The 55,299-nt window shown below is 66.2% G+C and carries 56 protein-coding genes (2 of these 56 cut by a window edge); 15 read left to right on the top strand and 41 right to left on the bottom strand.

Going from position 1 to position 55,299, the window contains the following annotated elements; genetic code table 11:
• The 18 genes from ftsA to dksA all read right to left on the bottom strand — a co-directional run.
• Window positions 1–996, bottom strand: partial view of a cell division protein FtsA gene (gene ftsA, locus M2282_RS14270; protein ID WP_013539446.1) — the 5' portion only. 234 nt of this gene lie to the left of the window's left edge; 996 of the gene's 1,230 nt are visible here — the first part of the coding sequence; it begins with the start codon at window positions 994–996; its stop codon lies beyond the left edge, outside the window.
• 30 nt (window positions 997–1,026) lie between these two features.
• Window positions 1,027–1,815: a cell division protein FtsQ/DivIB gene (locus M2282_RS14265; RefSeq protein WP_280809425.1), complete on the bottom strand. Its 789-nt coding sequence runs from the start codon at window positions 1,813–1,815 to the stop codon at window positions 1,027–1,029.
• Between the two features lie 2 nt (window positions 1,816–1,817).
• Window positions 1,818–2,789, bottom strand: a complete 972-nt coding sequence (locus M2282_RS14260) for a D-alanine--D-alanine ligase (protein WP_280809424.1) — start codon at window positions 2,787–2,789, stop codon at window positions 1,818–1,820.
• A complete protein-coding gene (gene murC, locus M2282_RS14255; RefSeq protein WP_280809423.1) occupies window positions 2,786–4,267 on the bottom strand; it encodes a UDP-N-acetylmuramate--L-alanine ligase in 1,482 nt (493 codons plus the stop codon). Before murC ends, M2282_RS14260 begins: the two co-directional genes overlap by 4 nt.
• Entirely contained in the window at window positions 4,264–5,328 is a 1,065-nt protein-coding gene (murG, locus tag M2282_RS14250; RefSeq protein ID WP_280809422.1) for an undecaprenyldiphospho-muramoylpentapeptide beta-N-acetylglucosaminyltransferase, read from the bottom strand. Before murG ends, murC begins: the two co-directional genes overlap by 4 nt.
• Window positions 5,329–5,404: 76 nt before the next feature.
• Entirely contained in the window at window positions 5,405–6,706 is a 1,302-nt protein-coding gene (ftsW, locus tag M2282_RS14245; RefSeq protein ID WP_432422902.1) for a putative lipid II flippase FtsW, read from the bottom strand.
• Window positions 6,703–8,898, bottom strand: coding sequence for a UDP-N-acetylmuramoyl-L-alanine--D-glutamate ligase (gene murD / locus M2282_RS14240; protein ID WP_280809421.1), 2,196 nt, complete (start codon window positions 8,896–8,898; stop codon window positions 6,703–6,705). The genes ftsW and murD overlap by 4 nt, the downstream gene beginning before the upstream one ends.
• Before the next feature lie 9 nt (window positions 8,899–8,907).
• Window positions 8,908–10,086, bottom strand: a complete 1,179-nt coding sequence (gene mraY / locus M2282_RS14235) for a phospho-N-acetylmuramoyl-pentapeptide-transferase (protein WP_176660166.1) — start codon at window positions 10,084–10,086, stop codon at window positions 8,908–8,910.
• Between the two features lie 22 nt (window positions 10,087–10,108).
• On the bottom strand, window positions 10,109–11,548 hold the full coding sequence (locus tag M2282_RS14230) for a UDP-N-acetylmuramoyl-tripeptide--D-alanyl-D-alanine ligase (RefSeq protein WP_280809420.1): 1,440 nt from the start codon (window positions 11,546–11,548) through the stop codon (window positions 10,109–10,111).
• Window positions 11,545–13,098 (bottom strand): UDP-N-acetylmuramoyl-L-alanyl-D-glutamate--2,6-diaminopimelate ligase, encoded by a 1,554-nt coding sequence (locus M2282_RS14225; RefSeq protein WP_280809419.1) that lies wholly within the window; start codon window positions 13,096–13,098, stop codon window positions 11,545–11,547. Before M2282_RS14225 ends, M2282_RS14230 begins: the two co-directional genes overlap by 4 nt.
• Window positions 13,099–13,100: 2 nt before the next feature.
• Entirely contained in the window at window positions 13,101–14,855 is a 1,755-nt protein-coding gene (locus tag M2282_RS14220; RefSeq protein WP_280809418.1) for a peptidoglycan D,D-transpeptidase FtsI family protein, read from the bottom strand.
• Complete coding sequence (ftsL, locus tag M2282_RS14215; RefSeq protein WP_280809417.1) at window positions 14,852–15,199, bottom strand: cell division protein FtsL; 348 nt, start codon at window positions 15,197–15,199, stop codon at window positions 14,852–14,854. Before ftsL ends, M2282_RS14220 begins: the two co-directional genes overlap by 4 nt.
• Window position 15,200: 1 nt before the next feature.
• Entirely contained in the window at window positions 15,201–16,124 is a 924-nt protein-coding gene (rsmH, locus tag M2282_RS14210) for a 16S rRNA (cytosine(1402)-N(4))-methyltransferase RsmH (protein WP_280809416.1), read from the bottom strand.
• Between the two features lie 8 nt (window positions 16,125–16,132).
• Complete coding sequence (gene mraZ / locus M2282_RS14205) at window positions 16,133–16,561, bottom strand: division/cell wall cluster transcriptional repressor MraZ (RefSeq protein WP_280809415.1); 429 nt, start codon at window positions 16,559–16,561, stop codon at window positions 16,133–16,135.
• 271 nt (window positions 16,562–16,832) lie between these two features.
• Window positions 16,833–18,161: an ATP-dependent protease ATPase subunit HslU gene (gene hslU / locus M2282_RS14200; RefSeq protein WP_280809414.1), complete on the bottom strand. Its 1,329-nt coding sequence runs from the start codon at window positions 18,159–18,161 to the stop codon at window positions 16,833–16,835.
• A 2-nt stretch (window positions 18,162–18,163) separates the two neighbouring features.
• Window positions 18,164–18,709 (bottom strand): ATP-dependent protease subunit HslV, encoded by a 546-nt coding sequence (gene hslV / locus M2282_RS14195; RefSeq protein ID WP_042578379.1) that lies wholly within the window; start codon window positions 18,707–18,709, stop codon window positions 18,164–18,166.
• Between the two features lie 52 nt (window positions 18,710–18,761).
• Window positions 18,762–20,432, bottom strand: coding sequence for an STAS domain-containing protein (locus M2282_RS14190; protein WP_280809413.1), 1,671 nt, complete (start codon window positions 20,430–20,432; stop codon window positions 18,762–18,764).
• A gap of 48 nt (window positions 20,433–20,480) precedes the next feature.
• Entirely contained in the window at window positions 20,481–21,455 is a 975-nt protein-coding gene (dksA, locus tag M2282_RS14185; protein ID WP_280809412.1) for an RNA polymerase-binding protein DksA, read from the bottom strand.
• Window positions 21,456–21,835: 380 nt separating this feature from the next.
• Between dksA and M2282_RS14180 the strand changes: the two genes are divergently transcribed.
• The gene (locus M2282_RS14180) at window positions 21,836–23,344 is read left to right on the top strand and encodes a YdgA family protein (protein WP_280809411.1); all 1,509 of its coding nucleotides are present in this window, start codon (window positions 21,836–21,838) and stop codon (window positions 23,342–23,344) included.
• Window positions 23,345–23,598: 254 nt separating this feature from the next.
• On the opposite strand, the gene M2282_RS14175 is transcribed toward M2282_RS14180, so the two are convergent.
• Window positions 23,599–24,405, bottom strand: a complete 807-nt coding sequence (locus tag M2282_RS14175; protein WP_280809410.1) for a DUF1266 domain-containing protein — start codon at window positions 24,403–24,405, stop codon at window positions 23,599–23,601.
• A gap of 3 nt (window positions 24,406–24,408) precedes the next feature.
• Window positions 24,409–24,930, bottom strand: coding sequence for a hypothetical protein (locus M2282_RS14170; RefSeq protein ID WP_280809409.1), 522 nt, complete (start codon window positions 24,928–24,930; stop codon window positions 24,409–24,411).
• Between the two features lie 197 nt (window positions 24,931–25,127).
• Here M2282_RS14170 and M2282_RS14165 point away from each other — a divergent pair, with 197 nt between their 5' ends.
• On the top strand, window positions 25,128–25,688 hold the full coding sequence (locus M2282_RS14165; RefSeq protein ID WP_280809408.1) for a hypothetical protein: 561 nt from the start codon (window positions 25,128–25,130) through the stop codon (window positions 25,686–25,688).
• A gap of 303 nt (window positions 25,689–25,991) precedes the next feature.
• On the opposite strand, the gene M2282_RS14160 is transcribed toward M2282_RS14165, so the two are convergent.
• From M2282_RS14160 to M2282_RS14130, 7 genes are all read right to left on the bottom strand, one after another.
• Window positions 25,992–27,050 carry a CobW family GTP-binding protein gene (locus tag M2282_RS14160; protein ID WP_280809407.1) on the bottom strand — a complete coding sequence of 353 codons (1,059 nt, stop codon included), beginning with the start codon at window positions 27,048–27,050 and terminating at the stop codon, window positions 25,992–25,994.
• Window positions 27,051–27,134: 84 nt separating this feature from the next.
• On the bottom strand, window positions 27,135–28,355 hold the full coding sequence (locus tag M2282_RS14155; protein WP_280809406.1) for a class I SAM-dependent rRNA methyltransferase: 1,221 nt from the start codon (window positions 28,353–28,355) through the stop codon (window positions 27,135–27,137).
• A gap of 14 nt (window positions 28,356–28,369) precedes the next feature.
• Window positions 28,370–29,287, bottom strand: a complete 918-nt coding sequence (locus M2282_RS14150; protein WP_280809611.1) for a tyrosine recombinase XerC — start codon at window positions 29,285–29,287, stop codon at window positions 28,370–28,372.
• Window positions 29,288–29,407: 120 nt separating this feature from the next.
• Window positions 29,408–30,043 (bottom strand): YdcF family protein, encoded by a 636-nt coding sequence (locus M2282_RS14145; RefSeq protein WP_280809405.1) that lies wholly within the window; start codon window positions 30,041–30,043, stop codon window positions 29,408–29,410.
• Window positions 30,040–30,735 (bottom strand): DUF484 family protein, encoded by a 696-nt coding sequence (locus M2282_RS14140; RefSeq protein WP_280809404.1) that lies wholly within the window; start codon window positions 30,733–30,735, stop codon window positions 30,040–30,042. Before M2282_RS14140 ends, M2282_RS14145 begins: the two co-directional genes overlap by 4 nt.
• On the bottom strand, window positions 30,732–31,616 hold the full coding sequence (gene dapF / locus M2282_RS14135; RefSeq protein ID WP_280809403.1) for a diaminopimelate epimerase: 885 nt from the start codon (window positions 31,614–31,616) through the stop codon (window positions 30,732–30,734). Before dapF ends, M2282_RS14140 begins: the two co-directional genes overlap by 4 nt.
• A 48-nt stretch (window positions 31,617–31,664) precedes the next feature.
• Window positions 31,665–32,330 carry a hydrolase gene (locus M2282_RS14130; RefSeq protein WP_280809402.1) on the bottom strand — a complete coding sequence of 222 codons (666 nt, stop codon included), beginning with the start codon at window positions 32,328–32,330 and terminating at the stop codon, window positions 31,665–31,667.
• Between the two features lie 181 nt (window positions 32,331–32,511).
• On the opposite strand from M2282_RS14130, the gene M2282_RS14125 reads away from it, so the two are divergent.
• A complete protein-coding gene (locus tag M2282_RS14125; protein ID WP_280809401.1) occupies window positions 32,512–33,423 on the top strand; it encodes a LysR family transcriptional regulator in 912 nt (303 codons plus the stop codon).
• Window positions 33,424–33,441: 18 nt separating this feature from the next.
• On the opposite strand, the gene M2282_RS14120 is transcribed toward M2282_RS14125, so the two are convergent.
• The 4 genes from M2282_RS14120 to M2282_RS14105 form a co-directional block, all read right to left on the bottom strand.
• Window positions 33,442–34,071, bottom strand: a complete 630-nt coding sequence (locus tag M2282_RS14120; protein WP_280809400.1) for a 2-hydroxychromene-2-carboxylate isomerase — start codon at window positions 34,069–34,071, stop codon at window positions 33,442–33,444.
• 519 nt (window positions 34,072–34,590) lie between these two features.
• Window positions 34,591–35,319, bottom strand: coding sequence for an anti-sigma factor (locus M2282_RS14115; RefSeq protein WP_280809399.1), 729 nt, complete (start codon window positions 35,317–35,319; stop codon window positions 34,591–34,593).
• Window positions 35,316–35,840, bottom strand: coding sequence for a sigma-70 family RNA polymerase sigma factor (locus M2282_RS14110; protein ID WP_280809610.1), 525 nt, complete (start codon window positions 35,838–35,840; stop codon window positions 35,316–35,318). Before M2282_RS14110 ends, M2282_RS14115 begins: the two co-directional genes overlap by 4 nt.
• Before the next feature lie 122 nt (window positions 35,841–35,962).
• Entirely contained in the window at window positions 35,963–36,523 is a 561-nt protein-coding gene (locus M2282_RS14105) for a DUF3455 domain-containing protein (RefSeq protein ID WP_280809609.1), read from the bottom strand.
• Window positions 36,524–36,793: 270 nt separating this feature from the next.
• Between M2282_RS14105 and M2282_RS14100 the strand changes: the two genes are divergently transcribed.
• On the top strand, window positions 36,794–37,255 hold the full coding sequence (locus M2282_RS14100) for a hypothetical protein (RefSeq protein ID WP_280809398.1): 462 nt from the start codon (window positions 36,794–36,796) through the stop codon (window positions 37,253–37,255).
• A 156-nt stretch (window positions 37,256–37,411) separates the two neighbouring features.
• Here M2282_RS14100 and M2282_RS14095 read toward each other — a convergent pair whose 3' ends face one another.
• A complete protein-coding gene (locus M2282_RS14095; RefSeq protein ID WP_280809397.1) occupies window positions 37,412–37,744 on the bottom strand; it encodes a hypothetical protein in 333 nt (110 codons plus the stop codon).
• 352 nt (window positions 37,745–38,096) lie between these two features.
• On the opposite strand from M2282_RS14095, the gene M2282_RS14090 reads away from it, so the two are divergent.
• The 5 genes from M2282_RS14090 (at window position 38,097) to M2282_RS14070 (ending at window position 42,863) form a co-directional block, all read left to right on the top strand.
• Window positions 38,097–38,801: a DUF5343 domain-containing protein gene (locus M2282_RS14090; RefSeq protein ID WP_280809396.1), complete on the top strand. Its 705-nt coding sequence runs from the start codon at window positions 38,097–38,099 to the stop codon at window positions 38,799–38,801.
• A complete protein-coding gene (locus tag M2282_RS14085) occupies window positions 38,798–39,364 on the top strand; it encodes a Swt1 family HEPN domain-containing protein (protein WP_280809395.1) in 567 nt (188 codons plus the stop codon). The genes M2282_RS14090 and M2282_RS14085 overlap by 4 nt, the downstream gene beginning before the upstream one ends.
• Before the next feature lie 148 nt (window positions 39,365–39,512).
• Complete coding sequence (locus M2282_RS14080) at window positions 39,513–40,715, top strand: MFS transporter (protein WP_280809394.1); 1,203 nt, start codon at window positions 39,513–39,515, stop codon at window positions 40,713–40,715.
• Between the two features lie 44 nt (window positions 40,716–40,759).
• Complete coding sequence (gene dkgB / locus M2282_RS14075) at window positions 40,760–41,578, top strand: 2,5-didehydrogluconate reductase DkgB (RefSeq protein ID WP_280809393.1); 819 nt, start codon at window positions 40,760–40,762, stop codon at window positions 41,576–41,578.
• Between the two features lie 109 nt (window positions 41,579–41,687).
• Window positions 41,688–42,863, top strand: a complete 1,176-nt coding sequence (locus M2282_RS14070; RefSeq protein ID WP_280809392.1) for a tetratricopeptide repeat protein — start codon at window positions 41,688–41,690, stop codon at window positions 42,861–42,863.
• A gap of 15 nt (window positions 42,864–42,878) precedes the next feature.
• On the opposite strand, the gene M2282_RS14065 is transcribed toward M2282_RS14070, so the two are convergent.
• The 4 genes from M2282_RS14065 to M2282_RS14050 form a co-directional block, all read right to left on the bottom strand.
• Entirely contained in the window at window positions 42,879–43,256 is a 378-nt protein-coding gene (locus M2282_RS14065; RefSeq protein WP_280809391.1) for a hypothetical protein, read from the bottom strand.
• 134 nt (window positions 43,257–43,390) lie between these two features.
• Window positions 43,391–43,948, bottom strand: coding sequence for an RICIN domain-containing protein (locus M2282_RS14060; RefSeq protein WP_280809390.1), 558 nt, complete (start codon window positions 43,946–43,948; stop codon window positions 43,391–43,393).
• A 57-nt stretch (window positions 43,949–44,005) separates the two neighbouring features.
• Window positions 44,006–45,034, bottom strand: a complete 1,029-nt coding sequence (locus tag M2282_RS14055; RefSeq protein WP_280809389.1) for a patatin-like phospholipase family protein — start codon at window positions 45,032–45,034, stop codon at window positions 44,006–44,008.
• Window positions 45,035–45,210: 176 nt separating this feature from the next.
• Window positions 45,211–45,483, bottom strand: coding sequence for a hypothetical protein (locus tag M2282_RS14050; protein WP_280809388.1), 273 nt, complete (start codon window positions 45,481–45,483; stop codon window positions 45,211–45,213).
• On the opposite strand from M2282_RS14050, the gene M2282_RS14045 reads away from it, so the two are divergent.
• Window positions 45,482–45,892 carry a hypothetical protein gene (locus M2282_RS14045; protein WP_280809387.1) on the top strand — a complete coding sequence of 137 codons (411 nt, stop codon included), beginning with the start codon at window positions 45,482–45,484 and terminating at the stop codon, window positions 45,890–45,892. The two genes, M2282_RS14050 and M2282_RS14045, sit on opposite strands and share 2 nt — an antisense overlap.
• Window positions 45,893–45,904: 12 nt before the next feature.
• Here M2282_RS14045 and M2282_RS14040 read toward each other — a convergent pair whose 3' ends face one another.
• On the bottom strand, window positions 45,905–46,618 hold the full coding sequence (locus M2282_RS14040; protein WP_280809385.1) for a hypothetical protein: 714 nt from the start codon (window positions 46,616–46,618) through the stop codon (window positions 45,905–45,907).
• Between the two features lie 25 nt (window positions 46,619–46,643).
• On the bottom strand, window positions 46,644–47,675 hold the full coding sequence (locus M2282_RS14035; protein ID WP_280809384.1) for a saccharopine dehydrogenase family protein: 1,032 nt from the start codon (window positions 47,673–47,675) through the stop codon (window positions 46,644–46,646).
• A 110-nt stretch (window positions 47,676–47,785) separates the two neighbouring features.
• Between M2282_RS14035 and M2282_RS14030 the strand changes: the two genes are divergently transcribed.
• Window positions 47,786–48,418, top strand: coding sequence for a TetR/AcrR family transcriptional regulator (locus M2282_RS14030; RefSeq protein ID WP_280809383.1), 633 nt, complete (start codon window positions 47,786–47,788; stop codon window positions 48,416–48,418).
• On the opposite strand, the gene M2282_RS14025 is transcribed toward M2282_RS14030, so the two are convergent.
• Together M2282_RS14025 and M2282_RS14020 are read right to left on the bottom strand one after the other, a co-directional pair.
• Window positions 48,419–48,676 (bottom strand): hypothetical protein, encoded by a 258-nt coding sequence (locus tag M2282_RS14025; RefSeq protein ID WP_280809382.1) that lies wholly within the window; start codon window positions 48,674–48,676, stop codon window positions 48,419–48,421.
• A gap of 112 nt (window positions 48,677–48,788) precedes the next feature.
• The gene (locus M2282_RS14020; RefSeq protein WP_280809381.1) at window positions 48,789–49,991 is read right to left on the bottom strand and encodes an amidohydrolase family protein; all 1,203 of its coding nucleotides are present in this window, start codon (window positions 49,989–49,991) and stop codon (window positions 48,789–48,791) included.
• Between the two features lie 128 nt (window positions 49,992–50,119).
• On the opposite strand from M2282_RS14020, the gene M2282_RS14015 reads away from it, so the two are divergent.
• Window positions 50,120–51,049, top strand: coding sequence for a DMT family transporter (locus tag M2282_RS14015; RefSeq protein ID WP_280809380.1), 930 nt, complete (start codon window positions 50,120–50,122; stop codon window positions 51,047–51,049).
• A gap of 103 nt (window positions 51,050–51,152) precedes the next feature.
• A complete protein-coding gene (locus M2282_RS14010) occupies window positions 51,153–51,983 on the top strand; it encodes a TorF family putative porin (protein WP_280809379.1) in 831 nt (276 codons plus the stop codon).
• A gap of 169 nt (window positions 51,984–52,152) precedes the next feature.
• On the opposite strand, the gene M2282_RS14005 is transcribed toward M2282_RS14010, so the two are convergent.
• A complete protein-coding gene (locus M2282_RS14005; RefSeq protein ID WP_280809378.1) occupies window positions 52,153–53,172 on the bottom strand; it encodes a Bug family tripartite tricarboxylate transporter substrate binding protein in 1,020 nt (339 codons plus the stop codon).
• A 131-nt stretch (window positions 53,173–53,303) separates the two neighbouring features.
• Between M2282_RS14005 and M2282_RS14000 the strand changes: the two genes are divergently transcribed.
• Both M2282_RS14000 and M2282_RS13995 read left to right on the top strand, forming a co-directional pair.
• Entirely contained in the window at window positions 53,304–54,992 is a 1,689-nt protein-coding gene (locus M2282_RS14000; RefSeq protein ID WP_280809377.1) for an MBL fold metallo-hydrolase, read from the top strand.
• Window positions 54,989–55,299, top strand: the beginning of a protein-coding gene (locus M2282_RS13995) for an RNA pseudouridine synthase (RefSeq protein WP_280809376.1). Its footprint extends 412 nt past the window's final position; only the first 311 of its 723 coding nucleotides appear in the window; the start codon lies at window positions 54,989–54,991; its stop codon lies beyond the right edge, outside the window. The genes M2282_RS14000 and M2282_RS13995 overlap by 4 nt, the downstream gene beginning before the upstream one ends.

Raw genomic sequence — 55,299 nt, 5'->3', positions numbered from 1 at the left:
CATCACCGCGCTGCCGCCGGTGAGCACCACGCCCGAAGAGAGCACCTCTTCGTACCCCGATTCGCGCACCACCTGCTGCACCAGCGAGAAGATCTCCTCGATGCGCGGCTCGATCACGCCGGCCAGCGCCTGCTTGCTCAGCATGCGCGGACCGCGGTCGCCCAGGCCAGGCACTTCCACCTGCTGGTCCGGGTCGGCCAGCAGCTGCTTGGCATAGCCGCTCTCGACCTTGATGTCTTCCGCGTCCTTGGTGGGCGTGCGCAGCGCCATCGCGATGTCGCTGGTGATGAGGTCACCCGCGATCGGGATCACCGCCGTGTGGCGGATCGCGCCGTTGGTGAAGATCGCCACGTCGGTCGTGCCCGCGCCGATGTCCACCAGCACCACGCCCAGTTCGCGTTCGTCCTCGGTCAGCACCGCCTGGCTCGAGGCCAGCGGATTCAGCATCAGCTGGTCGACCTCCAGCCCGCAGCGGCGCACGCACTTGATGATGTTCTCGGCCGCGCTCTGCGCACCGGTCACGATGTGCACCTTGGCTTCCAGCCGCATGCCGCTCATGCCGATCGGCTCCTTCACGTCCTGGCCGTCGATCACGAACTCCTGGGGCTCCACCAGCAAGAGGCGCTGGTCGCTCGAGATGTTGATCGCGCGCGCGGTCTCCACCACGCGGGCCACGTCGGCGGGCGTCACTTCCTTGTCCTTCACCGCCACCATGCCGCTCGAATTGATGCCGCGGATGTGGCTGCCGGTGATGCCGGTGTAGACGCGGCTGATCTTGCAGTCGGCCATCAGCTCGGCCTCTTTCAGCGCCTGCTGGATGCTCTGCACCGTGGCGTCGATGTTCACCACCACGCCGCGCTTGAGGCCATTGCTCGGCGCGATGCCCAGGCCCGCGAGCTTGAGCTCGCCACCGGGCAGCACCTCGGCCACCACCACCATGACCTTGGCGGTTCCGATGTCGAGTCCTACGACCAGGTCTTTGTATTCTTTAGGCATTGAAATATGTCCTCGATTCCTCGATGAGCGCTACTTGATTTTTCTTGGGGCCTCTGGCGAGACCGTGGTGACGCCGCGCAGCCGCAATGCATACGCGTCGTTGTGGCGCAGATCGGCGCCTTCGACATCGGCCACCGTGCGGTGGTACTGGCCCGCGACCTGCGTCACGGTCTTCAGAAAGCGCTGCAGCCGCGCCGACACTTCCTCGCTCTGCCCGCGCCCCAGCTCGATCTGCGCGCCGCTGTCCAGCACCACCTTCCAGCTGCCGCGGCTGGACAGCGTGAGCTCGTCGATGCCGAAGTCGTAGGGCTGGAACTGCGGTGCGAGCACGCGGTACATGCCGAGCACCTGCCCGGCCTGCTCGATCGGGCCGTCCAGGCGCGGCAGGTTGTCGTCCACCTCGGCCACGTTGGCCTCGAACACGTCGCCAAAACCGTTGATGAGCTTCGAGCCCGCCTCGTCGCCCCAACTGGCCACCGGCACCTGCTCGGTCAGCGTCACGCGCAGCTTGTTCGGGAACTCGCGCCGCACCACCGCGCTGCGCACCCACGGCACCGCCTCGAAGGCCGTGCGCGCACGCGCCAGGTCGATGGTGAAGAAGTTGCCCGAGAGCTGCGGCGCCACGTTGGCGCGCAGCGTGACCGCGTTGTTGTGCGTCACTTCGCCGTCCACCTTGATCCCCGCGAGCGGGAAGAAAGGCTGGCGCAGCACCCACCACGCGCCCGCGGCAAGCAGCATGAGCGCCACCGCCACGAACGCGAGGTTCGCCACGATGTTCATGAGCTTGACGTCGAAGGGCGCCTGGATGCTGTCGGCCATGGCTATTGCGCTCCTCCCCTGGCATCCAGCGAAGCGGAGGCCAGCACGCGCAGGCACAGCTCTTCGTAAGGGATGCCCGCCGCACGCGCCGACATCGGCACCAGCGAATGGCTGGTCATGCCGGGCGAGGTGTTCATCTCGAGCAGGAAGGGCTTGCGGTCGCTGGCGCGGATCATCACGTCGGCGCGGCCCCAGCCGCGGCAGCCGAGCGTGTGGTACGCGGCCAGCGTGATGCGCTGGATCTCGTGCTCCTCGTTGGCCGGCAGGCCGCTCGGGCACTGGTACTTCACGTCGTCGGTGAAGTACTTGTTCTGGTAGTCGTAAGCGCCTTCGGGCGCGGCGATGCGCACCACCGGGAGCGCGCGCGCATCGAGCCCCTGGCCGAGCACGGCGCAGGTCACTTCCTCGCCTTCGATGAACTCCTCGCAGAGCACGTCGGCGTCGTACTTCGCCGAGAGCGTGACCGCATCCTGCATCTGCGAATAGCCCTCGACCTTGGTCACGCCGATGGACGATCCTTCGCGCGGCGGCTTCACGATCAGCGGCAGGCCCAGCACGTCGGGCACCACCATGATCTGCTCGCGGCTTTGCTGGTCGAAGGCCAGGCGCACGTACTTGGGCGTCGGCAGGCCGTCGGCCTGCCAGATGCGCTTGGTCATGACCTTGTCCATCGCCACGCTCGAGGCCATGACGCCCGAGCCGGTGTAGGGAATGCCGAGCAGTTCGAGCGCACCTTGCACCGTGCCGTCCTCGCCGTGCCGGCCGTGCAGCACGACGAAGCAGCGCGCGAACCCTTCACGCTTGAGTTCGACCAGTTCGCGGTCGGCCGGATCGAAGGCATGCGCATCGACGCCGCGAGAGCGCAGGGCTTCGAGCACGCCGTTGCCGGACATCAATGAAATTTCGCGCTCGGCCGAGGTACCGCCGAACAGCACGGCAACCTTGCCGAAGAGTTTTGGATCCTGAAGGCTCACGATGCCCTCCCCTTGCGCGAGACGCGCTCCGATGTTGTTGACGATGGCGCGGCCGCCGACGCCGGTGCTGCGGTCGCAGCGCCGCCGAGTTCGACCACCTTGCCGGGCACCGCGCCGATGGAGCCGGCGCCCATGGACAGCACGACGTCGCCCGGGCGGGCGTTGTCCAGGACGGCCTGCGGCATGGCCGCGATGTCGTCGACGAACACCGGCTCGACCTTGCCGGCCACGCGCAGCGCGCGCGCCAGCGTGCGGCCGTCGGCCGCCACGATGGGCGCCTCGCCGGCGGCATAGACCTCGCCGAGCAGCACCGAATCGGCCGTGCCGATGACCTTCACGAAATCCTCGAAGCAGTCGCGCGTGCGGGTGTAGCGGTGCGGCTGGAAGGCCAGCACCAGCCGGCGGCCCGGGAACGCGCCGCGCGCCGCGGCAATGGTGGCCGCCATCTCGACCGGGTGGTGGCCGTAGTCGTCGATCACGGTGAAGCTGCCGGCACCGCCCGGCACGCGCACCTCGCCATAGCTCTGGAAGCGGCGGCCCACGCCCTTGAAGCCGGCCAGGCCGCGCTGCACCGCTTCGTCGGGAATGCCGAGTTCCACCGCCACCGCGATCACCGACAGCGCATTGCGCACGTTGTGCTCGCCCGGCAGGTTCAGCACGATGGGCAGGTCCGGCAGCGTCACGCCATTGCGGCGCTGCGCGGTGAAATGCATCTGGCCGCCAACCGCGCGCACGTCGACCGCGCGCACCTGCGCGTCCTCGCCGAAGCCGTAGCTGGTGACCGGGCAGGTGACGTCGGCCACGATGTCGCGCACCGCCGGATCGTCGGTGCAGAGAATGGCCACGCCGTAGAACGGCATGCGGTGCAGGAAGTCGACGAAGGCTTTCTTCAGCTTCGCGAAGTCGTGCCCGTAGGTCTCCATGTGGTCGGCATCGATGTTCGTGACCACCGCCATCACGGGCAGCAGGTTCAGGAACGAGGCGTCCGACTCGTCGGCCTCGACCACGATGTAGTCGCCGCTGCCCAGCTGCGCATTCGCGCCGGCGCTGTTCAGGCGCCCGCCGATCACGAAGGTCGGGTCGAGCCCGGCGGCGTCGAGCACGCTCGCCACGAGGCTGGTGGTGGTGGTCTTGCCGTGTGTGCCTGCAATGGCGATGCCCTGCTTCAGGCGCATCAGTTCGGCCAGCATCAGCGCGCGCGGCACGACCGGAATACGCTTTTCGCGCGCGGCCAGCACCTCGGGGTTGTCCGATTGCACGGCGGTCGAGGTGACGACCGCGTCGGCGCCCTCGATGTGCGCGGCCGCATGGCCCACGAAGGTGCCGATGCCCAGGCCCGCGAGCCGGCGCAGCGTGGCGCTGTCGGACAGGTCGGAGCCGGTGATCTTGTAGCCCAGGTTGAGCAGCACTTCGGCAATGCCGCTCATACCAGAACCGCCGACGCCGACGAAGTGGATGTGACGAATCGCGTGCTTCATTTGGCAAGCTCCTCGCAGGCGCGGACCACCGCTTCCACGGCTTCGGTCTTCTGCATGGTCTTGGCCTTGGCGGCCTTCTCGATCAGCGCGGTGCGCTCGGTGTTCTGTAGCAAATCAGCCAGCAATTCAGGAGTGAGGGCTGCCTGCTGCACCAGCCAGCCGCCGCCCGCGTCCACGAGGAAGCGCGCATTGGTGGTCTGGTGGTCGTCGACCGCCGAGGGGAATGGCACGAACAGCGCTGCTGCGCCGACGGCCGCGATTTCTGTGACGGTGCTGGCGCCGGCGCGCGCGACGATGATGTCGGCGTCGGCATAGGCCTGCGCCGTGTCTTCGATGAACGGCGTGAGTTCGCCTTCGACACCCGCGGCCGTGTAGTTGGCGCGCAGTTCGTCGATCTGCTTGGCGCCGCTCTGGTGCAGCACCTGCGGGCGCGTGCCCGGCTCGATACGGGCCAGCGCCTGCGGCACCACGGTGTTGAGGCCGCGCGCGCCGAGGCTGCCGCCCACGACCAGCAGCTTGAGCGGACCCGTGCGGCCCGCGAAACGCGTGGCCGGATCGGGCTGCGAAGTGAACGCCGCCCGCAGCGGGTTGCCGACCCACTGCGCCTTCTTCAGCACATTCGGGAAGGCGGTGAACACGCGGTCGGCCACGCCCGCCAGCACCTTGTTGGCCAAGCCCGCGACCGAGTTCTGCTCGTGCAGCACCAGCGGCTTGTTGAGCAGCACGCCCATCATTCCGCCCGGAAAGGTGATGTAGCCGCCCAGGCCCACCAGCACATCGGGCTTCACGCGGCGCACCACGCGAAAGCTCTGCCAGAAGGCGCGCAGCAACTTCAACGGCAGCAGGAGCAATGTGAGCGGGCCCTTGCCGCGCACGCCGCCGAACTGCACCGGCTCGAAGGCGAAGCCACGCGACGGCACGAGCTTTTCTTCCATGCTGCCGGGCGCGCCCAGCCAGTGCACGCGCCAGCCGCGCTCGCGCAGTGCCTCGGCCACGGCGAGGCCCGGGAAGATGTGGCCGCCGGTGCCGCCGGCCATGACGAGTGCGGTCCTGCCGGTCATACGCGCCCTCCGCGCATGAGCGGCGCATACGCGCCGCAGCGCTGCGCGCTGACACGGTTGTGGCGAAACCACGTCCTCATACGCGGCCTCCGCGCATGAGAACGCGGTTTTCGTAATCGATGCGCAGCACGATCGCCAGCGCCACCATGTTCATCAGGATCGCCGATCCACCGAAGCTCATCAGCGGCAGGGTCAGGCCCTTGGTCGGCAGCGCACCGAGGTTCACGCCCATGTTGATGAAGGTCTGGAAGCCGATCCACACGCCGACGCCCTGGGCCACGAGGCCCGAGAACACGCGGTCCAGCGCGATCGCCTGGCGGCCGATGTGCATGACGCGGCGGGTCAGCCAGAGGAAGAGGCCGATGATCAGCAGCACGCCGACGAGGCCGAATTCCTCGCCGATCACGGCGAGCAGGAAGTCGGTGTGCGCTTCGGGCAGCCAGTGCAGCTTCTCGACGCTGCCGCCCAGGCCCACGCCGAAGATCTCGCCGCGCCCGATGGCGATCAGCGAGTGCGACAGCTGGTAGCCTTTGCCGAGCGCGTGCTCCTCGCTCCACGGGTCGAGGTACGCAAAGATGCGCTCGCGGCGCCACGGGCTGCTCGCGACGATGGTGCCGAAGGCCACCACCACCAGCGCGGCGATCACGAAGAACATGCGCGCGTTCACGCCGCCCAGGAACAGGATGCCCATGGCGATCACCGCGATCACCATGAACGCGCCCATGTCGGGCTCGGCCATCACCAGCATGCCGACCACCACCACGGCGATGCCCATCGGCAGCACGGCGCGGAAGAAGCGCTCCTTGATCTCCATCTTGCGCACCATGTAGCTGGCGGCGTAGAGCACCATCGCGAGCTTCGCCAGCTCCGAAGGCTGGAAGCGCATGAAGCCCATCGGCAGCCAGCGGCGCGCGCCGTTCACGTTGATGCCGATGTGCGGAATGAGCACCGCCACCAGCAACAGCAGCGAGGCCACGAAGAGCCAGGGCGCGGCGCGCTCCCAGGTCTTCATCGGGATCTGGAAGGCCAGCAGCGCCGCGATGAAGGCGAACGCCACCGAGGCCGCATGCCGCGTGAGGAAGAACGAGGCGCTGTAGCCGGCGCGCGCGAAGCGCGGGTTGTCGGGGAGCGCGATGGAGGCCGAATACACCATCACCAGGCCCCAGGTCAGCAGGGCCACGGTGACCCACACCAGCGCCTGGTCGAAGCCCAGCACGCGCATCGGCGTGGCCTTGGTCTGCGAGATGCCGGCGCCGCCCAGCCGCACCGGCAGGTGCACGGGCAGCGAATCGATGCCGCTGCGGGCGCGCCTGAACAAGCCGCCGAAGCGGCCGGTGCGGGTGTCCGGCGTCGAGGTGCCTGCAGCAGCGGAGTTCACAGCGTTTCCTCCGGCGACGAACCGTCGGCCGACATGCCGCGCGGGTTGTCCGCGAGCACCTGCACGGCTTCGCGGAACACCTCGGCGCGGTGTTCGTAGTCGTTGAACATGTCGAAGCTCGCACAGGCCGGTGACAGCAGCACGGCATCGCCCGGGTTGGCGCGCGCGGCGGCGAGCTGCACGGCCTCGTCCATCGAGGCGGCATGCATCAGCGAGACGCCGGTGTTCGCCAGTGCGGCCTCGATCAGCGGCGCGTCTCGGCCGATGAGCACGACGGCGCGTGCGTACCGGGCCACGGGCGCGGCGAGCGGTTCGAAGTCCTGGCCCTTGCCTTCGCCGCCGAGGATGACGACCACGCGGCGGCGGTCTTCGCCCAGGCCGTTCAGCGCGGCGACCGTCGCGCCGACATTGGTGCCCTTGCTGTCGTCGAAGTACTCCACGTCGTCGATCAGCGCAACCGGCTCCACGCGGTGCGGCTCACCGCGGTATTCGCGCAGGCCGTAGAGCATCGGGCCCAGCGGGCAGTCGGCGGCGGTGGCGAGTGCGAGCGCGGCCAGCGCGTTCATGGCGTTGTGGCGGCCGCGGATGCGCAGCGCGTCGGCGGGCATCAGGCGCTGGAAGAAGATTTCTTCTTCGACCACCGCGCCGCGCTTGCGCTTCTGCGTTTCGTCGGCTTCGAGCGCGCGCACCAGCCAGGCGACGCCGTTGATGCGCTCGATGCCGTAGTCCCCCGGACGCGTCGGCATCGCGCTACCGAAGGTGACGTGCGCACGGATCTGCGGGCGCTGCAGCTTCACCCTGACGGGCGGCGGCAGCATGGCCATCACGCCGGCGTCGTCGCGGTTGAGGATCATCAGGCCCTGCGCGCCGAAGATGCGCGCCTTCGCGGCCGCGTACGCCGGCATGTCGCCGTGCCAGTCGAGGTGGTCCTGCGTGAGGTTGAGCACGGTGGCGGCGGTCGGCTCGAAGCCCTGCACGCCGTCCAGCTGGAAGCTGGAGAGTTCGAGCACCCAGACATCGGGCAGCGTCTCAGCGTCGATGTGCGCGGCGAGCGTATCGAGCAGCGTCGGGCCGATGTTGCCGGCCACAGCCACGGTCTTGCCGGCGCGCTCCACCAGTTGGCCGGCGAGCGCGGTGACGGTGGTCTTGCCGTTGGTGCCGGTGACGGCGAGCACCGCAGGGGTGTAGCCCTTGGGTGCGGGCGGTTCTTCGATCGGCACCAGGGGCAGCTGGGCCGTCGGCTCTTCCTCCACCGCGGCGGAGGCCGGGTTGGTGGCGGAGAGTTCGGCGATCTTGGCGACGAAGTCGGCGGCCTCGCGGGCGGCCGTGGGGACGTAGGGCTTGCCGGTGGCGGGCAGGCGCGAGCCGGTGGCGGGCGGAAGAACTGCTGGCGTCGTCGCTTCGGGTGCGGCATCGGTGGCTGCCGCGGCTTCTGCAGCCGGTGCTGCTTCTTCCGCGGGCGGCGAGACCGCAACGCTCAACGAAGGATCGCGCGGCATCGCTTCGGCCATCGCGGAAGTTGCGGGTTCGGTCGGTTCGGCGGCGTCCGTGCTTTCGGCTGCCGGAACGGGCTCGGCGGCTTGCGCTGGCACTTCAGCCGTTTCGGCGACTTCGGTCGTCTCGGCAGGCGCGGCCGCCTCGGCTTCGGCCTGTTCTTCCATCGCTGCCGGCACTTCCGGTGCGGCGAGGACTTCCGCCGCTTCCACGGATGCGGCTTCCGTCGGCTCGACCGTCAAGGGCAGTTCGGCCTGCGCTTCGGGCAGTGGGGGTTCTGCAGGGACTTCTGCAACGGGCTCGACTGCGGCTTGAGGCTCGGGCTCGGCGACTTCCACCACCGGCACTTCAACCGTCCGCAGGTCCAGCAGCGCGCGCGCGAAGAGATCGAGCTCACCGCCGACCGTCAGCCCCACGGCGCGTGCCGCGTCGACGACCGGCGCAATGGTCGCGGGCGACAACCCCGGCGAGCGATACACCGCGCGAATCGGCGTGCCCTCGACCAGCGCGGCCGAGAATGGCCCGCCGATGAAGCTCACCTCGGGCAACTCCGCCTGCAGCGTCGCGAGCGCGGCGGGCGCCTCGCGCGTGTCCGCCACGGTCACGATCGCTCCGTGGCGCGCGCACCAGCGCGTCATCGCCAGCCCGGACGCACCGAGGCCGAGGATGAGGACGGGGAGATCTTTCAGATGGCGCATCGGTGTTTCTCAGCGCAGCTTCAAGGTCGAAAGGCCCACGAGGCACAACAGCATCGTGATGATCCAGAAGCGCACCACGACCTGCGTCTCGCGCCAGCCGCTCTTCTCGAAGTGGTGGTGCAGCGGCGCCATCTTGAGCACGCGGCGGCCTTCGCCGTAGCGCTTCTTCGTGTACTTGAAGTACATGACCTGCGCCATCACCGAGATCGCCTCGACCACGAAGATGCCGCCCATGATGAAGAACACGATCTCCTGGCGCACGATGACCGCGATGGTGCCCAGCGCGCCGCCGAGCGCGAGCGCGCCCACGTCGCCCATGAAGACCTGCGCAGGGTGCGTGTTGAACCAGAGGAACGCCAGGCCCGCGCCGGCCATGGCCGAACAGAACACCAGCAGTTCGCCCGAGCCCGGGATGTTGGGGAACAGCAGGTACTTGGAGTACACCGCGCTGCCCGTGACGTAGGCGAACACGCCCAGCGCCGAGCCCACCATCACCACCGGCATGATCGCCAGGCCGTCCAGGCCGTCGGTCAGGTTCACCGCGTTGCTCGCGCCCACGATCACCAGGTACGTGAGGATCACGAAGCCGATGCCGCCGAGCGGGTAGCTCACTTCCTTGAAGAAAGGCACCAGCAGGTTGATCTTGGGCGGGAAGTCGAGGTCGAAGCCCGACTGCACCCAGGCGAAGAACAGCTGCAGCACGCGCCAGTTGGAGCTCTCCGAAATGCTGAAGAGCAGGTAGAAGCCCGCAAGCAGGCCGACCACCGACTGCCAGAAATACTTCTCGCGCGAGCGCATGCCCTCGGGGTCCTTGCGCACCACCTTGCGCCAGTCGTCGACCCAGCCGATGGCGCCGAAGCCCATGGTGACCCACAGCACGATCCACACGAAGCGGTTCGAAATGTCGAACCACAGCAGCGTCGCGAAGGCGATGGCGAACAGCACCAGCACGCCGCCCATGGTGGGCGTGCCGCTCTTGGTGAGGTGCGTTTCCATGCCATAGCCCCGCACCGGCTGGCCGATCTTGAGTGCGGCGAGGCGGCGGATCACGTACGGGCCGGCCACCAGGCCGACCACGAGTGCGGTCACCGCGGCCATCAGCGCGCGGAAGGTGAGGTACTGGAAGACGCGCAAGAACCCGAACTCGGGCGAGAGCGTCTGCAGCCATTGGGCCAGGCTCAGCAGCATGATGTGTCGCGCGGCTCATGCGTCATGACCGGCCTCCTTTTGTTGTTTTGGGATGTGACTGGACAAGATCGCCGATGGCCTGCACCACGCGTTCCATCTTCATGAAGCGCGAGCCCTTGACGAGCACGCTGCCGACCAGCGGCAGGCGGGCGAGCACGGCGGCATGGAGCGCTTCGTAGTCGGAAAAATGACGGCCGTTGTCCGCATCCTGGAAAGCGGCGACGGTGTGCGCGGTCTCGGTGCCGAGCGTGTACACGGCCTCGATGCCGCGCTGCTTCGCCCACGCACCGACCTCGGCGTGGAACTCCGGAGCGCGGTTGCCGACCTCGCCCATGTCGCCGAGCACCAGCAGGTGCGGACCGGGCAGGCCCGCGAGCACGTCGATGGCGGCGATCACCGAATCGGGGTTGGCGTTGTAGCTGTCGTCGACGAGCGTGAGCGTGTGCTTGTTCGACAGCACGACCTCGCTCGCCTTGGAGCGGCCCTTGACCGGCTCGAAGGCCGACAGGCCCTCGGCGATGCGCTCGATCGGCACGCCCGCTGCGAGCGCGCAGGCGGTGGCCGCCAGCGCGTTACCCACGTTGTGGCGGCCGGCGATGTGCAGTTGCGCGTCGAAGACGCCCAGCGGCGTGCGGATGCGCACGGCCCAGGAGCCCTGCGTCCATTCGGCGCTGTCGAGCGAGATGTCGGCGCCCGCGTCTTCGCCGAAGGTCATGCAGCGGCGCGGGCCGCCGTCGTGCGCCATGTCGGTCCACAGCGAGGTGAAGGTGTCGCCGTAGGGGAAGACGGCCGTGCCCTCGTCGGGCAGCACCGCGAACACGGCAGCGTTCTCGATGGCCACCGCTTCGACGCTGGCCATGAATTCCTGGTGCTCGCGCTGGGCGTTGTTGACCAGCGCGATGGTCGGGCGCGAGAGGGCGGCCAGCCGCGCGATCTCGCCCGGATGGTTCATGCCCAGCTCCAGCACCGCGTGCTGGTGGCGCGCCCGCAGGCGCAGCAGCGTGAGCGGCACGCCGATCTCGTTGTTGAAGTTGCCGGCCGTGGCCAGCGCGCGGTCGGCGCGGAAGGCGACGAGGATCGCCGCGATCATCTGCGTGACGGTGGTCTTGCCGTTGCTGCCGGTGACGGCGATGAGCGGCAATTCGAATTGCGCGCGCCAGCCCGCGCCGAGCGCGCCGAGCGCGGCCAGCGAGTCGGGCACTTCGAGGCCGGCGAGGCCGGCAGCTTCGAGGCCGTGGTGGGCAATGGCTGCGATGGCGCCCTTTTCCTTCGCCTGCGCCAGGAAGTCGTTGGCGTCGAAGCGCTCGCCCTTCAGCGCGACGAACAGGTCGCCCTGCGCCAGCGTGCGGGTGTCGGTGTGCACGCGTGCGATGACCGTTGCCGGGTCGCCCACGAGGCGGGAACCGGGAATCCATTGCTGCGCCTGGGCGAGCGTCAGACCGAGTGGCGTCATGTCGGTCATGCCGCACCCCGCTTCGTCAGCGCATCCAGCGCATGGGTCTTGTCGGAGAACGGAATGCGCTGGCCCGCAATCTCTTGCCAGGCCTCGTGACCCTTGCCGGCGATCAGCACCACGTCCTGCGGCGCAGCCTGCGCGATCGTGTCGGCGATGGCGGCGGCGCGGTCGGCCTGCACCTGGGCGGCGTCGGGGCGCGAGAGGCCGCGCAGCACCTGGCTGATGATCGCGTCGGGCTTCTCGCTGCGCGGGTTGTCGCTGGTCACGACGACATGGTCGGCCTGGCGCTGGGCGACGGCGGCCATCATCGGGCGCTTGATCGGATCGCGGTCGCCGCCGCAGCCGAACACGCACCAGAGCGCACCGCCGCGCTGCTGCGCCAGCGGGCGCAAGCCGGCCAGCGCCTTGTCGAGCGCGTCGGGCGTGTGGGCATAGTCGACCACCGCCAGCGGCGCGGGGCCCGCCACACTCACGCGCTCCATGCGACCGGGCACGCTGGTGAGGTTGGCGCAGGCCGCCACCGCACGCGAGAGCGACAGCCCCAGCGCGCGCAGCGTGCCGAGCACGCCCAGCAGGTTGGCCACGTTGTATTGGCCGATGAGGCCGGTGGAGAGTCGCTCGACCGACGCAGAGCCCTGCTCGGCCACCGAGAACTTCAGCCCCTGTGCGTCGTAGCCGATGTCGCGCGCCACCAGGCGTGCCGGCTTGCCGTCCGCTGATACCGTCCAGACGTCGAGCGCGCCGATGCCGGCGTCCACGAGGTTGGCGCACAGGCTCGCGCCGTGCATGTCGTCGATGTTGATCACCGCGGCGCGCAGGCCCGGCCAGCGGAAGAGCTCGGCCTTGGCTTCCCAATAGGCGTCCATGCTGCCGTGGTAGTCGAGGTGGTCCTGCGTGAAGTTGGTGAACACCGCGACCGCGATCTGCGCGCCGTCGAGCCGGCGTTCGGCGATGCCGATCGACGAGGCCTCGATGGCGCAGGCGCCGAAGCCGCGCTCGACCAGGTCGCGCAATGCGCCCTGCATCATCACGGGGTCGGGCGTGGTGAGGCCGGTGTAGGTGAGCTCGGGCGGCACGCCGATGCCCAGCGTGCCCATCACGGCGCAAGGCGACGGCGCGCTGCGCTCCATGGTGCCGTCGGGCCGCATCGCGCGAACGCCGCCGGCCGCACGCAGCGTGGAGAGCGATTCGGCCAGCCACCACGCGGTGGAGGTCTTGCCGTTGGTGCCAGTCACGGCCAGCACGTCGAGCAGCGCCGAGGGGTTGTCGTAAAAGGCCGAGGCGATCGGGCCCGTGGCGGCCTTCAGGCCCGGGTAGCTCGCGATGCGGTCGTCGTCGCCGAAGCCGAACGCATCGACGCCCTCGTGCTCGACCAGGCAAGCCACGGCGCCCTGCGCGAGCGCCGCCGCCACGTGCTTGCGCCCGTCGGTCGCGGCGCCGGGCCAGGCGATGAAGCCGTCGCCCGCGCCCACCGGCCGGCTGTCGGCATGCAGCGCACCCTGCACGCGCTCCTTGAGCCAGCGCGCGGCCAGTTGGGGGGATGTGAGTGTCAGCATGCTCAGAAGCTCTCGTCGACGCCCTGCGTCATCACCAGGGGTTTGACCGCGAGGTCGGGCGCGACGTTCATCATGCGCAGCGTCTGCTGCACGACTTCGCTGAACACGGGCGCCGCGGCGACGCCGCCGAAATACTGGCCATCGCTGGGCTCGTCGATCATCACCGCGACGATGATGCGCGGCTTCTCGATGGGCGCCATGCCGGTGAACCAGGCGCGGTACTTGTTGCTTGCGTAGCCCTTGCCGACCTGCTTGTGGGCCGTGCCCGACTTGCCGCCGACCGAGTAGCCGACCGTCTGCGCACGCGTGCCGGTGCCGCCGGGGCCGGCGGCCATCTGCAGCATCTTGCGCACGGCCAGCGCATTGGAAGGCGAGAACACCCGCACGCCGACCGGCGGCTCGGAGTTCTTCAGGATGGTGACCGGAATGATCGATCCGTCGTGCGCGAACGAGGTGTACGAATGCGCCATCTGGAACAGCGACGCCGACAGGCCGTAGCCGTAGGCCATGGTGGCCTGCTCGACCGGCTTCCAGGTCTTCCACGGACGCAGCCGCCCGGTGACCGCGCCGGGGAACTGGATCTGCGGCTTCTGGCCGTAGCCGAGCGCGGTGTAGGTGTCCCACATCTCGTGGGGCGTCATCTTCTGCGCGATCTTGAGCGCGCCGACGTTGCTCGATTTCTGGATCACGCCCTCGACCGTCAGCGTGCCGTAGTTGTGGGTGTCGCTGATGGTGAAGCCGCCGATCTGGAAGCGGCCGGGGCCGGTCTCGATCAGGGTCGAGGGCTTCACGCGGCCGGCTTCCAGCGCCATGCCGACGGTGATGGGCTTCATCGTCGAGCCGGGCTCGAAGGTGTCGGTGACGGCGCGGTTGCGCAGCTGTTCGCCGGTGAGGTTCTGGCGCTTGTCGGGCACGTAGCTCGGGTAGTTGGCCAGGGCCAGCACCTCGCCGGTGATCGAGTCGAGCACCACCACGCTGCCGGCCTTGGCCTTGCGGGCCGTCACGGCGTCGCGCAGCTTCTGGTAGGCGAAGAACTGCACCTTGCTGTCCACGCTCAGCTGGATGTCCTGGCCATCGAGCGGCGGCACGATGTCGCCCACGCCCTCGACCACGCGGCCCAGGCGGTCCTTGATGACGCGGCGCGAACCCGCCTTGCCGGCCAGTTCCTTGTTGAACGCGAGCTCGATGCCTTCCTGGCCGCTGTCTTCCACATTGGTGAAGCCCACCACGTGCGCGGCGGCCTCGCCCTCGGGGTACTGGCGCTTGTATTCCTTGCGCTGATAGATGCCCTTGAGGTTCATCGCGGCGATCTGCTTGGCGATGGGCTCGTCGACCTGGCGCTTGATCCAGACGAAGGTCTTGTCCTCGTCCTGCAGCTTCTTGTCGAAGTCCTTCTGCGGCATCTCCAGGAGCTTGGCCACCTGCTTGAGCTTGGCGCGCACCTCGGGGTCGTCGCGCTCGATGTCTTCCGGAATGGCCCAGATGCTGGGCGCCACCACGCTGGAGGCGAGGATGAGCCCGTTGCGATCGAGGATGCGGCCGCGGTTGGCCGGCAGCTCCAGCGTGCGCGCAAAGCGCACTTCGCCCTGCCGCTGGAAGAAGCTGTTGTTGAAGACCTGCACGTACGCGGCGCGCCCGGCAAGCCCGAGAAAGCCGAACGCGATGCCCGCGACGATGAACTTGCTGCGCCACACCGGCGTCTTGCTCGCGAGCAAGGGGCTGGTGGTGTAACGAACGCTGCGGTCGCGGCGGCTCATCGTGCAGCCCCCCTTGCGGCGGTGGCGGCTGGCTTCGGCGGAGTCACGGGCGGCAGCGGCGCGACGGCCGGGATCACCGAGCCGTCCAGACGCACGTACTGCGTGATGGCCGGCGTGGTGGTACGCATCTGCAGCTGCTCCTTGGCGAGCTTCTCGACGCGCAGCGGCGTGGCCTGGGCACGCTTTTCGACCTGCAGGCGGTCGTGGTCGGTTTCGAGGCGGCGCGCCTCCTGCTGCACGCGGTCGAGCTCGGTGTAGAGCTGGCGCGAGCGGTACTGCGTATGGACGAGATAGAGCGACGTCGCGATGACGGCCATCAGCAGGAGCAGGTTGAGCCGGGCCATGTCAGTTGGCCTCGGTGCGCTCGGCCACGCGCAGGATCGCGCTGCGCGAACGCGGATTGCCGCGCACTTCGTCTTCGGACGGCTTGATGCGCTCGAGCGCGTTGAGCTTCATCACCTTGGGCGCAGCGAAAGGCGCCCGGCGGTCGTAGACCTCCTTCGAGTGCCTGGCGATGAACTGCTTGACGATGCGGTCTTCCAGCGAATGGAAGCTGATCACCGCGAGCCGGCCGCCGGGCTGCAACACGGACAGGCTCGCCTCTAGCGCCTGTTGCAGCTCTTCAAGCTCGGCGTTGATGAAAATCCGAAAAGCCTGAAATGTGCGCGTTGCAGGGTTCTGGCCCTGCTCGCGGGTTTTGACCGTGCCAGCCACGAGCTCGGCCAGTTCGGTGGTGGTTGAAATTGCGCCCCGTTCTTGTCGGCGAGCAACAATCGCCTTTGCAATCTGAACAGCAAACCGTTCTTCGCCATAGTCACGGATCACCTCTGCAATCTGCTGAAGTTCGGCTGTTGCCAGCCACTCGGCCACGCTCTCGCCGCGCGTGGTGTCCATGCGCATGTCGAGCGGGCCGTCGAATCGAAAACTGAAGCCGCGCACCGGGTTGTCGATCTGCGGCGAACTCACGCCCAAGTCCATCAACAAGCCGTTGACGCTCGCATCGGGCAGCTCGCCCAGCGAACGGAATCCCTGGTGCCGGATAGAAAAACGCGCATCCGAGATGCGCGCTGCTTCGGCCACTGCTTCCGCATCCTTGTCGAATGCGATCAGCCTGCCTTCCGGCGCCAGCCGCGCGAGGATCGCCCGCGCGTGCCCTCCCCGGCCGAAAGTTGCATCGACATAGGTGCCGGTCGCCGCCGTGCTGCCGGAAAGAAGGGCTTCCACCGCTTCGTTCAGCAAGACGGTCGTATGGGTCCATGGGGTGTTCACGTGAGTCCTCAGAACGCGAAGTCCTGAAACACATCCGGCATCTGACCCTGGGTGGCCTCGGCCTCCTTGGCCTCGTAGGTGGCCTTGTCCCAGAGTTCGAAGTGGTTGCCCATGCCCAGCAGCAGGGTGTCGCGCGCGATGCCGGTGGCGGCGCGCAGCTCGGGCGAGACCAGAATGCGGCCGGTGCCGTCCATCTCGACGTCCATCGCGTTACCGAGGAAGACGCGCTTCCACCACTGCGCCGACATCGGCAGCGCGGCGATGCGCTCGCGGAATTTTTCCCATTCGGGACGGGGGAACACCATCAGGCATCCGTGCGGATGCTTGGTGATCGTGAGCTGGCCGCCTGCCGTTGCGCTCAGGACGTCACGGTGCCGGGTCGGCACGGAGAGCCGCCCCTTGGCATCCAGACTGAGCGATGAAGCGCCTTGAAACACGACCACAAACCCCTGTGATGGGAGGTGCTGCAATGCCCGAAAGAGGCACTACCCGCACTTTTTCCCACTTAACTGCACTTTTTTGCACTGTAGCAGGAAACACTGGGGGCGCAACTGGCCGTTGGTGGTATTTTTTGTAATGGAATCAACGACTTAGCGCCGATTCCAAAACCTCGGAATCGGCGAATTTCGTTGAAAATTAAGCACTTAGCTCACGCAGTGAAAGTGATGCGTGAAGGATTCCCGCCGTTACAGGGGAAGAGAAGCGGCTTCAGAGGATGAAGCGTGAAAGGTCTTCGTCGTGACTAAGTGCCGCAAGGCGCTCGTCGACATAAGCGGCATCGATGCGGATCGTCTGACCTTCGATGCGGGCCGCGTCGAAGCTTACCTCATCGAGCAGGCGCTCCATCACGGTCGACAAACGGCGCGCGCCGATGTTCTCGGTGCGCTCGTTCACCTCGAACGCAATGCTTGCCAGGCGGGTCACGCCGTCGGGCTGGAAATCGAGCGTCACGCCCTCCGTCGCGAGCAGCGCCTGGTATTGCTTCACGAGCGATGCGCGGGTCTGCGTGAGGATGCTCTCGAAGTCGGCGATGGACAGCGACTGCAGTTCGACGCGGATCGGAAAACGCCCCTGCAGCTCGGGGATCAGGTCGCTCGGTTTGCTCAGGTGGAACGCGCCGCTCGCGATGAACAGCATGTGGTCGGTGCGCACGACGCCGTACTTGGTGGTCACGGCCGTGCCCTCGACCAGCGGCAGCAGGTCGCGCTGCACGCCCTGGCGCGACACGTCGGAGCCCTGCGATTCGCTGCGCGTAGCGACCTTGTCGATCTCGTCGATGAAGACGATGCCGTTCTGCTCGGCGTTGGTGATGGCCTGCGCGCGGATCTCGTCCTCGTTGACCAGCTTGGCCGCCTCCTCGTCGATCAGGAGGCGCAGCGCCTCGGCGATCTTGAGCTTGCGCGTCTTGCGCTTGCCGCCGCCCATCTGGCCGAACATGCCGCGCAGTTGCTCGGTCATCTCCTCCATGCCGGCGGGGCCCATGATCTCCAGCGGCGCACGCGTTTCGGCGAGGTCGAGTTCGATCTCCTTGTCATCGAGCTGGTGCTCGCGCAGCTTCTTGCGGAAGGCCTGGCGCGTGGGGTTGGGGCCATCGATGGCCGGAGTCGTGCCATCGGCGCCGCGCGCCGGGGGCAGCAGCACATCGAGGATGCGGTCCTCGGCGGCGTCTTCCGCACGCGCACGCACCTTGGCGCTTTCCGATTCGCGGGTCTGCTTGACAGCGATTTCGGCGAGGTCGCGGATGATCGAATCGACGTCCTTGCCGACATAGCCCACCTCGGTGAACTTGGTCGCCTCGACCTTGATGAAGGGCGCATCCGCCAGGCGCGCGAGGCGGCGGGCGATCTCGGTCTTGCCCACGCCCGTCGGGCCGATCATGAGGATGTTCTTCGGGGTGATCTCGCTGCGCAGCTTCTCGTCGACCTGCTGGCGGCGCCAGCGGTTGCGCAGGGCAATGGCCACGGCGCGCTTGGCGGCCGGCTGCCCGACGATGTGGTTGTCGAGCTCGGAGACGATTTCCTGGGGGGTCATGGACATGGTCAGAGCGCTTCCACCGTGTGGTTCATGTTCGTGTAAATGCAGATTTCTCCGGCGATCGCCAGCGATTTGCGCACGATCTGCTCGGCCGAGAGGTCGGTGTTGTCGATCAGCGCCTTGGCCGCCGACTGCGCATACGCGCCGCCCGAACCGATGGCGATCACGCCGTCTTCGGGCTCCAGCACGTCGCCGTTGCCGGTGATGATGAGCGAGGTGGTGGCATCCGCCACGGCCAGCATGGCCTCCAGCTTGCGCAGCACGCGGTCGGTGCGCCAGTCCTTGGTGAGCTCGACGGCCGCACGGGTCAGGTGGCCCTGGTGCTTTTCGAGCTTGGCCTCGAAGCGCTCGAAGAGCGTGAAGGCGTCGGCGGTGGCGCCGGCAAAGCCGGCCAGCACCTTGCCGTGATAGAGCCGGCGCACTTTGCGCGCCGTTCCTTTGATGACGATATTGCCGAGAGTGACCTGCCCGTCCCCGCCGATGGCGACCTGGTCGCCTTGGGGGGTCTTGCGGCGCACGCTCACGATGGTGGTGCCGTGAAACTGTTCCATCGAAGCCATCTGGGGATGGCCCAAGGCAATGCAACCCCGAAACAGGGCCGTTTCAGTTCTTTCGGATCGCTACGGTGGCGTGATCGGCAATGCCCACCAACCCGAAAAGCGCGGCGATCAGCCGGTTCGCATCGACGAACTGCACCCGCTCGCCGTTGGCGTCCCGTGTCCGCACCCAGCTCAGCAGCGTGCCGGCCGCCGCGAGGTCCATGCGCAGCAGCGCCGCGCACGAGATGACGGGCGCCGTGCTGTGCCGCAGGTCGGCGTCCAGCCGCTGCCAGGCCGACAGCGACTCGCCCCGCAGGTCGCCCGCCAGTGCGGCGAAGCCGGTGTCGTGCGTCGGGAAGCTCTCGGATTCAGCGCTCGAGAGCAGGGACCACACCGAGTTGCTGCGGCTCGGCGGCGGCGCGGCGAGCGCGGTGCATTCGCCGACCGGGTCCTGCCAGGACGGCGGCGACACCTCGTAGGTGATGCAGTAGTTGAGCGCCACCAGCTCGAAGTCGTCGGGCAGGTGCATCACGCGCAGCGCGGCCAGGTGCAGCTGCCACCAGACGTCGTCGGTGCCGCGTTCGTTGTTGGGAGCGGCCTCGGCCAGCACCGCCAGCAATTGCGCAGTGCCGATGAAACGCAGCTTGACCGGTGAATCGGCCCAGTGGGTCAGCAGCACGCGCAGCGGCGCGGCAGCTTCCGGCTCGATGGCGGTCAGCGAGCGCCAGTCGAGCGTCCAGACCGACCCGGCCTGCGACAACGCGCGCGTGAGGCCCATCAACCCTTCGCGGGCCAGGCGCGCGGGGCTGTTCCAGTCGGCCAGGGCGCCGCCCTCGCCGCCCTGCTCGGCCTCTTCGCTGGCGGTCACCGCCTTCACGCTGCGGGCCAGCTCCTCGAACGACACCCAGTCCGGGCCCATGCGCTTCATGCGCTGCGCGTAGCGCATGCGGGCGGCCGCGAACTTGGCGGCGTCGCCGGTGGCGCGGTACAGGTCGAACAGGGTGCGCCAGCGGCTGTCGTCGCGTTCGGCCGCGGCGTCGTGCTCGCCATCGGCGGCCGGGGTGCTCTCGGAGGCCAGCGCCTGCAGCAGGATCGCCTCGGCGCCGGTGTCGTCGCCATGCGCAAAGCGGATCACCGCCTCTTCGAGCGCGCCGTCGTGCGCCAGTCGGGAAGACAGCAGTGGCGATGCACTGCCGGCGCCTTCCGCCGCACCCGCGGCCTCGACGGGCGCCACGGCCACGGCCGCGACCGTGCGATGCACCGGCGGCGGCTCGAGTAGGTCGTCGACATGCACCGGCGGCAGCGTCTCGGCACCGGCATCGGGTGGTGGATTGACCAGCGTTTCGCCGTTCGGGCCCCGGCCCTTCCACCACTGCTGCGACATCTGCTCTTCGATCTCGTCGATCTTCTTGAGCGTGAGCGCGCGGCCCTCGGACTTTTCCGAAGAGCTGTTGATGTTGAACGACGACGGCGTGACCGTCCCCTCGAAGGCGTGGGCCGCAGCCTCGCGCTGGCGGAGCTTGCGCAGCATGTCGAACTCGCGCCGGCGCACGAAATCGTTGCGCTGGCGCCGCTCGATCATTTCCTTGAGCATCTCCCGGCTGTAGGTCTGCTCGGGCAGCGAGGAGTCCGACGTGGTGGAGGAAGGCGCATCCAGCTCCGACCAATCCTTGAGCGGATTGCGGACAAACTTGGCCACCTTCGAAAAAAGGCGGCCCGATTCTTCCTTTGGCATTCGGCGAAGACTATCGAACGAACTGGTTTCTTGCTACCGCGATTCCGTTCAATCCCCGAACATTTTCTGCTTGAGCTCGCGGCGCTGCTGCGCCTCGAGCGACAGCGTGGCGGTCGGGCGGGCCAGCAGGCGGCCGACGCCGATGGGTTCGCCGGTCTCGTCGCAGTAGCCGTAGTCGCCGGCGTCGATGCGCTGGATCGACTGCTCGATCTTCTTGAGCAGCTTGCGCTCGCGGTCGCGGGTGCGCAGTTCGAGGGCGTGTTCTTCCTCGATGGTGGCGCGGTCGGCCGGATCGGGCACGACCACCGTGTCTTCACGCAGGTGCTCGGTGGTCTCGCCGGCGTTTTCCAGGATGCCGCGCTTGAGTTCGACGAGCTTCAGGCGGAAGAACGCCATCTGCTTTTCGTTCATGTACTCGGTGTCGGGCATCGCGATGACTTCGGCATCGGTCAGCTCGGCCGGCGTCTTGGTCTTCCAGTTGTTCGCGAGCTTGGGGTCTTTCTTGACGGCCAGCGGCGGCGGCGGCACCAGCGCGGTGGACGGTGCCTGCGAGAAGCTGGACTTGGCGGCGGTCGACGCCACGGACTGCGGCATCGAGGGAACGGTCAGTTGCGACAGCCGGGACACGCGGCCCCCACGCGCGGCGGGAGCGGGCGTGGCGGTTTGAGCGGGCATCGAAGGTGTCGCCGGGGCGGAAGAGGAGGCGGCAGCCGTTTTTTTCATGGGAATCGGGGAAGCGGAAGGAACGGCAGCAGGGCGGCCGACGGGTTTGGATGACGATGAACCCGTGCCTGCGGTCTTGGTTGCGGTTGCAGGCTTGGCGGGCTGTACGGACTTCTTTGTCGCAGCGGTGGCGGCCTTGGCCGGTGATGCTGCGGGCTTTTTGGATGCGCTTTTCTCCTTCGTTGCAGGGGCTTTCGCGGTGGCGGAAACCTTTTTCGCCGCGGGTACAGCCTTCGCAGCCGTCGCCTTCTTAGCGGCGGGCTTGGATGCTGGCGTGGCCTTGGCGGCGGGTTTCTTCACGGTGACTGGCTCCTTGGACGAACTGGAACGCGCTTTCACTGGGTGTCTCCTCCCATGGGAACCACTCGCGGCTTTCGTGCCGCGCGGGCTCCACGTTGTCGGGGTGTTCCGCGGGTTGCGAACCCCGGGGTTATACCCCCGAAAGCCCTGCAAGAACCTGCGGCGCCCCGCGCCGGAAGCCACATCCCATCGATCGAACGGGGCATGGCTTGCGGAACAGGCGCGCGATTGTATAGAGAACTCGAAACCGCGGGCGATGTGTCTGCGTGACCTTCGTCTCCGTTAGCATCGGCCGGCGTCGCCGGAGGGGGTGGCGCCGGCCCGCCTTGCCATCAGGGCTGTGCGGGCCCATCCGATCATTCGATAAAAGAAAGCAAGTCTTGAGCAAGAAAGCAGTTCTGGGAGCCGTGGCCGCGGCCATCGTCGTCGCCTACGGGGGGAGCACCTGGTGGACCGGATCGAAAGTCCGCTCGATCTACGACACCGCACTCGACGAGATGCCCAAGCAGACCGCGCTGGTCCGCGTGATCGAGCGCAATTACGACCGCAGCTTCTTCGGCGCCGTGAGCACCGTCACGCTGGAAATCGGCTGCGCGGCCGATGCCGCCACCGCCCCCGCCGTCGCGCAGGCACCCGCCGCCAAGCCCGCCGAAGGCGAAGAGGAGCCGGACGAGGACAAGGACGAAGCCGACAGCACCCCGCCCAAGCCGCTGCGCCTCACCTTCCGCGACACCATCCACCACGGCCCGTTCGCCGGCGGCACGCTCGCGGCGGCCACCATCGACAGCGAACTGGTGCTCGACATCAAGGCGCAGGCCGAAGCCGAGAAGTTCTTCGGCAAGGCCAAGCCCCTGACGGCGTTCACCAAGGTCAACTTCGACGGCAGCTACGCCATCGACATGGCGGTCGCGCCCGTCAAGGTGGCCGAAGAAGGCAAGGGCCAGTTCACCTGGCAGGGCGCGCAGGCCCACATCGAGGTGAACGCCCCGCGCACCAAGGCACGCTACGACATGACGCTGCCAGGCCTGGACTTCAACTACGCGGCCAAGGGCGTGCAGGTCAAGATGGGCAAGATCACGGCCAAGGCCGACATGGACAGCAGCGCGGGCTGGATCCTGGTCACCGGCAAGACCGAAGGGCGCCTGGACACCTTCGAGTTCTCCGCCACCAAGGGCCTCTCGGGCAGCGTTGATGCCGACGCGCCGGCCGGCACGCACAAGCCCGTGAAGGTGCTGCTGCAGAACATCGACCTGAGCGGCGAAGCCACCATCAAGGACGGCCTCTACGCCTCGGAAGGCACCCTCAAGGGCCAGGGCAAGATCGGCGAGACCAGCATCGACAAGTTCGAGATGAGCAGCGGCGCCCGCCGCATCCACGCCGCCGGCTACAGGAAGCTTGCCGACGCCTACCTGCAGTCCACCGCCCTGGCCGGCTGCGGCAAGAGCAGCAGCAAGGCCACGCAGGCCGCAATGAAGGCCCTGGCCGACCAGCTCGCCCCGGATCTGAAGGCCATGGCCAAGTACAGCCCCGAATTCGGGCTGGACAAGATGGTGGTCGAGATCGGCGGCAAGCGCGGCGAAATCAGCTACACGGCCGGCATGGTCGGCGTGACCGACGAAGATCTGCAGGCCCCGGGCATGGCGCTCCTGATGAAGCGCGGCGTGCTCAAGGCCAACGCCCAGCTGCCGGTGCAATGGCTCGAACAGATCGCCGCCACCGGCGCCGAGAGCGGCCAGACGCCGCCGCCCGAAATGGTGGCGGGGCTGGTCGAGCAAGGCGAGGCCAGCGGCTTCGTCAAGCGCGACGGCGAACATGTCACCGGGCAGGTCGAGTTCAGCGAAGGCAGCCTGAAGGTCAACGGCAAGCCGCTGAACGCGCTGGGCAAGTAAAACCCCGCCAAAGCGACAAAAAAAGGCGCTGTCCCTTCCGGGGCAGCGCCTTTTTTTATGAGTCTGACCCGTCCTGAATGGGGTTGTCGGTGATAGATCAGTAGAAAAATGCGACCTCAGCTACAAGCAGGTGTCAGGGTTTTGCACAGCCGCTGCTTAACGTGAATGCTGTTATTGATGGCTTTGAACAGCTCTTCAGCGCCGGCTTCGCCCATGCCGAATCCTGCGCCTAGTTTCTGCGGCCACCCAATAACTCACAGGGGAGACAGCACCCAGGGGCTCTTTTCATCGGTCATAAGATCTTCGGCAATACCGATAATCCCGCCTAATGTCATATTTTGACCTGCCCAACTGGCCCGGCCAATGATGTAGCTCTTTGCAAACTGTGGCCACGACGAAAAATTCGAACACAATTCTGCATCGACATTCGCAAGAATTTTGTTGAATTCACTCAACCCGATGTACTTGCAGTCCAGTGACATCCTTGCAACAGTGACGAGGCGACCGAGATCCCAGGCAAGTATTCCAGCGCTGTAATCCTTGGGAAGATACGAGCCATTAACTTTGTCTTCGAGAAGACGAAAAACCGACCGCAGATTCTCCAACATCTCCATGGCCCCTTCCAAAGCCGGGAAAACGAGATCTTTTTCCTCGCACGGCCCCTGCGCATTAATTTGCTTGCGCACCGTTTCCGGGGAACCGTATCGACCACTGGCTATCAATGCCTCGAGAACCTCTTGGCGCCCCTCTCCTGAAGCACCATCGCTGTAAACTCGAAAAACAATGTCGTAGAAAAAGCGATGGCCGTAGCGACCGAGTGACTCCAGAGTTTCAGCCGCCTCTTGAGGCGAGCTTATGCCCCAGTGCGAGCCAAGCCCCTCCGCGAGCGTATCGTCAGACAGTCCAGTTGTGTAACTGTCGCAATACGCCATGAGCTGCTCGGAGTTGATGAGCCCAGCTTTGAGCGCTCGCTGCGCTACCGGGTCCACTGCGGCTCCACTGGGGCAATTTCGGTATTTTTTTCCAGAAACTATCTGGAATAATTTCTTCAAGAACCTCATGAATTATATTTTCCTGAAGGCGGCGTTAATGGCGCGATGCTTGAGCGCATTCACCAGAACATCAAAATCTGAATCTTTTGCCATGTGGATGGCATCGAACTCGTATTTTTTGGGCGCCATTGATGGTGCATTAATTTCCACTGTTTTTTCTGCGCTCGATGTGGAGGTTTCCGGAATATCCGTGACGGTGACCTTATCGATTGCGTCATAGCTCACAGTGGTCAGTACGCCAGCGAATTTCTTAACGGTGGTGAAAGACATGCTTTTCTCATCAAGAACAATGCTCGCTCCCCGACTGTTGGCAGCACGCTTCTCGAAAAGCGCTCCAACGGTAAGATAGGTGGCATAGGCCCCGAATAGCATGAGAATGCCATTGGCCACGCCTGTCGGCAGGTGAAGCCGCAGGGTTCCAATTTTAAGATCGGAAATTGGATAAAAAATTGCGGCAATGATGATTGCCGGACCAATAAGGCCGAAAACGTACTCAAGAATCGAGTATTCCATTTTATAATTAATGGTCTGCATGCAACATATTTCCTTGTAGCTTTAGTTTGACTGGGCGGTTGGTCCGGTAAGTAGGTAGTCGGTCCTGCAAAATCCATCCAACCCCGCAGACTAATGTAACAAAACGCGTCAGGGCGCAGTCAGACTGCCCCTTGCCAAGGCTCATGTCGGCGTAGCGCCAGACAGTGGTCGACTGCTTCACATCTCCCTGCTCATCCATGACAGCAAGACAATCCGTGCGCAACATGTGCATCGCGATGGCAGCGAGCTCAATCCTGGCTGCTTGCGGTTCGCGCGATCCCCAGGCGCCTGAGCAAACGCCGCCCGCGCCTGTTGCCTACAACGCGGTGACACTGCCGCCAGTCGTGTACGGGCATTACCAGGGGCGCCAGATGTCTGAATCCGATGACGCGTGCGGCGTGCCGGACCCGTTGCGTCAGGCGGTGCAAGATCAGTTGAAGGCGCGGTATGAAGTTGTGCTCCCTGTGCCGGGTACCGGTAGGGAAGCCGCCCCTTTGCTGAAGATCGAAATCATGGACATCGTGACCGTCAGCGCCGGCGGCCCCACGATCGTGGCCATCCATGCGGTGCTGGAACGACCGGGAATGCCAGCTGCGCAATTCAAGGGCCTGCGCCAGATGCACACCCGAGCCTCTGATATCACGGCGGAGACCACCGAATGCAGCTCAATGGATGCAGTGATTTACGGGTTGGGCGCAGACGTTGCGAAATGGATGCTTGAGCCGGTAGACGGCGTGTCTCTGGTGAATGGGGAATGAGCCCCCCTGTGAGAGCTTCATCTCGGCTTCCCATGCCAGTCCGATCAAAAAATCCTCGTCTGTGACGGTGCCTCTAACCCTGAGCAGAAGATCAACGCCGTCCAGGCGGGTTCAACCGGTCGTCGCAACACCGGATGGTCCAGCGGTCCGTGCAGATCGACAACCAGGAGAGACCGCACCAATCTCTAAATTGAAAACGCCCGATGAGGTTCATCGGGCGCCTATTGCCGGCTGGATCAAGCCGGCTCCGTGTCCTTCATAGGTGTCAACCTATAGCAGGACGGGTCAGTCAGCAAGCGGCAGTCAGACCAGGCACTGCTCCAGACCCTGTTCCAGGATCTCCCGCGGCAACTCGATGCCGATGAACACCATGCGGCTCTGGCGGTTTTCGTCCTTGCCCCACTCCGGGCCCAGGTCGCTGCCCATCAGCTGGTGCACGCCCTGGAAGATCACCTTGCGCTCGGTGCCCTTCATGTTCAGCACGCCCTTGTAGCGCAGCATGCGCGGGCCGTAGATGTTGACGATGGCACCCAGGAAGTCCTCGAGCTTGGCCGGGTCGAAAGGCCGATCGGCCTTGTAGACGAAGCTCTTCACGTCGTCGTCGGTGTGGTGATGGTGGCCGTGGCCTTCGTGCTTGTGCGAGGGGTGGTCGCACGCCTCGCCATGCGCGTGGTCATGGTCATGGTCGTGATGATCGTGGTCGTCTTCCTTCAGGAAGTCGGGGTCGATGTCGAGCTTGGCGTTCAGGTTGAAGCCGCGCAGGTCGAAGATGTCCTTGAGCGGCACGTCGCCGAAGTGCGCCTTCTGCTGCGGCGCGCGCGGGTTCATGTGCTTGAGGCGGTGGATCAGCGCCTCGGTCTCCTCGGCCGACACCAGCTCGCTCTTGCTGATGAAGATCTGGTCGGCAAAGCCCACCTGGCGGCGTGCTTCCTGGCGATCGTTGAGCTGCTGCGGCGCGTGCTTGGCATCGACCAGCGTGAGGATCGAGTCGAGCAGGTAGCTCTCGGCGATCTCGTCGTCCATGAAGAAGGTCTGTGCCACGGGGCCGGGGTCGGCCAGGCCGGTGGTCTCGATCACCACGCGGTCGAAATCCAGCAGGCCCTGGCGCTTCTTGGCGGCCAGCAGCTGCAGCGCTTCGCGCAGGTCTTCGCGGATGGTGCAGCAGACACAGCCGTTGCTCATCTGGATGATCTGCTCCTTGGATTCGGTCACGAGGATGTCGCTGTCGATGTTCTCTTCGCCGAACTCGTTCTCGATGACCGCGATCTTCTGTCCATGGGCCTCGGTCAGGATGCGCTTGAGCAGCGTGGTTTTGCCCGAGCCGAGAAAGCCGGTGAGGATGGTCGCGGGAATGAGGGCCATGAGGGGTGCTCCGGAAGCGGAAAACTAAAAACGGGGGTTGGCCGGCAGTTTAGCCAATGCCACTGAGTTGCGTTGCCGATGGGGTCAAGCGGGTTTTTTCACCACCACCAGCCCCTTCAGATACTCTCCCTCCGGGAATTCGATGGTCATCGGGTGGTCCGGCGCCGCGCCCAGTCGTTCGCTGATGTAACCGTCCACGTGCGCGTCCAGCCCGGCCGAGGCCACGATCTTGTGGAACAGGTCGGCGCCGATACCGCCCGAGCACGAAAAAGTCAGCAGCACGCCGCCCGGCTCCAGAATCTTGAGCGCGAGGCGGTTGATGTCCTTGTAGGCGCGCGCGGCGCGCTCGGCGTGCGCCACCGTGGGAGCGAACTTCGGCGGATCGAGCACGATCGCGTCGAAGGTGCGACCCTGCTCGATGAACTCGCGCAGCACGGTGTTCACGTTGGCATCGAGAAACTCCGTCTTCACGCCCGAGCCCTCGCCGCCAAAACCGTTGAGCGCGACGTTGGCGCGCGCGAAGTTCAGCGCCGGCTGCGACGAATCGACCGACACCAGCTCGGCGCCCTCGAGCGCATCTGCCGCCTTGAGCCCCGCCAGCGCCGCGACGGTGAAACCGCCCGTGTAGCAGAAGCAATTGAGCACGCGCCGGAAGCGCCGGTGCTTCGCCAGCTCCGCAAAGCGCTGGCGACTGTCGCGCTGGTCGAGGTAGAAGCCGGTCTTGTGGCCGGTCGCGATGTCGAGCGAGAGCTTCCAGTCGTGCTCGCGAATGGTGATGCCGGTGGCGCCCTCCCCGCGCAGCCAGCCCGTGACCGGCTTCAGGCCCTCGCGCTCGCGGCCGCTGGCATCGGAGCGCTCGTAGAGCTTGGTGAGGCCCGTGGCCTTGAGCAGCGCATCGGCGAGCGCGTCTTTCCAGCGCTCGACGCCGGCCGAGAGGAACTGCGCCACCAGCGTATCGCCGTAGCGGTCGACGATCAGCCCCGGAAGCCCATCGGCCTCGCCGTGCACCAGCCGCACGCCGTCGCTCTGCAGGTCGAAGAGACCGCGGGCGCGCACGGCGCGTTCGCACACCGATGCGAGGAACGCCGCGTCGATGCGCTGCGTTTCGACGAAGCTCCAGGCCCGCGCGCGGATCTTCGATGTCGGGCTGAATGCCGCCCAGGCGAGAAAGGCGCCGTCGTGGGATTCCACGCGCACCGTCTCGCCCGAATCGGCGCCGCCGCGCGCGATGGCGGATTCGAAGACCCAAGGGTGGCGGCGCTGCATCGAGCGCTCTTTGCCGGGTTTGAGACGAAGGGTTTTCATTGTTCTTTGCTTGTTTACTTGTCGTTCTCGGGCTTGGCCTTCGCGCGCGGATGCGCGGCGTCATAGGCCTTTGCCAGATGCTGGAAATCCAGCCGTGTATAGATCTGCGTGGTCGCGATGTTGGCGTGGCCCAGCAACTCCTGCACCGCGCGCAGATCGCTGCTGGACTGCAGCACGTGGCTCGCGAACGAGTGCCGCAGCATGTGCGGATGCACAGGCGCCGCGAGGCCGGCCTTCAGGCTGCGCTCGCGCAAGAGCTTCCACACCGCCTGCGACGACATTCGCGCGCCCTTCGCGCTCACGAAGAGCGCGGGCGCCTGGCGCTCGCCGCGCACCTCGAGCCACTCCTGCAGCGCCTCGGCCGCCTTGCTGCCCACCGGCACGATGCGGCGCTTGCCGCCCTTGCCGAGCACGTTGGCCTCCATCGCGTCGAGATCGACCCAGCCCAGCGCGGTGTTGCTCGCCTGCGCATCGAGCCCCGTGAGCTCGCTCACCCGCAGGCCGCAGCCGTAGAGGATTTCGACGATGGCGCGGTCGCGCGCCTCGGTCCACGGGTCGGCGTCTTCGTCGTGCAGCTCGGCCAGTTGCACCGCATCGTCCACGCCCAGCGCCTTGGGCAGCGGCCGGCCGGCCTTGGGGGCATGCACGTCCTGCACCGGGTTGAAGCCGATCAGCCCTTCATGCCCGAGCCAGCGATAAAAACTGCGCCAGCACGACAGCACCAGCGCAATGCCGCGCGGCTCGCGCCCGGCGCTGTGCAGCTTGGCCATCCAGCGGCGGATGTGGGCGGTCTGCACGCGGTCCAGCGGCAGATTGGCCTCGGCCGCGTTTTCCTTCAGCGCCTGCAGGTGAAAGGCGTAGAGCTCGACCGTGCGCGCCGCGAGCCGGCGCTCCACGCGCACATGCTCCAAATATTTTTCGATCGAGTCCATCTCGTTCAAGCGGATGCCTGTACGCGGAATACCGCGGAACCGGCTTTGCCGGGCCGCTGGTATTGCCCCCGGCGAGGGGGAAGGAGAAGCGACACGAAGTGCGCGAAGCCTGGGGGAGTGCTAGAACAAGTAACCATGGCCGGCATTGTTGATGATGGCTGCCGGCTCGCGCAATGCGCCCTTGAACAGCATGCCCCAGCGCCGCCAGCACGAGGTGGGCGCGGCGGCGTACTGCACGTCGAAGGCCTGGTCGAAACCGCTCATGTGCACCAGTCGCTCGATGCGCCACAGGTGGTACGGCTCCGACACGATGACCACGCTGCGCACCCCGGCGGACTGCAGCAGCGGCCGCGAGAGCGACAGGTTCAGCCGCGTGGAAGTCGACGCGGGTTCCAGCAGCATCGGCCCGGCAAAACCCAGGCCCAGCGCGTGCGCGTGCATCACGTCGGCCTCGATGCGGCCGTCTTCCTTGTCGACACCGCCGCTGAACACCAACTGCTTCACGCCGCCCGCCTGCGCCAGCGCGATGGCCGTGTCTACACGGCCGGTGAGGCAGGGATTGGGCTTGCCGTCCAGGTAGGCGCGGCTGCCCAGGACCAGCGCGGCATCCGCCCCGCGCTGCGGCGGATGGCGCAGCACCCCGTCCGCATGCCGCCAGATGACCGCGGCGATGGCCACATAGACCAGCGCCACGGCCAGCGTCGCACTGAAAAGCGCCACCTGCCAGGGCCGGCGCAGCCAGCGCGGCCGGTTCAAGGACGCAGCCGCGAGAGCCCGCCCGAGGCCAGCTCGGCGATGCGCTCCAGAAAGTCGGTGCCCATCTCGGCGTTGAAGCGCTGTGCGTCGGGCGACGCCAGCACCAGCAGGCCGAAGGCCGGCGATTCGGCATCGGCGCGCAGCGGAATCAGCGCGATCGACATCGCCGCCTGCGGCTCCGGCAGCCAGTTGGCGGCCTCGAAGCCCGAGTTCAGGCCGCAGTACGGCGAAGTGAGCGAGGTGGCCAGCGCCTTCACGTCGTCGCTCACCCACTGGGCATAGGCTTCGTTCAGGTATTCGCTGCTGCAGTCCCACACCTTGATGGCCGTCTGCGGCACCAGGAACAGCGACTGCAGGTCGACCGCGATGCGGTACGGCAGGCTGCGCGGGTCGCGCGTGGTCAGGAGGCCCTTGGTCCAGCGCTGCAGCCGGTCGGCGATGACGACGTTTTCCGTGCCGTGGCGCACCATGTCCATCAGGCGGTGCTCCAGCGCCTTGATCTTCTCGCGCAGCATCTCGGCCTGGCGCTCCTGCAGGCTCACGGCGCGGTTGCCGTGGGGGCTGGTGAGCTGCACCTGCGCCAGCAACTGCGCATGGCGCTCGAAGAAGTCGGGCGTGTTCGCCAGGTAATTGGCGATGTCGTCTTCGGTGATCGGGTTCATGGCGTCGTTGTCGTGAGTGGAATTGGTCATGGCTTTTCCGAAATATCGGGCACGTCGATGTCGCCCTCGAACACCGTCGTGGCCGGACCCGTCATGAGCACCGGCTGGCCCTCGCCCTGCCATTCGATCGTGAGAATGCCGCCGTGCGTCTGCACGTCGACGCGCCGCTCCAGCAGCCCGAGCCGGATGCCCGCCACCACCGCCGCGCAGGCGCCGGTGCCGCAGGCCAGCGTTTCGCCGGCGCCGCGCTCGAACACGCGCAGCTTGATATGGGAGCGGTCGAGCACCTGCATGAAGCCCGCGTTCACCCGCTGCGGAAAGCGCGGATGGTGCTCGATCTGCGGGCCCTGCTCGGCCACCGGGGCGGTATCGACATCGTCGACCACCTGCACCGCATGCGGGTTGCCCATCGACAGCACCGCGACCGCAACGATGGGGCTGCCGGCCCGGGTGCCCAGGGCGAGATGCCATTTTTCCCATGAACCATCGGGCTGCGCATCGAGCCCGGCGGTGTCGAAAGGCACGCGCGCGGCCTCGAAGATCGGGGCGCCCATGTCGACCGTCACCCGGCCGTCGTCGCCCATCCGCGGCTGGATCACGCCGGCCAGCGTCTGTACCCGCACTTCGGACTTGTCGGTGAGCTTGTGCTCCTTCACGAAGCGCATGAAGCAGCGCGCGCCGTTGCCGCACTGCTCGACCTCGCCGCCGTCGGCGTTGTGGATCACGTATTGAAAGTCGATGCCTTCGGCCGGCGACGGGCGCACGGTGAGGATCTGGTCGGCGCCGACGCCGAAATGGCGGTCGGCCAGGAAGCGGTACTGCGCGGTGCTGAGGCCCAGCGTGCCGCGCGTTTCGTCCAGCACGACGAAATCGTTGCCGGCCCCCTGCATCTTGGTAAAGCGGATTCGCATCGGGGGATTATCGCCACCGGCACCGCGCCCGACGACCCGGCCTGCGGATCAGCCTTCGTGCGCGCCGAACATCGTCTTCGCGTAGGTCACGCCCAGGCCATAAGCGCCGCCCACCTTCCTCGCGATGCCGGTGGTCAGCTCGTAGGTGTCGCCGCGGGCCCAGTCGCGCTGCAGTTCCAGCAGGTACTGCAGCGAAGTCATCGGCCGCGCGCCGGCCTGCACCATGCGGTCCATCGCGCGGTTGTGCGCTTCGGTCGAGACGTCGCCGCAGGCATCGGCGATCACGTACACCTCGAAGCCCTGGTCCAGCGCCGACAGCGCCGGGCCCACGATGCACACGCTGGTCCACAGGCCCGCCAGCACGATGCGCGGCTTGCCGATGGCGTTCACGCGGTCGATGACGGCGGCGTCTTCCCAGGTGTTCATCGAGGTGCGGTCCAGCATCTTCTGGCCCGGGAACGCGTCGGCGATCTCGCTGAACATCGGGCCCGAGAAGCTTTTTTCGGCCACCGTCGTGAGGATGGTCGGCACCTTGAAACCGGCCGCCGCCTGCGCCACCAGCGCCGCGTTGTTGCGCAGGTTCACCGCGTCGATCGAGTGCGTGGCAAAGGCCATCTGCGACTGGAAGTCGATCATCACCAGCGTGTGGTCGGCGGGGGTCAGCAGCTTGGAGCCGGCGGTTGCGGTGGCGGTGGGGGTGGCTTGGATGGACATGAAAAGGCTCCTGGGGGTTAAACGGACAATCGATTGAATTCACAATTGCTTTCGGAGGGAATCTCCTTGGCATGGACTGAATCATCGAGCCCTCGATGCCCGTCATCGGCGAAACTTTTCACTCTCAATGATCGAAGTTTTCGATCCTCTCTTTTCACCCCTGTTCACCAAGGACCACCGCGTGCTCAAACTCAGCCTGGAAGCCATCGAGGTCGTCGATGCCATTGCGCGCCACGGCTCCTTCGCCGCCGCCGCCATGCGCCTGAACAAGGTGCCCTCCACCATCTCCTACGCCGTCGGCAAGCTCGAGGAGCAGCTCGGCATGCTGCTGTTCGAGCGCAACGGCCCGCGCGTCACCCTCACGCCCGTCGGCGAAGAAATGCTGAAAGAAGGCCGCTGGCTCCTGAGCGCCGCGAGCGACCTCGAATCGCGCATGCGCCAGATCGCCACCGGCTACGAGTCGGAGCTGCGGCTGGTGCACGACTCGCTCATTCCCACCGAGGCGCTCATCAGCGACATCCGCGCCTTCGAAGACCTGCGCTGCGGCACCCGGCTGCGCGTGGGCTGCGAGGCCCTCACCGGCAGCTGGGAGGCGCTGCGCGAAGGCCGCGCCGACATCGTCATCGCCGCGGGCGAAGGCCCGGCGGGCGGCGGCTACCAGGCGGCGACCGTGGGCAGCCTGGAATTCGCGTTCTGCGTCGCGCCCACCCATCCGCTCACGCGAGTGGGGCGCCCGCTGGAGCGCGGCGACCTGCTCGACTGCAACGCCATCGTGGTGGGCGATTCGGCCCGCACGCTCTCGGACCGCACCGTCGGGCTGCTCGCCGGCCAGCCGCGCATCACCGTGCCGTCGATGGCCGCGAAGGTCGCCTGCCAGGTGGCCGGCCTCGGGCACGGCTTTCTGCCGCGCGCCTGCATCGCGAACGAGTTGGCGCGCGGCACGCTGGTCGAACTGCCGACCCAGGAGCCGCGCGCGCCCGAGGTGTTCTGGCTCGCGTGGAAGACCGGCGCGAAGGGACAGGCGCTGCGCTGGTGGCGCGAGCGGATGAACCGCACGCTGGTGCCGGCGCTGCTGCCGCGGTCGTTTATTTGAAGGCGACCGCCCGGGCGTTCAGCGGCCGGCGCGCAGCTTGTCCAGCGCCCTGTCGAGAAACGCCAGCCGGTCCTGTCCCCAGAACCGCTCACCGTTCAGGATGAAGGTCGGCGCGCCGAACACGCCCGCTTCCACCGCTTCGGCGCTGTTCGCGCGGTACACAGCCAGCGTCTCGGCCGACTGCTCCAGCGCCTGCAGCAGCGCGCCGTCGTAGCCGTTTTCGTTGGCGACCGCGATGCGCACATCGGCCTGCGAGGTGTCGCGCTCCTCGGCCCACAGCGCGCGCAGCAGCGCATGCGAGAGCGGCTGCGCATCGAACCCCTTGAGCTGCGCGGCGATCACCATCCAGCCCGGGTACTTGTTCCAGTTCGGATCGCTGGGCGCGCCCTTCGGGTAATGCGCGGGTTCCAGGTTCATTGGCATGCCGAGGTACTCGCTCCAGCGCGCCAGCTCGAGCGCGTGGTACGTGCGGCGCGGCTCGGGGCGCGTCTTCAGCGGAATGCCGCCGGTCTGCGGCACCACCGCCTGGAAGTCGTAGGGCTTGAGCGTGAGCCGCACATGATGGCGGCGCACGATGTCCTGCAGTTGCGGGCCGCCGAGGTAGGCCCAGGGGGAGGAGAGGCTGTAGTAGCAGTCGAGGGCGGTCATGAGGCGAATTATCTGCAGCGCATGTGCGCGTCCCGTGTCAGCCATCGCCCCAAGGCCTGTCTGTCTTTCTCCCTCCCCTTCCGGGGGAGGGTTGGGGTGGGGGCACGACGGCATTGGATGAAGCACTGCACCGAACGAACGCCGCTGGCCCCCATCCCAGCCTTCCCCCGGAAGGGGAAGGAGCAATGCGGGCCCCTTGTCGGCCGTGGCCCCAAGGCTTGTCTTTCTCCCTCCCCTTCCGGGGGAGGGTTGGGGTGGGGGCACGGCGGCATTGGATGAAGCACTGCGCCGAACGAACGCCGCTTGCCCCCATCCCAGCCTTCCCCCGGAAGGGGAAGGAGCAATGCGGACCCCCTGTCGGCCGTGGCCCCAAGGCTTGTCTTTCTCCCCTCCCCTTCCGGGGGAGGGTTGGGGTGGGGGCACGACGGCGGGTGATGAAGCATTACGCCGAACGAACGCTGCTTGCCCCCATCCCAGCCTTCCCCCGGAAGGGGAAGGAGCAATGCGGGCCCGCCGCCGCTACATCACCTTGACCGCGCGCCCGATGAACTGGATCGGCCCCGTCGGCCGGTCGGTCGGCGAACCGTTCTCTGGCTCCAGCGTCAGCTCGAACAGCTGATTCGGCTCCAGCGGCGGCAGCTTGTCGATGGGGATGCGCAGCGTCTGGCCCTGCTGCTTGACCAAGCCGAGCGACACCGGCCCGCGCCACTGGTCGGCCTTGGTCCAGAACTGCAGCGTCTTCTGCGGCGGCACCTCGAAGGTGCCCAGCGGCACGAGGTTGAGCTGGCGCGACGAATTGGCCTGGATCACCCAGCCAGGCGACTTGTTCTCGGGCGCGACCAGCACCACCATGTACTGCGTGGCCGGCGGCGCTCCGACGCGCGTGACCACCACCGCCAGCAGCAGCGCCGCCATGGCGAAGCCGCCCGCGGCCAGCCCGCGCCAGAGCTTGAGGTTGTTCCACCAGCCGGCGACGCCCGCGGCCTGCGCCTTCTTCGACGCCCGGCCCAGCCCATCGACGCTGCGCTCGATGCGCGTCCACAGCGAAGGCGACGGATCGGCCGGCTCCACCAGCGCGATGAGCGGCTGCAGCCGCGCCTCCCAGGCGCGCACCGCTTCGCGCAGCGCCGGTTCACTGCGCATCCGTGTCTCGACCGCCGCGCGTGCGGTGGCCGAGAGCGTGCCCAGCACGTACTGGCCTGCGAGCCCGTCGATGTCGTTGATGTCTCTGTCTTCAGCGCTGCTCATCCCATGCACTCCCGCAACGCGCGCATGCCGCGCTGGATCCAGGCTTTCACCGTGCCCAGCGGCGTCTGCAGCCGCTCGGCGATTTCGCCATGCGAGCAGCCTTCGACGTACGCATAGAGGATGCAATCGCGCCGCGCCGGCTCCAGCCCCGAGAGGCAGCCATGCAGCTTGCCCAGATCGGCGCGCAGCTCGAACGGATCGCCCGCCGCCGCATACGCCGCGAGCGAGGCTTGGTCGTCGACCGCAACGGCTGCGTCTTCGTCCAGGCTCACCTGCCGCGCGCCGCTGCGCACCATGTTCAGCGCGGCGTTGCGCACCACGCTGTAGACCCAGCCCCGGCCTTCGCCGAGCGCGGGGTTGAAGCTCTCCGCGCGCTGCCAGATGCTGATGAAGGCATCGTGCAGCACGTCTTCGGCCTGCTGGCGCTGGCGCACGATGCGCAGCGCCACGCCCATCAGGTACCGGCTTTCACGCTGGTAGAGCTGCTGCAACGCTGTACGGTCGCCGCGGGCACAGGCCATGAGCGCGGCGTCGTAGTCGAAGGGGGCGGTGGATGTAGGGGGCGACAAGGTCTGCGGCGGGTGGTGGGCGGCCCCATCGTAGTGGAGCAACCGCGCACCGCCGCAGTTTCACCCCCGGATCATCAGGACGCCTTGTAGAAGATGTAGTCGGCCTGGTACTTCACGATCTGCTTCTGGCCCTTGGTGGCGGGCGTGCAGGGCACGGCCGCCGGTGCCACGCCGCCTTGCAGGGCGACGCGCTGGATGTAGGTCACGCCCGTCATCGCGCCCGAGCCCGTGGCCGGGTTGGCCTTCACGAGCTGGAACGGCAGGCTGGTCGGGCCCGAGGGCGCGACCGCCAGTTGCGTGGCGGTGAGCTTGGAGCCGTCCATCGACTCCCAGGTGGCCGGCGGGCCGTAGTACTTGCCGACCTGCTTGCCGCTGCGGTCGTTCAGCTTCGCGTCGGGGCCGACGAACACCCACTCGGTCGCGCCGGGGGTGTTGGCCTTGTCGCGGCATTCGTAAGTGATGTCGCCCACGCCGACGGTTTCCATGGCGACTTTGTTGCCGGCGGGCACCTGGATGGTGGGCGGCAGGCTGGACTGGTTGAACGTGGGGGCCATCGACATCGAGCCGCAGGCGGTGAGCACGGCGGCGGCTGCAGAGATGGCGCCGAGAACGGCGATCGAGCGGGAGGTGTGCATGGACATGGAATTACTCCTGAGTTGTAGAAGGTCAGCAGCTCCTCGCTGCTGATAGGTACTACCCGCCGGATGCACGTTTGGATGCAGGGGATGCGAAATATTTTTCGGCCGTGGACGCCGGGGACTTTCCGCAACAGGCCGCCGCAGAAAGCCGAAACCGGCGCCCGGCGTGACGAATTTCCAGCCGATTCACACTGGGCCACAGTGTCATCGGCCGCATCCCTCTAGAACTCCCGGACCACAACCGGGAGTTCCAAGATGAGGTGTTCCATGCGAGCTAAGTGGCTGCTGGCAGCGGCGATGGTTGCAGCGTGTGCCCATGCCTCGGCATGCCAGCGAATCATTCAGATCACGTTGACATTCGCGGACGGCTCCGCCGCGCTGGACCGTGCGCAAATCGGCCGCCTGGCCGACTGGATTGCCAACGCAGATGCGATGTTTGCGACGTACAACAGCGCAGGTGTCGAAGCAGGCGCTACCGCCGAGCCACCGGAGAGAACGGCGAGAGAGGCGGCGCAACTCGCACGAACGCGCGCCAACAACGTGGCTCGCGCGCTGAAGAACCTGTTCCCCGCACGCCTCGACGTCCAGAAATTTGCACATGCCTACCGGGAGAAAAGGGACGGCGATGCGCAGGTCAATGACTTCGCCGCCATCCAGCTCTATCCCGATTTGAAGACTTCAAAACTGCCGGGCTGCAATCCCGGCCTTTCGGACGGCCTGGAGCGCTGATGCGAACTCGTGAATTTCTTGCCGTTGCCGGTACCCTTGCTCCCGCTTGACGCCTCGCATGCTCATCCGCAGGCGTCGAACACGAGGTGCAGTCCTGACGAAAGAGAGAGAGAGAGAAAAAAAAGCCGCCGGGCCAACCGGCGGCCCGGCGCTTACTTACGTCGCCGAAGGCACGAGGCTGTTGCCGCCGACGCAGCCGCCTTGCAGCGCCCGGCGCATGTCGCCAGCGGCTGCATTGACGGCGTCGATGCGCGCCACGAGCGCTTCGTTGATCAAGCTAAGCAAGGCGCCCAATTCGCTGCGGGTGGGAGCGAGCGCCTCGCTGTCGTCGGTGGCGCCGGGTTCGATGAGCTTTTCGAACGCGGTGTAGGCGCGCAGGACCTCGGTGAGGCTGTCGGCGTCGTCGCAGGTTTGGATTGCGAGGTCGTCGAGGGTGAGGGATGTGGAACCGGCGCGCGATTGCGCGGGGGTGGATGCGGATTCAGCCATGTGCGGCCTCCCAGAACTTCGGTTTTGCAACAACCGCCGCACCCGCTTCCAAACGATGGCGGCAGCTCGAACGGGTTGGAAGACCGGGAAGCTCTGACGAGAACCGGCAAGGCTCGCGCCTTCCCGTTCGAGCCGCCAAAAACTGGAGGCGCAAACAGAAAAGCCGCAGACCATGTTGCGGTGACTGCGGCTCTCGTCGCAGAACTTCGACGGGCTTCCAAACCCGGCCGCGCTTTTTGCGCGACGGGAAGCAGTATATCTAGGACAACTGCAGAGGGATTCGCCAACTTCGCCCTCGGGGCGTCGCAGGCCTCACGGTCGCTTCGCTTGCATTTAAGAGTAGGTCTACTGGATGGCTAACGCAAAAACGTGGACACAAATCATCAGCCGTGTAACCATGCATTTCTTCAACTATTCGGATTCTGAATATGGCTACTTCGCTGCCTTACCTTGCATCAAACAAGAACATCGAAACGCTTTTTTCGGCGATTCTTTCCGCCAAAGTTCCCGACAAATTTACCCAAGATTTTCTTCAAACACGATTGGTCTTAAGGGCTCCAATGATCGACAAGTTATACCGTTGCTCAGAAATTTAAAATTTCTCGATCAATCCGGGAGCCCCACCGCCAACTACCGACTGCTGAAAAGTCGGGATACCGCTAAACACGCAGTTGCCGACGGAATTCGCTCGGCCTATGCCCCATTGTTCGCGGCAAACGAAGATGCGCACTCTCTGACTTCGGAGAAATTGAGAGGTCTGGTTGCGCAAGTAGCAGGCACTGATGACGACATGACCGGTCGGATCGTTTCAACCCTGTCATCACTTATTAAACAAGGTGATTTCTCCAACCGATCCACGCCGCCTTCATCAAAAAAACGAGAGGATGATCAACCGGAAGATAGCTCTGATGAACAAGTGGGCACATCTTGGAAAAATGGACTGGCAAAACCAATGCGCCCTGAGTTCCACTACAACATTCAAGTGCATTTGCCAAACAATGGATCTGAGGAGGTGTACTTGAACATCTTTAATGCGCTCCGGAAATCTTTCGCATGAGCATCGATTCCAAGGCCGCGTTATTTCTCATGCTCGGACAAGCGGTCGAGCGGTCGGTTTCCAAAATGGAAAATCTGGTTCCCGAAGACACCCTGCTGCTCGCGCCTTCTTACGACCTTGCCCCCTTGCTCCCTGCTAGCGTTAAAAGAGCAACGATGGCCGCGGAAACCTATCGGTTGATCTTCGTATTCGAGAACTTCCTGAGAGGCTTTGTGGTTGATGTACTTTCGAAGGATGCGAGCCGCCCTTGGTGGGACAAAGTTCCAAAGGATGTCCAAGACGAGGTGATCAAAATCGAAGAAACCGACGAAGTGAAAAGTTGGATGGCACTCGGCTCACGTGATCGATCTGCGCTTATGACGTTTCCGCAACTCCTACGCGTGATCGATCACGCGTGGAAAGATGGATTTGACGACTTGGTCCGCGACAAGGGATTGATTCAAGGCGCGCGTCTTATCGTTCACTTGCGCAACACCATCTGCCACATGACTGAAATTCCCGAGGAAGAAACCGATCGCGTTCGGCAAACAATGCGTGATTGGTTCCGCGTTATTTCCCCATAGCTCCCCATAGCTCCCGATAGCCGAGCAGATAGCTAGTTCGACGGGAAGTGAGATCTTTGTCTTCAGCACAAGTATCTTCTGCCCCAACCCCCATTTATCCGCAAAGGTATCCCCAAGACACTCCTCCTAACCCATCCAGGAGTGCCTCATGCCAATCGCCCTACTCGCGCTGACCCTCAGCGCCTTCGCCATCGGAACGACCGAGTTCGTCATCGTTGGCCTCATCCCCACGGTCGCTGCTGACCTTGCCATCAGCCTGCCCTCGGCCGGCTTGCTGGTCAGCCTCTACGCCCTGGGCGTCGCCATCGGCGCGCCGGTGCTCACCGCCCTCACGGGCAAGCTGCCGCGCAAGGCGCTGCTGCTCGGGCTGATGGCGCTGTTCACGCTCGGCAACCTGCTGGCGTGGCAGGCGCCCAGTTATGAATCGCTGGTGGCCGCGCGCATCCTCACGGGGCTGGCGCACGGGGTGTTCTTCTCGATCGGCTCGACCATCGCCACGGGCCTGGTGCCCAAGGAAAAGGCGGCGAGCGCCATCGCGATCATGTTCACCGGGCTCACGGTGGCGCTGGTCACGGGCGTGCCGCTGGGCACGTTCATCGGGCAGCACTTCGGCTGGCGCGAGACCTTCCTGGCCGTGTCCGCACTGGGCGTTGTCGCCTTCGTCGGCAGCTGGATCTTCATTCCCAACAACATCCGCCACACGGCGCCGGCCTCGCTGGCGCAGCAGGCCAAGGTGCTGGCCGAGCCGCGGCTGTTGCTGGTGTATGCCAAGACGGCGATCGGCTACGGCGGCTCGTTCATTCCGTTCACCTTTCTCGCGCCGATCCTCACCGACGTGTCGGGCTTCAGCGCCGGCGCGGTGGGCTGGGTGATGCTGGTTTACGGTGTGTCGGTGGCGGTGGGCAACATCTGGGGCGGCAAGCTGGCCGACCGGCTGGGGCCGATTCCGGCGCTCAAGATCATCTTCGCGCTGCTGGCCGCCGTGCTGCTGGTCTTCAACTTCGCGGCGCCGCACAAGTGGCTGGCACTGGTGGCGGTGCTGATGTGGGGCGCGGTCGCGTTCGGCAACGTGCCGGGGCTGCAGGTGTATGTGGTGAAGCAGGCCGAGCGCTTCACGCCGCAGGCAGTGGACGTGGCCTCGGGCCTGAACATCGCGGCCTTCAACCTGGGCATTGCCCTCGCAGCCTGGGCCGGCGGCCTGATCGTGACGCACCTGGGCCTCATGCACACGCCATGGATCGGCGCACTGGTGGTGCTCGTCTCCTTGGCCCTCACGCAGTGGAGCGGCACGCTGGACCGCCGTGCCGGGATTCCGGTGCGCGCTTCGGGGCCGGTGCCGGTCGGGCACTGATCGCTGACTTCTCTTCTTCTTTTTCAACGCACAAGGACAACACCATGACAACGACGAACAACACCATCCCCGCCTTCGGCCTCGGCACCTTCCGCCTGAAGGGCCAGGTGGTCATCGACTCGGTGAAGAACGGCTTGGACGTGGGCTACCGCGTCATCGACACCGCGCAGATCTACGGCAACGAAGCCGAGGTGGGCCAGGCGATTGCCGAAAGCGGCGTGGCGCGCGACAGCCTCTTCATCACCACCAAGATCTGGACCGACAACTACGCCAAGGCCAAGCTGGTGACTAGCCTGAAAGACAGCCTCGCCAAGCTGCGCACCGACCACGTCGACCTGACGCTGATCCACTGGCCCTCGCCCGGCAACGCGGTTTCTGTCGCCGAGTTCATGGGCGCGCTGGCCGAGGCCAAGGCGCTGGGGCTCACCAAGCGCATCGGCGTGTCGAACTTCAACATCGCGCTGATGAAGGAAGCGATTGCGTCCGTGGGCGCAGAGAACATCGCCACCAACCAGGTCGAGCTGCACCCGTACCTGCAGAACCGCAAGGTGGCGGAGTTCGCGAAGAGCCAGGGCATCCACATCACCTCGTACATGACGCTGGCCTACGGCAAGGTGATTGCCGACCCGGTGATCGAGGCGATTGCCAAGGCTCACGACGCGACGACCGCGCAGGTCACGCTGGCTTGGGCGATGCAGTTGGGCTATGCGGTGATTCCGTCGTCCACGAAGCGGGCGAACCTTGAAGGCAACCTGAAGGCGCGGCAGTTGAGGCTGACAGATGCGGAGATGGCGCAGATGGCGGCGCTTGATCGCGGCGAGCGGCTCACGGACCCGGCTGGGTTGTCGCCGGCCTGGGATTGATCGATTGCACTGCGTCCATGAGCGCAGCGGCCGCACCCCATAAATGAAGCATTTGGTTTACAAATTGAACGGCTAGATTCAAACTCCCTTGAAATCAACGGAGGCCCGCATGTCGATCACTCGTCACTTGACGGTAAGCATCCTGATGTTCGGCGCCATGCACGCGCATGCGTCGAGCGACGGCACCGACAGCCATTGCGTCATTGGCAAGAACCGGACGCTGTTCAATCAGTGCGATTACCCGGTCGACGTTGGTTTCTGCGTCGAGAACCCCCAGCAGACGAAGAATTTCTTCGACAGCTCTGACGCTTTCAAATGCCCCGGCGGAGGGCTCAGCACGCTTCAAGCCGGCAAGGAGGAAGGCAACATCCTCAACGGCACCGTGCATTGGTTTGCCTGCTCCACGGCGCACCGGGGCTCGGCAGGGTGGAAGTACGTTCCCGGCTCTGGCTACAAGGGACATTGCGCCAGGGATGAGGCCATCGCGGGCAGTGGTTCTCCGACGGCGGAACGCGGCCTGGTGCGGCCTGCAGAGCCCGCCGTCTGGGGCGCTGCGACCGAATGCATCGACTGGTTTCCCGAAGGGCCCTCCTGGTGGAGAGAGCTGGACCCGACCACCAACAAACTCATGTGCAAGATGCCGCTCTCGCCGAGTGCGCGCACGGCCACGGTGCAAAGGTACATCGCGTCCAGGCGGGAGGAGGCGGAGGCAGCCCAAGGCAAGCGCGATGAAGCCGCGCGAGCAGACCAGCAGTTCCGCACCGGCCTGCAGACGATGAACGCGGGGCAGCTTTTTGCGCGCGCCGACGAACTGAGCAGCCAGGGGGACCGCGCCCGCGCCCGGGAAGTGCAGCGCGCCTTGATCAGCCGGTTCCCGGATCACCCGCTCGCAGCGACGGCCGCGCGCCAGATGGCTGGAGAGTCCGGCGGCAATTCCAACCCATCAGCCGGCGGCAGTTCGATGCCGGCGGGAGCCGCAGTCTCGGGTGGGCGGCTTTCCAGTCAGGCATGCGAGGCCATGAAGCAGTCGGTCATTGCGACCAGGGTGCCGGCCAACGCATCGATCACCGCGAGCAACGAAACCGTGATGTTCATGACGAGGACGGCGCTGAACATGATCGCCGGCAACTGCCCGACCGAGCCCGGCGTGACGCCCGCTCAGATCGAAGCGGAACGCAGGCAGCGTCAGCAGCAATACACGGCCGCGGAGAGCGCGTGCAACGCCGTGCAATCCGGCGACCGCCGTTGCGGTCCCAGGAACCATTTCGGGCCAGGAGCCTTGTGACACTCCGACTGCCGACTACCCGGCAGTGACGCTTCCGGTCTTCTTCCGGGCAGTGGCTTCGGCCACGGGCTTGCGCAGCGCGTCCAGTGCATCGCACTCGGCCTTCAGCGCGGCCGCGACCTGCTCGGGGTCCACGTGCAATTCGACGATGTCGCGCTCGCCGACGCAGTGGCCATCGAGGCGTACATAAATGCGCTTGAAGTCGCCACCGAGCGCCTTGGCCACATCGCGCAGGCAATCGGCGAGCGTGGAAAAGCCGCCATCTTTGTAGGAGCTCGGCGGTATCACGCCCTTGGAGCGGGGTGCGCGAACGGAATACGCAAACGTGACGCCCTCGCCCCGCAGTTCCACGACGGGTTGCAGGATGCGCTGGGCTTGCGTGATGCGTTGCATGGGCGCAGTTTAAAACCGGCATGGCCGCGAAATGCTGGCGGACCGGATGGTGTTCACGCGCGCGCCCTGAGCCTTGCTTTTTTTCTTCGCGCGTGAACACGCCGGCACCCTCCCCGCTCCACCCTCCTCGCGTGTCAACCCAGCGGCAGGAGCGGCACGAACCCCCATGCCTGTTTCTCGAACTCGATGAAGCTGATGGGGCCGGCCATCGCTGGCGCTGCAGACTGGTCGCTGGAAAGCTGGATGACCATGGGCGTCTGCGAATTGCTCGAGTGGGATTTGCTCTGGATGTACCAGTAGCCGAGTTTCTCGGTGGACTGGAGGCACCAGAGTTGGAAGTCGGGCTGCAGCGGGTCCTTCGGCATCATGAACAGGGGCCTGGGCTCGAGCGGCAGGTTCGGCTCGATCGGCGTATACGGCTCGAGCGTGACGACGAAGCCGGTGCTCATCTTCGTCTGCAGGTACCACCACCCCGGGTTCTCCGCGCCGGCGGCAACGAAGGTCCATTGCTGGTTGCCGGTGTCCGGCGAATTGCGCGGATAGCCAATGATCTTGGTGCCCGAGGCGGCGTTGTTCTGGAACACATCGAGCACCAGGTGGCTTCCTGCCAGACGCCGGATGACATAGGGGCCAAGGTCCAGCGGGCCCATGGTCGGGGTCGCTGGCGAAACATCTTTTTGAAGGGTCGACATCGTTGCTCCTTGAGAGGAATACGTACGTTTCGTGGAATGAATGCCGTGAATCGGCGCTCAGGCGCGCGCGGCACTGCGCCGGCTGTCGCCCTCGGCGCCACCGCCGACGACATGGTTCCACCAGTAGGCCTCGATCAATGCTTCCGCCTTGGAGGTGTCCGCGGCCCTGCCCTTGTCCTGCAGCAGCTGGATGGCCTCGGGATACGTGGTGTTCTCCGGAATGAAGAAGGGCAGCGTCGGGTTGAGGTTGACGTAGCGGTCGCCCAGCAGAAAGCCGGCCAGCGTCGGCATGAGGTTGCAGGAGGTTCCGTTCAGGCACATGTCCAGGATCGGCCCGGGCGTGGACTGGTTCATGAGGAAGGGCGGCGTGTTGTTGAACGGGTTGCCGTCGCCCGCCATCCACTGGTTGGCGCCCCACTTGTGGGTGTCGCTCGCAATCCAGTCGTACATGAGGCCGGTGCCGATGGTGATGGCCGTGATGTCCTCCAGCTTGTGCCCTGCCTGCACGGCCAGCGCAATGGCCGCCACTGTCGGATCGTGGTTGAAGAAGGCGCCGTCGACGTTGCCTTCATAGGAGCCCAGCTGCCCCGGCATCGCACCGCTGGAGGTGGCGGCCTTGGCGATGAGCACGTCGCCCATGTCCTGCGCCATGTTCGTGTACATGACCGGCGCCCACGGCGTGGGCGTCACGACGCCGTCGTCCGAGGTCGCGAGGCCGCCGGCATTGAAGGTCACGAAGAGCACCTTGCGATCGAGCTCGGAGACCCGCGTTTCCTTCCACATCGCGTACTGCGAACCGAACACTTCGTCGATGTCGTAGGCGGGCTTGTTCGGGTCGGTGTCCATCTTGTCGTAGAACTTGATCTCGCCGCCCTTGAAGAAGTCGATGAGGTCCTTCGGCGTCTTTCCGAATGAGAGTTCGCTCGTGATGATCGACCCCGTCGAGCACCCTGCGATCAGGTCGGTCTCGGCCACGATGTTCGGAAATTTCTCGCACAGTTTCTGCAGGATCGTGACCGACATCAGTCCGCGTATGCCACCTCCGACGAACGAGAGGATGGTGAATTTTTTTCCAGGCTCTGCCATGACCAGCTCCTTTCAAATCATTGAATTCCCCGGGTTGGGGAAGCGGAGTCTCTGCCTCTGGCATGTGCATCGTCTACGCGTGGAATCCCGTTCAATCCATCGGCGTAATTCCGAACGCCGCGCAAGAAATCGCTCGGCGCCGCAACGCAAAAAACTACGCACTTAGGTAGTCGTCTTCATGCGGCGATCGCTGCAAACGGCTCGAGCGAAGCCATTAGTTCACTTGCCTGCACGGCATCGAGTTCGCGCACGAGGCTGCAGAACCCGGCTTGGTAGCAAGGCAGCATCAAGGCCGCGGTGAGTGCGTGAATGTTGTCGCCGCGCGCGATGTGCGCGTGACATGCGGCGATGCTGCGATGAATTCGTCGTGAATCGCACCGAGCCATCGGCGAGCGAGCGAGGTGCCGTGCGGGGACAATCGAAGGCTCCTTGAAAACGAATGCATCCATGCCGACCGAACCTCTCACCCCTCCTTCACCGACGGACCAGCCGGACGATGGGTCCGCAGCCAAGCCCCACGCGCGCGCCGCGCAGAGTGCAGGCAAGGCCCGGCGCCTGCGCACCGAAGCCGACAAGCTGGAGGCCTTCTGCGTCGTCGTGCGCGCGGCTTCGTCCGCGGCGGACCATGCCGCGTTTGCGGAGGTGAGCCGCGCGGCATCGAAGGCGCTGCAGGCCAAGTTCGGCGGCGGAACGATCACTTCGGTGTTCGCATGGCTCACGAGCAGTGCGGGAAAGGACGCGCTGGACAGCGTTCTTGCAGGCGAGGTCGAGTTGACGGGGTCGCTCTCGGTCGAGCAGATCGTCGAGGCAGTGGCACTGGCGCAGAAGGCGGAGCTGCTGCGCGCCACGCAAGGCTGAGGTTTCTTCGCCTCAGCCGGCCGCGCGCCAGCGGCCGGATTCGGGGCACACGCTCGCGCGCGCGCCGTCGAGCCAGACCTGCTCATCATTCAACTGCGATGCGGTCGAGGGGTCGATGTCGAATTCGATGCGCAATTCGCGCGCCACATCGGCGTTGTCGATGGGAAGCTCCCACGTGAGGAACAGCTGGCTGCAGTCGCGCCCGGCCGCGAAGTCCTCTGCATCGAAACCGCTGGCACCGCGGCGGATCACCGCATGCGGCTGCGCGGTGTCGAATATCAGCACCGTGCCCCTGGCCAATGGAATGCGATGGCCGGTGCCGGGAAAGTGCACGTCCAGCCCCTTGTCCTCGCTCACGAAGAGATTGCAGAAAGCGGCGCTGCCGTATTGCTCGCCGTCGTGGTGGTAGCGCGCGCCGCGACAGGCCATCAGGGCGATGTCGCTGGAAGCCAGCACCTCGTTCAAGCCGAGCGACCGCGTCCACTCGCTCATCGCCTGCACACAGCGTTTGTGGTCGGGCCAGCGCATGCGGGCGCGCGCCAGCGACAAGGGTTCGACGTCGCCGGGTTCGAGGAACAGGGTCTGGGAAATGTCGCGTTCCCAATCGGCCATGAGCCGCGCGGGCGGCTGGGGCACATCGACCGTCCCCGACAGCACGATGCCGCTCACGCTGCGGCTGCGCAGCGCGGTGCTGTTCCAGAAGTAGGAGGTGAGGCGTTGGCTCATCGGGCAGCCAGTGTAGTGAGCGCCTCTATCGAATATCGAACGACAGGTGCCCGGGGCTGAGCGATGCGAGGAAGTCGCGCGCATCGAAGGCCTCGCCGGCGGTCAGCACGCCGGGCGTCTTGACCTGCCCGCCGACGACGCGGGCCAGGGCCTCCACGACCAGCGGTGCGGTGAACGCATAGATGTCGCGTCCACTCGCAACCGCCCTGCGCTCCTCGCCGCCGCGGCGCGCGATCACCTCGACCACGAAGGTCTGCGACGACCGGCCGCTCGCGTCGCTGGCCGTCGGCGCCTTCTGGCTCGGATCGGTCAGGTCCTTGACAGCGGCGAGCGTCATGTACGAGCGGATCTCGGGCACCTGGATGTGGCGCGAGATCGTCACCGTGTCGGCCATGGTGAACTCCGAGACGGCCTGCTGCCTGCCCAAGGGCGCGGGGAAGTTCCATTCGACGACCGGTGCAGCGCCCGTCACGTACGAGATCTTCCCATCGCCGAAGACGACGCGCCGGCCATCGCGGCGCTGCCTGGAGACCTGGCCCGCGACCAGCGTGCCGGTCGTTGGCAGCCAGCTGTCGAGGCCGTAGGCGATGGAGATTTCATCGGCCGATGTCCAGTCGCCCATGGCTGCGGTCGCGAGCAGGTCGCCGAGCCCGCCGTAGAACGCCATCGCATGCACGACGACGACGCCGGCCTCGCGTGCCGGGTCGGCATACAGCGCGAAGGTGTCGATGTTGGCTTCGATTTCGGCGGCAACGTCGAGGTAGGGAATGCGCGCGCGCAGTGCCGCTTCGATTACCGGGCCGGAGGTGCTGGCGAAAGGGCCCGCGCAGTTGATGACGGCCGCGGCGCCCTGGAGCGCGCGGTCGAGCGCGGGGGCATCGTCCACCGAGGCGGGGCGCATTTCGAGCTCGGGGTATTCGGTTGCGAGTGCGTCGAGCTTGGCGGCGTCGCGGCCGGACAGGATCGGCGTCCAGCCGCGCCTCTGCAGCTCCGACACCACGAAACCGCCGGTGTGGCCATAGGCGCCATAGACGACGACGGATGGGTTCGATTGCATTTCTGATTCCCTCTTTTTTCGAGCAGCCCGCCGCACAACGCTACAGATCTGTACTCCTCGGCGCGGAGCTTAGAGTACAGATCTGTAGCGTGTCAAGGTAAACTGCGCGCATGAACAAACGCACAGCCGTGGCCGCCGAAGCAGCCGCCCCCGAACGCAGCCCCTCGGTCGCGCGTGAGCGCATTCTCGAAACCGCGACGGCGCTGTTCTATCAAGAGGGTGTGAGGGCCGTGGGGGTCGACCTGGTGGTCGAGCGATCGGGTGTCGCCAAGACCAGCCTCTATCGGCACTTCGCGACCAAGGACGATCTGGTCGTCGCGTTCCTGGAGCGCGAAGACGCGGAGTACTGGAGCGATTGGGACGGCGTGGCGGAGAAGGCGAAGGGCGACCCGTTGGCGGAACTGGAAGTGCACATCCGATGGATTGCCAACCACATCCTCAAGCCGACGTACCGCGGCTGCCCGTTCCTCAACGTGGCGACCGAGTTTCCGGATGCCGCGCACCCGGCGCGCGCCATCACCACGCGGCACAAGCTCGAACTGCACCGCCGCCTCGCCGCGCTGGCGAAGGGGGCGGGCATTCGCAAGCCCGTGGAGCTGGCGGACCAGCTGGGGCTACTGTTCGACGGGGCCTACATGAACGGCCACCTGACGGGCAAGAAGGGGCCCGTGCGTTCATTTGTCAGCGCGGGGATGGCGCTGCTGCAGCTGGCCCAGAACCAGCAGCCGGCGACCGCCGCTTGATCAGCCCGCGTTCTTGAGCGATTGCTTGGCCTTGCTGGCCGAGCTCTTCGAGCGGTTCTTGTGATAGCCCGACTTGACGTTGTTCACCGCCTTGCCGACCGGGCCGCTCTTCTTGGCCTTGCTGTCGGCCTGCTTCTCGTCGATCTTGTGCTGCGCGGCATCGGTCGCTTCGGAAGCGGCCTTGCCGATCTGCGCGTTGGCCGTGCCGGCCGCGAGCAGGGTGAGCGAAGTGGCGAGTGCGATCAGGGTCTTGTTCATCGGGTGTTCCTCCAAGTATTGAAATCGGAGTCGATGGTTGCATCGCTGGCGACGGCAGCGTGTCAGCCGTGGCCGCGCATGGCCTGTGGGCTGCGCCCCACAGTAGAGCCGGTCACAACGCCGCCGCCTCTGGCTGCAGCAAGCCGTTGCGCGCCACCACCCGGCCGCCCGCTACCACCAGCCTGCGCACAGGGCGCGCCACCACTGCATGCGCGAGCGTCTGCGCATCGACCAGCACCAGGTCGGCGCGGTCGCCGATCTCCAGTCCATAGGCCTCGAAGCCGCAGCCGCGCGCCCCCGAATAGGTGACGGTGTCCAGCGCCACTTCGACCTCGTCGTCGCGGCGCAGGTTGTAGCGCAGGCCGATGAGCATCGCGCGCTCCAGCATGTCAGGGTTGCCGTAGGGCGTCCATGCGTCGCGGATGCCGTCATTGCCGCCGACCACCGTCACGCCCGCCTGCCGGCAGGCCATGAGCGGCGGCACGCTGCGCGAGGGCGGCGCGCTGGTGATGAGCACCACGCCGAGCCTGGCCATGCGCGCGAGCAGCGTCTCGCGCTCGCGTTCGCCCACGTCGCCGAGGCAAAAGCCGTGGCTGATCGCAACCTTGCCCTGCATCCCAAGCGCCTCGGTGCGCTGAAGGATCAGCTCGAGCGAAAACGCGCCCATGGCCCCCGGCTCGTGCAGGTGGATGTCGATGGGGCGCTGGTGCCTGTCGGCGATGGCGAAGAGCACATCGAGCGAGCGCACCGGGTCGCCATCGATGGCGCAGGGGTCGAGGCCGCCGAGCACATCGGCGCCGAGCGCGAGCGATTGGTCGAGCAACTCGGCCGTGCCGGAGCGGCTCAACAGGCCCGACTGCGGAAACGCGACGACCTGGATCTGCTGCAGCTCGCGCAGCGCCTCGCGCGTGCGCAGCGTGCCTTCGAGGTGGCGCAGGCCGGCCTGGGTGTCTACATCGACATGCGTGCGCAGCCGCGTGGTGCCCAGCGCGAGGAATGCTTTGGCGAGCGCGAGCGATTGCACCGCTGCGTCGTGCCCGCTGGCATGGCGGAAGGCGCGCTCGTTCTCGATCTTGTCGATGAGGTTGGTGCCAACTTCGTTGCGATACCAGTCCATGCCCCACATCGTCTTGTCGAGATGCGTGTGGCCTTCGACGAGGCCGGGGAGCAGCAAGGCGCCGCCGCCCTCTTCCACCGTTGCATCGGCGGGCGCGGCAAGCGCGGTGCCGATTTCAGCGATGCGGCCATCGCGCACCAGCACGTCGACGGGGGAGGCGCCCATGGGGCGAACATTGCGGATCAGGAGCGTGGGCATGGGCATATGGGAAGGCATCGAGCGGTTGTCATGAACAGCCTACCCAGATTCGGGCCGGCGGTCATCACGCACACGGTTCGTTCCAGGCCGAAGTGTTCATGCCGCCCTCTCGCGATGATCGGCGCACCATGCACACGACCGCACTCGATACCGCCGCCAGGACCCGCCCCAACCTCGCCTTCGAATGGGCGCTGCTCGCCGTGCTCGCGACCTGCTGGGGCGCCTCGTACACCTTCATCAAGATCGGCGTGCAGACGCTGCCGCCCGTCACGCTGATCGCGGCGCGCACGCTGGTCGCCGGCCTGCTGCTGCTCGCAGTGCTGCGCATGCGCGGAGTGAAGCTGCCGACCGAGCCCGCGATGTGGAGGCGCTTCGCGCTGCAGGCGTGCCTGAACAGCGTGCTGCCGTTCACGCTCATCGCGTGGGCCGAGCGCAGTGTGGATGCCGGGCTCGCGACCATCCTCAACTCGACTTCGCCGATCTTCATCTTCCTGCTCGGCCTCTGCATGGGCGGCGCCGACAAGCCCACGCTGCGCCGGCTGTTCGGCGTGGGCGCGGGGCTGGCGGGCATCTGCCTGATCGTCGGCTTCGAGGCGCTGGATGGCCTCGGGCATTCGCTGCTCGCGCAGCTCGGTCTGGTGGCAGCCGCCGTCTGCTACGGCTGCGCCGCGATGCTCGGCCGCGTGTTCAAGGGGCTGGACCCGATGGTGCCGGCCGCGGGCTCGCTGCTGAGCGGCGCCGCGATGCTGCTGCCCGCGAGCATCGCGATCGACAGGCCCTGGACACTCGCGCCATCGGCCGCGTCGGTGATGGCGGTGCTGGCGCTCGCGGTGCTGTCGACAGCCCTCGCCTTCACCATCTACTTCCGCCTCATCAAGACACTGGGGCCGATGTCGACCGCCGCGCAGGCCTACCTGCGCGTGCCCATCGGCGTGGCGATTGGCGTGGCGTTCCTCGGCGAGACGCTCTCGCCCACCGCGTGGGTCGGGCTCGCGTGCATCGTGGCTGGCGTGGTTGCGATGACGATGCCTGCGCGCCGCGGCACGCCAACGGGCTAAGGCTGCGTTCGAAACTTTTGCGGCCGGGGCCTCATTTTTTACGCGGCTTTTAGACGCCCGCTCCTACGCTGCCGGCTCCTCCATCCGTTAGCGATTTCTTTCGATGAAACACCTTGTCCGCATCGCCTTGCCGGCACTCCTTCTCCCCACCCTCATCGCCCTTCCGATGCTCGCAAGCGCGCAGCTCAGCGGCAACGTCTCGCTCACCAGCAACTACAAGTTCCGCGGGCAAGACCAGGACATGCTGGGCAAGAACGACTACGCCAAGACCAGCGGCTTCAAGCCCGCCATCCAGGGCGGCTTCGACCACGCCTTCGGCGACAGCGGCTTCTATGTGGGCAACTGGAATTCGAGCGTCAACTGGCTCAAGGGCAACAGCCTGGAGAGCGACTTCTACGGCGGCTACAAATTCAAGGCCGGCCCCTTCGACATGGACGTGGGCGCCCTCACCTACGTCTACCCGGGCAACTCATCGGGCAACACCACCGAGCTGTACAGCAGCGCCGCCTACACCGACGAGACCATCGGCTCGTTCACGCTGAAGTACTCGCACACCGTGTCCAAGGACTACTTCGGCTACGCAGGCAACAAGGCCGGCTCGGGCCTGAAGGGCACGAACACCGGCTACCTGAACCTGGCCTACAGCAAGGAGATCGTGCCCAAGCTCACGCTGAAAACGGCCGTGGGCTACACCAACATGTCGAGCGATATCCGCAGCCTTGGCTACAAGAGCTACGTCGACTACAACGTCGGCGCCTCGTACGACCTGGGCAACGGCCTCTCGCTGGCCGGCTCGGTGCAGGGCGCAAACAAGAAGAGCGCGTACACGTCGGTGAGCAACCCCGGCGCAGACTTCGGCTTCGGCACCTTCGGACGCACAACCTACTCCCCGAACAAGGCGCGCTTCATCGTCACGCTGACGAAGACGCTGTAGTTCAGGCAGTCAGAGCACCCGTGCCAGCCGCGCACCCACAGCGTGCCCGGGTGCGCAGGGCACCGGGTGCTTCTCGCAGCGAAATCAAGGAGGAGCCGAAGGCGGGGGACATTCGCGGAGGGAAGTACCCGGTGGCCTGCGCACGCGCCCTGAACGCAGCCCGCACCAGTCAGTCGATGCTGATATTCGCAGCCTTCGCCACCTCAGCCCATTTCACCCGGTTCTCATGCACCGTCTTCTTGAACTGCGCAGGCGACTCGATGCGAATGGTGTTCCCCTGCGCCTCGAACTTCTCGCGGATTTCGGGCTGCTCCAGCACCGCCTTCACCGCGGCATTGAGCTTGTCCACGATCTGCGGGTCCGTGCCCTTGGGCGCGAAGATGCCGAACCAGATCGAGCTGTCGAAGCCCTTGGTGCCCGGCACGCCGCTCGACGCGATGGTGGGCACCTCTTTCACCGCGGCCACCGGCGCGGCCGTGGTCACCCCCAGCAGGCGCACCTTGCCCGCCTTGTAGTGCGGCAGCACCGTCTGCACCTGATTCATGATGCAGCAGGTCTCGCCACGCACCACCGACGTGATGGCTTCGGGGCCGCCCTTGTACGGCACATGCACCATGTTCAGCCCAAGGCGTGAATTGAATTCGGCAAACGCCATGTGCGTCCCCGCGCCGTTGCCTGTAGACGCATAGTTGTACTTGCCGGGGTTCGCCTTGACCAGGTCGACGAACTCCTTCAAGGTCTTCACGTCGATCACGCTCGAATTGATGGTGAGCACGTTCGACACATCGAGCACCGGGGCCACCGGCACAAAGTCGGCCTCCACGTCGAAGGGCAGCTTCTTGTAGAGCGCGGCATTGCTGCCATGCGTGGCCGCGGTGCCGAACGAAAGCGTGTAGCCGTCGGGCTTCGAATGCGCCACGTACTCGCTGGCGATGTTGCCGGCGGCGCCCGACCTGTAGTCGATGATGACCGGCCGCCCCAATTGCTTCGACAGTGGCTCCTGGATCGTGCGGGCGACCACATCCACACCCGAGCCGGCAGGAAAGCCCATGATCAGCGTGACGGGCTGCTGTGGCCAGTCTTGCTGGGCGAAGGCCGCTGGCGACGCCGCGGCGCAAAGAACGGCCGCGGCCGACAGCAGCGAGCGGCGCGACAGGGAAAAGAAGAGAGAGGAACGAGAATGGGCCATGACTGTCTTTCTGCGAGGCGGGCGGTGCAAAAGCGAATTGTGCGAATTGTGGCGCGTGGCTCATGCCCGTTCCACCATGAGCTTATGCACGGCAACACACGCGCATCGCACCCGCTCCCCATAATCCCCCCATGGTCCGTTTCTCCCAACTCATTCACCCTGCACGCGAGCCCGCGCCCGTGCGCGCCGCCGCCACCGTGCTGCTGCTGCGCGACACGCCCGCCGGCATCGAGGTGCTGATGACCCGCCGCTCGGCCACCGCGAGCTTCGCGCCGGGCGCCTACGTCTTCCCGGGTGGCCACATCGACGCGGCCGACGAAGCCGCCAAGCGCATCGCCACCCGTCGCCCCACCCAGAGCCGCACGCAGCGCACCCAGGCCATCGCGGCGATCCGCGAGGCTTTCGAAGAACTGGGCGTGCTGCTCGCGCACCATGCCGACGGCCGTCCGGTGAGCGCCGAAGACATCGCCGCCATGGACCGCAACGCCACCGCCGGCACCGGCTTCGCCGACCAATGCGCGGCACGCGGGCTGGTGCTGGCATCGGACCAGGTGTTCACCTTCGCGCACTGGATCACCGACCGCGACCTGCCCAGGCGCTTCGACGTGCCCTTTCTCGTCGCGCGCATGCCCGAAGGCCAGGTGCCCACGGCCGACGAGAGCGAGCAGTTCGAGCCCTGCTGGGTGCGCCCCGCCGATGCGCTCGCGCGCCATGCGGCGGGCAGCTTCTTCATGATCTTCCCGACCGTGCGCACGCTGCAGCGCATGGCGGCCTACGCAACGGTCGATGCGGTGCTCGCGGCCTGCGCGCCCAACGGCAACGCAGAGGCTCCGCTGTGGACCAGCTGCCCGCGCGCCGGCCTGCTCAAGGGCGAGGACGCGCGCTACATGGAAAGCGACTCGCCCTATGGCGAACTCGCGCTGGTGTGTCCCGACGGGCAGGTCGTGCATTCGCTCGACTGGCAAAGCGAGCAACCGGTGGCGCTCTTGAAGAACGTGCAGCGCCTCACCGCGCCCAACCCGAGCGCCATGACCGGCCCGGGCACCAACACCTACATCGTGGGCGATGCGGACACGGGCTACCTGGTGATCGACCCGGGCCCGAACGACTTCGACCACATCGGGCGCATCTGGCGCGCCACGCACGGCGACATCCGCATGATCGTCTGCACGCACTCGCATGCCGACCATTCGCCGGGCGCCGCGCCGCTGCAGGCGCTGTGCAAGACGAACAGGCCCCCGATCCTCGGCCTGCCCTCGGCACCGACGGCGCGCGCCACGGCCCGCTTCACACCCGAGCGCTCGCTGGCAAACGGCGAGCGCCTGTCGCTCTCGGGCACCACCGCCGAGGGCGCGCCCATGAGCCACACGCTGCGCGTGATCCACACGCCCGGCCATGCAGCCAACCACCTGTGCCTAGTGCTGGAAGAAGACGGCCTGCTGTTCTCGGGCGACCACATCCTGAACGGCAGCACCACGGTGATCGATCCGCCCGACGGCGACATGACGGCCTACCTCGATTCGCTGGACACGCTCGATGCGGCCTGCGCCGCGGGCCTGGTCGAATTCATCCTGCCAGCCCATGGCTATGTGATCGGCTTTGCGCGCAACGCCATCGCGCACCTGAAGGCGCACCGCCTGAAGCGTGAAGCCAAGATCGCCGCGGCCATGCACAAGCTGCCCGGGGGCACGCCGGAGCAGTGGCTGCCGCTCGCCTACGACGACGTCCCCGAGCGCATGTGGCCGGTGGCCGCGCGTTCGCTGGCCGCGCATGTGGCGCGCATCCAGCAGCAGCAGCAACAACAGACAGGCGCCCGATGAAGAGCAATTCCCCCGAAGACGAAGGCATCCGCCTGGCCAAGCGCGTGGCGGCCCTGGCCGGCGTGTCGCGGCGCGAGGCCGAACTGCTGATCGAGAACGGCGCGGTGCGCGTCGATGGTGTGACCGCCGTGCTGCCGCAGTCGCGCGTGCAGGCGCATCAGCAGGTCGAGATCGCGGCCGGCGCCAAGCCCGAGCCGGTGCTGCCCGTCACCATGCTGCTGTACAAGCCGGCCGGCATGCCGACCGACAACGCCTTCAAGCTGCTGGTGGCCGCGAACCACCACGAGCCCGAGCGCGCCGGCCAGCG

It is taken from the genome of Variovorax boronicumulans, assembly GCF_029892485.1.
GTDB classification, from domain to species: Bacteria; Pseudomonadota; Gammaproteobacteria; order Burkholderiales; family Burkholderiaceae_C; genus Variovorax; species Variovorax boronicumulans_B.
Note: the sequence above shows the minus strand (reverse complement) of the source record. Positions and strands in the feature narration are given on the sequence as shown.

What these genes read in the sequence shown, in the direction of transcription:
- M2282_RS14265 (WP_280809425.1), bottom strand. Translation starts at nt 1,815, where the DNA reads ATGGCCGACAGCATCCAGGCGCCCTTCGACGTCAAGCTCATGAACATC.
- murC (WP_280809423.1), bottom strand. Translation starts at nt 4,267, where the DNA reads ATGAAGCACGCGATTCGTCACATCCACTTCGTCGGCGTCGGCGGTTCT.
- murG (WP_280809422.1), bottom strand. Translation starts at nt 5,328, where the DNA reads ATGACCGGCAGGACCGCACTCGTCATGGCCGGCGGCACCGGCGGCCAC.
- murD (WP_280809421.1), bottom strand. Translation starts at nt 8,898, where the DNA reads ATGCGCCATCTGAAAGATCTCCCCGTCCTCATCCTCGGCCTCGGTGCG.
- mraY (WP_176660166.1), bottom strand. Translation starts at nt 10,086, where the DNA reads ATGCTGCTGAGCCTGGCCCAATGGCTGCAGACGCTCTCGCCCGAGTTC.
- M2282_RS14230 (WP_280809420.1), bottom strand. Translation starts at nt 11,548, where the DNA reads ATGACCGACATGACGCCACTCGGTCTGACGCTCGCCCAGGCGCAGCAA.
- M2282_RS14225 (WP_280809419.1), bottom strand. Translation starts at nt 13,098, where the DNA reads ATGCTGACACTCACATCCCCCCAACTGGCCGCGCGCTGGCTCAAGGAG.
- M2282_RS14220 (WP_280809418.1), bottom strand. Translation starts at nt 14,855, where the DNA reads ATGAGCCGCCGCGACCGCAGCGTTCGTTACACCACCAGCCCCTTGCTC.
- ftsL (WP_280809417.1), bottom strand. Translation starts at nt 15,199, where the DNA reads ATGGCCCGGCTCAACCTGCTCCTGCTGATGGCCGTCATCGCGACGTCG.
- hslU (WP_280809414.1), bottom strand. Translation starts at nt 18,161, where the DNA reads ATGTCCATGACCCCCCAGGAAATCGTCTCCGAGCTCGACAACCACATC.
- hslV (WP_042578379.1), bottom strand. Translation starts at nt 18,709, where the DNA reads ATGGAACAGTTTCACGGCACCACCATCGTGAGCGTGCGCCGCAAGACC.
- M2282_RS14190 (WP_280809413.1), bottom strand. Translation starts at nt 20,432, where the DNA reads ATGCCAAAGGAAGAATCGGGCCGCCTTTTTTCGAAGGTGGCCAAGTTT.
- M2282_RS14175 (WP_280809410.1), bottom strand. Translation starts at nt 24,405, where the DNA reads ATGAGGTTCTTGAAGAAATTATTCCAGATAGTTTCTGGAAAAAAATAC.
- M2282_RS14170 (WP_280809409.1), bottom strand. Translation starts at nt 24,930, where the DNA reads ATGCAGACCATTAATTATAAAATGGAATACTCGATTCTTGAGTACGTT.
- M2282_RS14165 (WP_280809408.1), top strand. Translation starts at nt 25,128, where the DNA reads ATGACAGCAAGACAATCCGTGCGCAACATGTGCATCGCGATGGCAGCG.
- M2282_RS14160 (WP_280809407.1), bottom strand. Translation starts at nt 27,050, where the DNA reads ATGGCCCTCATTCCCGCGACCATCCTCACCGGCTTTCTCGGCTCGGGC.
- M2282_RS14155 (WP_280809406.1), bottom strand. Translation starts at nt 28,355, where the DNA reads ATGAAAACCCTTCGTCTCAAACCCGGCAAAGAGCGCTCGATGCAGCGC.
- M2282_RS14150 (WP_280809611.1), bottom strand. Translation starts at nt 29,287, where the DNA reads ATGGACTCGATCGAAAAATATTTGGAGCATGTGCGCGTGGAGCGCCGG.
- M2282_RS14140 (WP_280809404.1), bottom strand. Translation starts at nt 30,735, where the DNA reads ATGACCAATTCCACTCACGACAACGACGCCATGAACCCGATCACCGAA.
- dapF (WP_280809403.1), bottom strand. Translation starts at nt 31,616, where the DNA reads ATGCGAATCCGCTTTACCAAGATGCAGGGGGCCGGCAACGATTTCGTC.
- M2282_RS14130 (WP_280809402.1), bottom strand. Translation starts at nt 32,330, where the DNA reads ATGTCCATCCAAGCCACCCCCACCGCCACCGCAACCGCCGGCTCCAAG.
- M2282_RS14120 (WP_280809400.1), bottom strand. Translation starts at nt 34,071, where the DNA reads ATGACCGCCCTCGACTGCTACTACAGCCTCTCCTCCCCCTGGGCCTAC.
- M2282_RS14115 (WP_280809399.1), bottom strand. Translation starts at nt 35,319, where the DNA reads ATGAGCAGCGCTGAAGACAGAGACATCAACGACATCGACGGGCTCGCA.
- M2282_RS14110 (WP_280809610.1), bottom strand. Translation starts at nt 35,840, where the DNA reads ATGGCCTGTGCCCGCGGCGACCGTACAGCGTTGCAGCAGCTCTACCAG.
- M2282_RS14105 (WP_280809609.1), bottom strand. Translation starts at nt 36,523, where the DNA reads ATGCACACCTCCCGCTCGATCGCCGTTCTCGGCGCCATCTCTGCAGCC.
- M2282_RS14100 (WP_280809398.1), top strand. Translation starts at nt 36,794, where the DNA reads ATGCGAGCTAAGTGGCTGCTGGCAGCGGCGATGGTTGCAGCGTGTGCC.
- M2282_RS14095 (WP_280809397.1), bottom strand. Translation starts at nt 37,744, where the DNA reads ATGGCTGAATCCGCATCCACCCCCGCGCAATCGCGCGCCGGTTCCACA.
- M2282_RS14090 (WP_280809396.1), top strand. Translation starts at nt 38,097, where the DNA reads ATGGCTAACGCAAAAACGTGGACACAAATCATCAGCCGTGTAACCATG.
- M2282_RS14085 (WP_280809395.1), top strand. Translation starts at nt 38,798, where the DNA reads ATGAGCATCGATTCCAAGGCCGCGTTATTTCTCATGCTCGGACAAGCG.
- M2282_RS14080 (WP_280809394.1), top strand. Translation starts at nt 39,513, where the DNA reads ATGCCAATCGCCCTACTCGCGCTGACCCTCAGCGCCTTCGCCATCGGA.
- dkgB (WP_280809393.1), top strand. Translation starts at nt 40,760, where the DNA reads ATGACAACGACGAACAACACCATCCCCGCCTTCGGCCTCGGCACCTTC.
- M2282_RS14070 (WP_280809392.1), top strand. Translation starts at nt 41,688, where the DNA reads ATGTCGATCACTCGTCACTTGACGGTAAGCATCCTGATGTTCGGCGCC.
- M2282_RS14065 (WP_280809391.1), bottom strand. Translation starts at nt 43,256, where the DNA reads ATGCAACGCATCACGCAAGCCCAGCGCATCCTGCAACCCGTCGTGGAA.
- M2282_RS14060 (WP_280809390.1), bottom strand. Translation starts at nt 43,948, where the DNA reads ATGTCGACCCTTCAAAAAGATGTTTCGCCAGCGACCCCGACCATGGGC.
- M2282_RS14055 (WP_280809389.1), bottom strand. Translation starts at nt 45,034, where the DNA reads ATGGCAGAGCCTGGAAAAAAATTCACCATCCTCTCGTTCGTCGGAGGT.
- M2282_RS14045 (WP_280809387.1), top strand. Translation starts at nt 45,482, where the DNA reads ATGCCGACCGAACCTCTCACCCCTCCTTCACCGACGGACCAGCCGGAC.
- M2282_RS14050 (WP_280809388.1), bottom strand. Translation starts at nt 45,483, where the DNA reads ATGGATGCATTCGTTTTCAAGGAGCCTTCGATTGTCCCCGCACGGCAC.
- M2282_RS14040 (WP_280809385.1), bottom strand. Translation starts at nt 46,618, where the DNA reads ATGAGCCAACGCCTCACCTCCTACTTCTGGAACAGCACCGCGCTGCGC.
- M2282_RS14035 (WP_280809384.1), bottom strand. Translation starts at nt 47,675, where the DNA reads ATGCAATCGAACCCATCCGTCGTCGTCTATGGCGCCTATGGCCACACC.
- M2282_RS14030 (WP_280809383.1), top strand. Translation starts at nt 47,786, where the DNA reads ATGAACAAACGCACAGCCGTGGCCGCCGAAGCAGCCGCCCCCGAACGC.
- M2282_RS14025 (WP_280809382.1), bottom strand. Translation starts at nt 48,676, where the DNA reads ATGAACAAGACCCTGATCGCACTCGCCACTTCGCTCACCCTGCTCGCG.
- M2282_RS14020 (WP_280809381.1), bottom strand. Translation starts at nt 49,991, where the DNA reads ATGCCCACGCTCCTGATCCGCAATGTTCGCCCCATGGGCGCCTCCCCC.
- M2282_RS14015 (WP_280809380.1), top strand. Translation starts at nt 50,120, where the DNA reads ATGCACACGACCGCACTCGATACCGCCGCCAGGACCCGCCCCAACCTC.
- M2282_RS14010 (WP_280809379.1), top strand. Translation starts at nt 51,153, where the DNA reads ATGAAACACCTTGTCCGCATCGCCTTGCCGGCACTCCTTCTCCCCACC.
- M2282_RS14005 (WP_280809378.1), bottom strand. Translation starts at nt 53,172, where the DNA reads ATGGCCCATTCTCGTTCCTCTCTCTTCTTTTCCCTGTCGCGCCGCTCG.
- M2282_RS14000 (WP_280809377.1), top strand. Translation starts at nt 53,304, where the DNA reads ATGGTCCGTTTCTCCCAACTCATTCACCCTGCACGCGAGCCCGCGCCC.